Below are 55,906 nucleotides of genomic sequence, written 5' to 3' on the forward strand. Positions count from 1 at the left end.
GATGCAATCCGGCCTCTCCCCGCAAGCGGGGAGAGGCGAAGAAAGACCTACTCCTGCATCATCTCGCCGCTGCCGCCGAACTCGGCCGGAAAATCCTTCAGCTTGGGCAGGCCGTCGCGCATCGGCAGCACCGTCTCGGAATAGTTGAYGTGGACGCCGGGCTCGAAAGCGAGCGTGGGAATGGTGGCGGTGAAGACGTCGATCAGGCCAAGCGGCGGGTGGTTGGTCATGAGATGGCCGCCGCACTTCTTGCAGAACTTGCGCTGGCTGAGCGGCGTCTTGGCGAAGGTCTCGACGTGCTGGCCGCCTTCGGTGATGCGCACGGCTTCGGGCTTCCACAGGCTGAAGGCGTTCACCGGTCCGCCCGACCAGGAGCGGCAGGAGCGGCAATGGCAATAGCCCATCGCCTCCGGCGCGCCCGTGACCTCGACAGTGACGGCGCCGCAGAAGCAGTTTCCGAAATGTTTCATTTGGTCTTCTCCGTTGATGAAGGCTGGAAGTCGTCTCCCTCTCCCCGCTTTCGTCCGCCGAAAAGGTGGACGCGGGGAGAGGGTCGGAGTGAGGGGGAGTCACCCCCGGGGACGTCAAGGACAGGACTCGTGAAGAGTTCCCGCGCCGGCTGTGCTACGCGCGTCGCCGCCGCGGCGCGTCCTCCTTTCGGCGGACGCGCGCGGAAAGACGCAAGGATTACACTGACCGGCGCCAGGGAATAAGCATCGACACCCGTTGTTTGTACTGCCGGTACTCGTCGCCGAAGAGATCGATGAGGTCGCGCTCCTCCAGCGCAATGCCGACGAAGATGTAGATCGTGGTCACGGCCGCAAACAGCAGATGGCCCGCAGTCATGGTCGGCGCCGCCCAGAACGCAATGATGAAACCGAGATAGATCGGATGGCGGACGAATTTGTAGAGCAGCGGCGTCTTGAACCGCGGCGGCGCCGGCTCCTTGCCGACGAGATGATTGGTCACCTGATGCAATCCGAACAGCTCGAAATGGTTGATGATGAAGGTCGAGGTGAACACGAGCGCCCAGCCTGCCAGCGCCAGCGTGACGATCGTCACAGCGAGATCCGGGTTCGCGACGTTCCATATGACCGAAGGCAGCGGACGCCACTGCCAGAACAGCAGAAGGAGCGACAGGCTCGCGAACAGCACATAGGTGCTGCGCTCCACCGGCTTGGGGACGAACTGCGTCCACCACGCCTTGAATTGCTGGCGCGCCATCACGCTGTGCTGAATGGCGAACAGCGCCATCAGGAGCAGATTGATGATGACGGCCTCGGCCGTCGGCGTGTCGGTTCCGGTGTCGATGGTCTTCGGCACCACCAGCCCCATGATGAAACCGATGGCGTAGAGGATGGTGACGAAAAACACGAGATATGCCGCAATTCCGTACAGAAAGGCGATGAACTTGAAAATGCGCGAGCCCGTAACCTCGGGGCCGATGGAATGCACCTGTTGATCAATTTGGGTCATAGAAAGCTCCGTTGTGCCAAAACGCCGGCACTTCAATGGTAGGTGCACCATGCCGCACGGGAGGACCCAGGACTTTCGCGGAGGGTTGATTTTCGCCTGAGACGACTTTGATTTTTGCTTGAGACGACAGAAACGTGCGATTTCGCTTTGAAAACAACGTGCTCGACGGCGACCTGCGGGAGCTCACCTGCGGCGGGACGGCCGTGCCGTTGCAGCCGCAGGTGTTCGATCTGCTGCTCTATCTGGTCGCGCAGCGCGCCCGAGTGGTCAGCAAGGATGACCTGATCAGCCAGATCTGGAGCGACCGCATCGTCTCGGACTCCGCGCTGAACAGCCGGATCAACGCCGCGCGCAAGGCGCTCGGCGACGACGGCGCGACCCAGCGGCTGATCAGGACGATCCCGCGCAAGGGCTTTCGCTTCGTCGGCGACGTCAGGGAAGAAGTGGCAGGCTCGCCCGCGCCGGCCGCGGCCAGGCCCGCCCCCGCGCGCCTCGTGACCGACCGTCCTGGGATCGCGGTGCTCGCCTTCGAGAACATGAGCGGCGATCCCGCACAAGAATATTTCGGAGACGGCATCAGCGAGGACATCCTGACCGCGCTGTCGAAGCAGCGCTGGTTCATGGTGATCGCCCGCAACTCGTCCTTCACCTACAAGGGGCGCTCGGTCCACATCAGGCAGATCGCCGAGGAGCTCGGCGTCCGCTACATCGTCGAGGGCAGCGTGCGCAAGGCGGACAACCGCGTGCGCATCACCGCGCAGCTCAACGATGCCACCTCCGGCAGCCATCTCTGGGCCGAACGCTACGACCGCGAGCTCGGCGACGTCTTCGCCGTGCAGGACGAGATCACCAACGCGATCGTCGCGGCGATCGAGCCGCAGATCCATGCGGCGGAGAATTTTCGCAGCCGCCGCAAGCCGCCTGCGAGCCTGGACGCCTGGGATCTGGTGATGCGCGCGCTCTCGCACTATTGGCGCGTGACGCGGCAGGACCATCTCGCCGCTCAGACCCTGCTCGAACGCGCCATCGCGATCGATCCCGGCTACGGCCAGGCGCTGTCGGTGCTGGCGGCGAGCCACATGTTCGGCGTGCATCTCGGCTGGGCCGACCTCGCCACGGCGGCGCCGGTGGCGGAAGCCGCCGCGCTCGCCGCGGTGCGCTGCGACCATGAGGACGCCTGGGCGCATGCCGCGCTCGGCAGCGTCTGCTTCTCGACGCGGCGGCTTGCAGACGCGCTCTCGGAGTTCGAGCAGGCGCTCACGCTCAATCCGAACTTCTCGCTGGCGCAGGGCTATTACGCGCTGGCGCTGTCCTATGCCGGACGGTCGAAGGACTCGTTCGAGGCGGCGCAAAGGGCGATCCGGCTCTCACCGCGCGATCCGTCGCTGGCGATCTATCACGGCATCGCCGGCTATGCGCGCTTCACCGAGCGGCATTATGACGAGGCGATCGCGCTGGCGCGCGAGGCGATCCGCCACCGCGGCGATCTCACCGGCGCCTATCGCGTGCTCGCGGTCTCGGCCGGCATGACCGGTGACCGGGCGCTCGCCGAGACGGCGTTGCAGGAGCTGCGCCGCACCCAGCCCGGCATCTCGCTGCACTGGATCGCTACGCAACTGCCATGGGCGAGCGACGCCGACCGCGAGCATTATCTGGAGGGATTCCGGCGGGCGGGGTTGAGATAGAGCTCGCTCTCCCCGCAAGCGGGGCGAGGTGAAGAGGCTACTTCCCCTTCACTTGTGTCAGCTTCGGCGCCGGCACCTGGGCCCATTCCTTGTCGGCGCGGGGACCGTTGAGATCGCCGGTGAGGCCGACGAGCTGGCCGGGCTGGACGTCGAGGGTCTGCTGCCAGGTCTGGGTCTGGCACAGCAGCTTGATCAGGCAGCCCTTGAGCTTGAGGCGGTCGGCGGATTCGCGCCATAGCGAGACCGAATAGGATTTGCCGTCCTCGGCATTGTAGATGTCGCCGGCGAACCGGCCCTCCGCCGTCGCCTGCAAGCCCATGATGAGCTGGTGGCCGAGCAGCGCGCGGGCGCGCTTGTCGGGATCGGGATTTTCCTGGTCGCGATGGGGCTGGCCGCGCTTGTCGGCCGGCTCCTTCATCCAGACGATGAAGCCGCAGATGCGATCGCGCGATGGTCCGCAGCGCTCCAGACGGATGCGCGCGCGGCCGTCCTCGACGAGCCAGGTGCCGCTGGGATCCGCGGGGGTGGCAGCGCCGGCGCGGCCGCCGAAGGCCATCATCACGATGGTGATCGCGATGCGCAGCACGAAGCGAAGGAAGATGTTCATCAGCAGCACCTTTCGTTGGATGGGGTGTGACGTCAGTTCAGTTGCGCCATCAGCGCCTCGGCGCCCTTGTCGACGCCGGCATTGGCGGCCGCGAGCGCGCCGACGCTGGCCTTGATGTCGTAGGCGCCCGGGTATTGCTTGGTGACGTAGGCAGAGAGCAGGCGCGCGGTCGCGGCGTCGAAGATCTCGACGCCATAGATGACCGAACCGGTCATGGTGCCCTCGCCGTCGCGCGCGGCCTGCACGCCGTTATAGACGGCGCCGGCGACGTCGAAGCGGGAGAGCGTGCCGAGCACCGGCGTGTTGGCGACGGCGCCGGTCAGCGTCAGCCTGATCCGCAGCGTATTCGGCCCGCGCTCGCGCACCAGCATGAAGCGGCTGCGCAGACGTTCGGCGAAGCGGGTCTGCATGGTGGCGGCGAGCGTCGCCTTGTCCTTGTCGGACATGTCGGCGAACTGGTGATCCCGGCCGCGATAGACCACGACAGGTTCGAGGATCACCTTATTATATGCGCGCCAGTCGACCGGCGTGGAGTAGCGGTAGGGCACGCGGCCGGAGGCATCGGACCTGTCCGGCGCCATGTAGGCCGAGGATGCCATCTCGGAATAGGGCACGGGTGCAACCGAGGCGCAGCCGGCCACGCCCGCGCAAAGCACCATCGTTCCCAGACCGCGCAGGGCGATCGAGCGATCCATTCCAACACTCCTCTTGCGGCTTGGCGCAAGGCCATTTTCGGGAAGAAGAAGAACATGGCGACCGCAGCCGCGTGCGGGACCAGACGCGGCTGCGGCGCTCACCATCGCCGGCCCAAGGCATCGTCCGGGGCCATGTCAGACGCCTTGGGCCGCCTCAGTGTTTCCAGTTATAAAACCGACCAGTTGGTTTGTAAAGTACCGAAATGACCGCCTGACACATTTGGCCGCAGGCGCGGCTTTGGGCAGCGACGGTTGGAATTCGTTAACGATGAATCAGGCGCGCTTGCGCGCCGTTCCGGCCTTTGCCGCGGAGGTGTCGCCGGCCTTTACGGCGCGGGCCTTGGCCGGCTTTTCGAGCGGCCGCCATTGGTCGTCATCGAGCAGGCGCGCGAACAGCCGCTGGTGCTCGTCCTTGCTCAGTGGCGACATGCCGAACAGCGAGCTCAACAACAATCCCCGCGCCGCTGCCCAGCGCAACAGCGCGAGATCGGGATCCGCGGCCTCCGCCTTGATGGCCTCCACCCGCTTCATCTCGCGGTCGCGCGGCAGCGACATCAGGCCGGGATTCTCGACCATGGCCGCGACCAGCGCCAGCGCCGCGGAATTCGGCGACGTGGCCGCTTCCCGCACGGTGGCAAGCTGCGTCGCCAGATTGGGATTGGCCGAGGTCGCGCTCACCTTCGCCATATAACGGGTCGAGAATTCCTCGAAATGCTCCATCTGCCGCTCCAGCAGCGCCTTGAGCACGGCTTCCTTGGTGCGGAACTGATGCATGACTCCGCCCTTGCTGAGACCGCTCTCGCGCGCGATGGCGTCAAGCGTCAGCCGGCCGGGCCCGTCGCGCGCAATGATCCTGGTCGCCGCCTCGAGCGCGGCGTTGCGGGATCGTTCGGAGCGTGTGGCATTGTCCATGGCCGACTTGTCTCCGTGACAGGACAATGAATCAAGTGAAAACAGGACGCGCTGTACATTTTTTGTGCGAACACTGTCGAGACTTTCATCTTGCGGCGCCGAATGAGACTGTGTGAGCCTCGATGCCGGATGGGGACTGGGATGGGTCGGCCGTAGCTTCGCGCGCCACGACGTGCGAAGCGTTTACGGCTGGTCTCGCTTGAGAAAGATACGACATGCCAAAACGAGTGTTGCTTGGTGTCCTCCTGGCTTGCGGCCTCACGGCCTCGGCGCTGGCGCAAGAGCCGAAAACGGGGGGCGTGATCAATGCCGTGATCCAGCCCGAGCCACCCGGCCTGATGCTTGCCATGGTCCAGAACGGGCCGGTCCAGATGGTGTCCGGCAACATCTTCGAGGGCCTGCTGCGCTACAGCCCCAAGCTCGAGCCGCTGCCGGAGCTCGCCGAGAGCTGGAGCGTCAGCGAAGACGCCAAGACCTACACCTTCAAGCTCAGGAAGGGCGTGACCTGGCATGACGGCAAACCCTTCACCGCCGCCGACGTGCTGTTCTCGATCGAGATGCTGAAGCAGACCCATGCGCGCGCCCGCAACAACCTCGTGCAGGTCGACAAGGTCGAGGCGCCCGACGACTACACGGTGGTGTTCACGCTGAAGCAGCCGTTCGGCCCGTTCCTCGGCATCTTCGAGGTCGGCTCGATGCCGATGGTGCCGAAGCATCTCTATGAAGGCACCGACTGGAAGACCAACCCCTACAACAACGCGCCGATCGGCACCGGCCCCTTCATGTTCAAGGAATGGCAGAAGGGCTCGTTCATCCGCCTGGTCAAGAACCCGAACTATTACGAGAAGGGCAAGCCCTATCTCGACGAGATCTACTGGCAGATCATCCCCGACGCCGCGGCGCGCTCGGTGGCGTACGAGACCGGCAAGGTCGACGTGCTGCCCGGCGGCTCGGTGGAGAATTTCGACGTGCCGCGGCTGTCCAAGCTGAAGGACACCTGCGTCACCGGCGCCGGCTGGGAGTTCTTCTCGCCGCTGGCCTGGCTGTGGCTGAACAACCGCCAGGGTCCGCTCGCCGACAAGCGCGTGCGGCAGGCCATCATGTTTGCGATCGACCGCGACTTCGCCAAGGACGTGATCTGGAACGGGCTCGGCAAGGTCGCGACCGGCCCGTCCGCCTCGACCATCAAGTACTACACCTCCGACGTGCCGAAATATCCCTATGATCCGGCCAAGGCCAAGGCGCTGTTGAAGGAAGCCGGCTACAAGGGCGAGAAGATCCGCATGCTGCCGCTCGCCTATGGCGAGACCTGGCAGCGCTGGGGCGAAGCCGTGAAGCAGAACCTCCAGGACGTCGGCATGAACATCGAGACGATCGCCACCGATGTTGCCGGCGGCAACCAGAAGATCGGCGACTGGGATTACGACATCGCCTTCACCTATCTCTATCAGTATGGCGATCCCGCGCTCGGCGTCGGCCGCAACTACGTCTCCAGCGCCATCGCCAAGGGCCAGGTGTTCAACAACGTCGAGGGCTATTCCAACCCGGAGATCGACAAGCTGTTCGCCGACGGCGCGGTCGCCACGCCCGACTCCAAGCGCAAGGAGATCTACGAGAAGGCGCAGAAGATCCTGGTCGAGGACGTGCCGGTGGCCTGGATGCTCGAGCTGCAATTCCCGACCATCATGCGCTGCAAGGTCAAGAACCTGATCACCACGGGGATCGGGGTCAATGACGGCTTCAAGGACGCATGGCTCGACAAGTGATGGCGCTCCTGACTTCACCTCTCCCCGCTTGCGGGGAGAGGTCAACGCGCTCGCAGAGCGCGGCGGGTGAGGGGGTACAGGTCCATCAGAATTCTCACCCGTGGAGAGAGGCCCCTCACCCCAACCCTCTCCCCGCAAGAGCGGGGCGAGGGAGCGCACTGCCCATGTGGCTCCAGGTCACGCTACAAGATATGACTCCCTAAATGCTCTCCTTCGTCGCTCAGCGTGTCGTGAAGGGCGTGATCGTTCTGCTCGCGATCGTCGTCCTCAATTTCTTCCTGATCCGGCTTGCCCCCGGCGACCCCGCGGTCGTGATGGCGGGCGAGGCCGGCGCCAGCGATCAGATCTTCGTCCAGCAGCTGCGGGAAAAGTTCGGCCTCGACAAGCCGCTGCCCGAGCAGCTCTTCATCTACGTCAAGGGCGTCGTCACCCTCGACCTCGGCTTCTCCTTCCGCCAGCAGGCGCCGGTGTCGAAGCTGATCGGCGAGCGGCTGCCGGCGACGCTGTTGCTGACGCTGACGGCGTTCGCGATCTCGCTGATGCTCGGCGTCCTCTTCGGCAGCTTCGCCGCGCGCTTTGCCGGAACCTTCCTCGACACCGCCATCACCGTCTTCGCGCTGATCTTCTACGCCATGCCGATCTTCTGGGTGGCGCTGATGGGCATTTTGCTGTTCTCGGTCACCATGGATTGGCTGCCGAGCTTCGGCTACGAGACGGTCGGCGCCAATTTGACCGGCCCTGCCCATGTGGTCGACGTCGCAAAGCACCTGATCATGCCGGCGATGACGCTCGGCCTGTTCTTCATGGCGACCTATACCCGCATGACGCGGGCCTCGATGCTCGAGGTGAAGCGCCTCGACTTCGTCAAGACGGCGCGCGCGAAAGGCCTGTCCGACGCGGTGATCCAGCGCCGCCACGTGCTGCGCAACGCGCTGCTGCCGGTGGTGACGCTCGCCGGCGTGCATTCCGGCACGCTGATCGGCGGCGCCGTCATCACCGAGACCGTGTTCGCTTGGCCCGGCATCGGGCGTCTGATGTACGACGCGCTGTTGCAGCGGGACTACAATCTGCTGCTCGGCGTCTTCGTGATCTGCTCGGCCATGGTCCTGATCTTCAACCTCATCACCGACCTGGTCTACCGCCTGGTCGACCCGCGCATCGAATACGCCACATGAAACAGTTCTGGAAATCGATGCTGAAGAGCCCGAGCGGCGTCATCGGGCTCATCATCCTCCTGGTCGCGATCGCGGTCGCGGTGTTCGGACCGATGCTGTTCCCGAACTCGCCCTGGCGCATGGTGCAGCGGCCGTTCCTGCCGCCCTTCACGCTCTCGACCGTGCCGCTCGGCACCGACGCGCTCGGCCGCGACGTGTTCGCCGGCATGATTTTTGGCGCGCGCGTGTCGCTGCTGGTCGGCCTTGTCTCCACGCTGGTCGCGCTGATCGTCGGCGTGCCGATCGGCGCCATGGCCGGCTATTTCGGCGGCAGGGTCGACGACGCCTTGATGCGCTTCACCGAATTCTTCCAGACCATTCCGAGCTTCGCGCTCGCGATCGTGCTGGTCGCGATCCTGCAACCCTCGATCTATTCGATCGTCGCCTCGATCGCGGTGGTGAGCTGGCCGCCGGTCGCACGCCTCGTCCGCGGCGAGGTGCTGTCGCTGCGCACGCGGGAATACGTCCAGGCGGCCGTGGTCACGGGCCAGAGCAATAGCTGGATCATCCTGCGCGAGATTTTGCCGAACGCGCTGTCGCCGGTGATCGTGCTGGCCTCGCTGATGGTCGCAACCGCGATCCTGCTGGAGTCCTCGCTGGCGTTCCTCGGCCTCGGCGATCCCAATCTGATCTCGTGGGGCTATATGGTCGGGGCCGGCCGCACCGTGATCCGCCAGGCCTGGTGGATCACCGTATTCCCCGGCGTCGCCATCTTGATCTCGGTGCTCGGCCTGAACCTGATCGGCGAAGGCCTCAACGACGCGCTCAATCCGCGCCTGTCGCGCGAGGGGCGCTGACCATGACCGCCCCGGCCACCGTCTCCATCAAGAACCTGCGGATCGCGCTGCCCAAGAGCGCCGAGCGGCCGTTCGCCGTCGACGGCATCTCGCTGGACCTGAGGGCCGGCAAGATCGTCTGCGTCGTCGGCGAATCCGGTTCCGGCAAATCGATGTGCGCGCACGCACTGATGGGCCTCTTGCCTGATACGGTCGACGTCACGTCCGGCGAGATCATGTTCGAGGGCCGCGACCTGCTCAAGCTCGACGATGACGGCTGGCGCGATTTGCGCGGCCGCCGGCTCGCGATGATCTTTCAGGAGCCGATGACCGCGCTCAATCCCTTGATGCGGATCGGCGACCAGATGGCGGAGATGTTCGAGGCGCACGGCCTGCTCACGCCAAAGGAGCGTCGCGCCAAGGCGCTGTCGCTGGCGCGCGAGGTCGGCCTGCCCGACCCCGAGCGCATCGTGCGGGCCTATCCGCACCAGCTCTCCGGCGGCCAGCGCCAGCGCGCGATGATCGCGATGGCGCTCGCGCTCGAGCCGGCGGTGCTGGTGGCGGACGAGCCGACCACCGCGCTCGACGTCACCACGCAGGCGCAGATCCTCAAGCTGATCCGCAACCTCCAGCGCAACCGCAACATGGCGGTGATGTTCATCACCCATGATTTCGGCGTGGTCGCCGATATCGCCGACCAGGTCGTGGTGCTCAGGCATGGCAAGGTGGTGGAGGAAGGCCCCGCCAGCTCCGTCTTCAACCAGCCGCAGCACGACTACACCAAGGCGCTGCTCGCCGCGGTGCCGACCATGGACCCGCCGGCACGCGAGCCGCTCGACGATCAAGCCAAGGCCGTCGAGGTGATCGGGCTGTACAAGACCTACGTCACCTCGGGCGGCTGGTTTCGCGAGGACCGCCGCGTCGATGCCGCGCGTGCGGTCAACTTCAACATCCTGAAGGGCGAGACGCTCGGCCTCGTCGGCGAATCCGGCTCCGGCAAGTCGTCTGTGGCGCGCCTCGTGATGCGGCTGATCGAAGCCGACCGCGGCACGGTGCGGATCGGGGAGACCGATCTCACCTCGCTCACAGGCAAGGCGCTGCGCGCCGAGCGCCATCGCATCCAGATGATCTTTCAGGATCCGTTCGCCTCGCTCAATCCGCGCCGCAAGATCGGCCACATCATCGCCGACGGCCCGATCGCGGCCGGCACCGATCCGAAGGTGGCGTTCGATCGCGCCCGCGATCTGCTGAAAATGGTCGGCCTCGATGCCGGAGCGCTCGACCGCTATCCGCACGAATTCTCCGGCGGCCAGCGCCAGCGCGTCGGCATCGCGCGCGCGCTCGCGCTCGAGCCCGAGATCATCGTCGCCGACGAGGCGGTCTCCGCGCTCGACGTCTCCGTGCAGGCGCAGGTCTTGAGGCTGCTCGAAGACCTCAAGACGCGCCTTGGCCTGTCGATGCTGTTCATCACCCACGATCTGCGGGTCGCGGCGCAAATCTGTGACCGCATCGCGGTGATGCAGCGCGGCGCCATCGTCGAGCTGAAGCCGACCGCGCAGCTGTTCGCCGCGCCCGAGCACGCCTATACGCGCGAGCTGCTGGCCGCGGTGCCGGGACGGAAAGAGCGCGCGCCGGCGGCGTGAGGGAGCCGATCTCGGCTGCTACTTGGCCCGAGGATTGGTGTTGTTCCAGGTGGGGACTGAGTTGGTCACGCCGACCGAGGGCTGGTTGGACGTTCCGACCGACGGCGCCGTAACGGTCCCGACAGTCTGTCCGGAGCTTCCAAAAGTCGTGCCTTGCGTTGCTGGCGCTCCAGAGCTCCCGCTCGTGTTGCCTTGGGTGCCCGCCGTAGACGTCTGCGCGCTTGCAGCGAATGGCGCTGCCGCAAATCCGACAGCGATGAGTGCAGCAATGGAGCGTCTCGTTCTTGTCATGGCTGATCCTTTCGGGGGGTGGCCCCTCAGTCGCATCAGCCGCTCGATCGTCGAACCGCTCGTGCACTGAGTAACCTTACAACTCGATGCACGCGAAAATGTGCCGCAACCGGTCATGCAGTGGGTCCCAATACTCCTCACGATGCCGCGACGAATGGGACGCAAGCAGCTCACGCCGGCGACATAAGAGCGGAGATTTGCTTCGGTATCCCGTTCCGCTCCCGTAACGATACGGTCACGGGCTTTTTATCCCTTGTGACCGCCCGCACGGCTGCAAGCCTTGGGCCTTCACCCCATATCGCAATTGAATGATTTTCATCATCTGATGATGGATCAGCGATCTATTGGAGCGAGCATGGGACAGGTTATTCAGTTTGTCTCGAGATCCGAGCGCGAACGATTGCGCCTCATCCAGGAGGCCCGCGCGATCTACGACAGCATCTTCCCGTCGGCTGACCCGGCCGGCGAGCAGCAGGACAAGGCAACGATCAGTCGTGCAGCCGGCAGCAGCGTGGAAAACCTGTCGTGATCAAGATCATCGCTGTGCTCTGCAGCCTCTCCTCTCCGGGGAATTGTCACGAGCAGATCGTCACCACGTCGGACTTTGCCAGCGTGTCGATGCAGTCCTGCCTGATGGGCGCGCCGCAGCTCGCCGAATGGATGAACCAGCATCCGGCCGAGCGCCTGGCGGGATGGCGCTGCGTGTTTGGTCAACAGACCGGCAGGGGCGCCTGAGGTCACAGGCCGCCTGATCGGGGCGGCGCGATCCGGTTGAACCGTGACGAGCATGCATCGCCAAGGTAGGATGGCGTGCAGTTGCTCGTTAGGGGGAAAGCCGGATGGAGGTCGCCAGCCTCGTTCTTCCCGTATTCGCGATCATCGTCACCGGCTGGCTGGCCGGTGCTCTCGGCTATCTCTCGCGCTCGCTGGCGGACGCGCTGGTCCATTTCGCCTACAACGTGGCGATGCCGGCGCTGCTGGTCGTCACCATCGCGCAGGAGCCGGCGCGCAATCTGCTGGAATGGCGCTTCCTGCTCGCTTTCGGCGGCGGCTCCCTGCTCTGCTTCGCGCTGGTCTTCCTGGCGGTCCGCACCGGCGGCAAGCGCGATCTCGCCAGCAGCACGATCCATGGCATGGCGGCGGCGATGACCAATACCGGGTTCGTCGCGCTCCCGATCCTGCACGCGATCTACGGCCAGCCCGCCGTCCTGCCCGCCGCGGTGGCGACGGTGTTCGTGGCCGCCGTGATGTTTCCGATCACGGTGATCCTGCTGGAAAGGGACGCGCACGGGCCTGTGCATTCCGCCGGCCTCGCGAAGCAGATCCTGCTCAATCCGATGGTCCTGTCGACCCTCATTGGTCTGACATGGGCGATCACGGGCTTGCCGATTCCGGCGCCGGTCGCGGCCTATCTGAACATGATCGCAGCCGCGCTCACGCCCTGCGCGCTGTTTGCCATCGGGCTCGGGCTGTCGGTTGAGGGCCTGCGATCGAACCTGAAGGCATCGTTCGCACTCTCAGCCGTGAAGCTGGTGGTGATGCCGCTGATCGTCTACGGACTTTGCGTAATCACCGGTCTCAATGCCCTCTACACCGTCGCGGCCGTCGTATGCGCGGCCGTGCCGACGGCGAAAACCGTGTACGTGCTGGCGCACGAATACAAGGTCGAGGAGAAACTGGTCGCGGCCACGGTCTCGGTCACGACGATGCTGTCGGTCGCAACGTTGCTGGTCGCGCTCTATCTTCTTTCCGGCCTCGCGACCGGCACGCACTGACCGGCACCCGCATGCGCCTCGCAGACGTGCTCCCTACCTGGTGGTGTTGCGCCAGGTCGGGACTGCGTTGGTCACGCCCACCGACGGCCAATTGTACGTACCGATCGAGGGTGCGGTGACCGTGCCGACGGTCTGTCCGGAGCTGCCGTAGGTCGTGGGTTGCGTTGCCAGCGGCCCTCCGGCGCTGCCATAGGTCGGGGCCACGACACCCGTGCTGTAGTGTCTGGCGGACCTGTGCTTCTTCGCCTCGACAGCGGCGGGGGCCGTAGCCAGCCCGACAGTGATGAGTGCGGCAATCGCGAGTTTGATGCTTGTCATGGCTGATCCCTTCGTCGCCGTGGACCCCGTTGTGCCAACTGTTCATTGATCGGGAAATGTCCATAGGACTCCCGTTCATAACTCCGTGCGCGCGCGAAGGTGCCGGTGCGCGGTCGCACGGCCTGATCAGCGCCGCCGCGGGCGGCAGGCCTTGCGGTTGTGGCGCTCCTTCACGGTCGCGACCGAATGCATCAGTTCCTTGAAGGCCGCGACCGCCGATCGCTGTGCGCGAGGCTTCGGTTGGACCCGAATCAGCGCTAGTGCATTGCCTTCGGCGACTCCCCTGGACGCGAGCAACATGACCGGCCCCGAACTGAAGCAACTCCGCGACGACCTCTCCGCTGCCCTCGACAGGAAGCTGTCGGCAGCCGACATGGCGAAGCTGTGCGGATTGCCTGAGAAGGGCGGCGCCGACACCATCCGGCGCTGGGAGGTGCGCGGCCCGACCCTGGCTGCGACCAAGGTGCTGCGCGTGCTGGCGATGGCGAGCGAGCGCTATCCGATCCTGGAGAACTTCGACATCTTCGATCGCCACGACGTGCGCGAGGAAGACCGGCCGGCCAAGCGCGCGGCGTTCCGCGAGCAGATGCGCGACGAGGCGCGGCGGCGACTTGGTTAACGGAAGGCGCACGCAGGTTACCCGCGGGCTGCAAGGTTAAGCCTTCCTTCAGCATTTCTTAAGCCGGCATTAAGCACGAAAACCAATTGCAGCCCAATAAGTTAGGTTGGGTGCCGTTGTGCCATGCATGTGACAGCATTTTCGTCAAAAGCTAGCTATCTGCAAAACCAACGACGGCGCGGAAAGCGCGCCTGCCGGGGACCAAAGTGTTGGAGTTCAAGACGATGAAGAAGTTTCTGTTTGCGACCGTGGCGCTGCTCGTGGCGGGCGCGGCCGCGCCGGCCGTCGGCGCCGATCTCGGCGCCCGCCCCTATTACAACAAGGCCGCGCCGGCCTATGCCGCACCGATCTACAACTGGACCGGGTTCTATCTCGGCGCCCATGTCGGCGGCGCGTTCTCCAGCGACAACAATTTCAACGGCCTCTCCACCGGCAACAACGGCAACGGCCGCTTCCTCGGCGGCTTGCAGGTCGGTGCGGACTGGCAGCTCAACCCGAACTTCGTGGTCGGCGTCGAAGGCCAGTATTCCTGGCTCTCCGGCAACGTCGGCGCGGTGTTCCCCGGCGGCGTCGCCTACACCAACGACCAGCGCGGCCTCGGCTCGATCACCGGCCGCGTCGGCTACACCTGGGGTCCTGGGCTGCTCTACGTGAAGGGCGGCTACGCCTTCTCCGACAACAACGAGAAGGTGACGGTTGGTGGCGTGCCGACCGCCTTCGTGATCGATGGCGACCACCGCAACGGCTACACCGTCGGCGCCGGCCTCGAATACATGTTCGCGCCGAACTGGTCGGCCAAGGCCGAGTATCAGTACTACAATTTCGGCGACGCGCACTTCACCGGAGGCCCGCTGGCGGGCACCGGCAACTTCACCACCGACGACCACACCATCAAGGCGGGCGTCAACTACCGCTTCAACTGGGCCGGCCCGGTGGCCGCGCGCTACTGATCGGTAACCAAGACCTCTCTTGCGACGAAGGGCCGGCAACTCTGCCGGCCCTTTCTTTTTTCGCTCTGCGGAACAAGCGCAACCGATTGCACCAAATGCGATTTTTTAACCGGCGCCGCTGATACTGCGGCCCGCAAAACATAAGCAAGAATATCTGGGGGAATTTCGATGGCGATCCGTCTGAGCCTTGGTCACGCCCTGGGCCGCTTCAGGCCTCGTTTCTCGTTGCCGAAATGGGGCGTGCGCGGCAGCCTGTTCGCGGCCTTCGCGGTGATCGCGGGCATGGGCCTCGTGATCTCGGCGGGCGCCGGCTTCGTGTTCAAGCATCTCGGCAGCACCATGATGGATCTGAGCGGCCGCGACATTCCGCGCCTCTCCGCGAGCCTTCAGCTCGCCTCGCAAAGCGCAACGCTCGCGGCGCAAGGCCCGGGCCTGTTGGCATCGCCCTCCGACGAAGCGCTGAGCGAGCGGACCAAGAAGGTGCAGGAAATCCAGCAGCTCGCCATGGCCAAGCTCGGCGAGATCATCGAGCTCGGCGCCGACAAGCAGATCGCGACCGCGCTCCGCGACACCGCCAAGAGCATCGACGAGGCGACGCAGAGCCTGGTGTCGGCCGCGCGCGAACGGCTGGAAACCGGCGTGCTGCACGACAAGCAGTATGAAGCGCTGCGCAAGGCGCAGCTCGCCTTCGTCGGCGCGGCCGGTCCCGCGATGCTGGATGCACAGACACGGCTGAACGCGATCCTCGGTGCGGCGGACGTCTCCGCGGACGACGCCACCGAAGCCGCCCGCACCGTCGCCCAGATCTCGACCGTCTCCGCCAATGGCAATCTGATGGCCGCCGACATGATGGCGGCGCTCTCGGCCAGCAACAGCGACACGCTCGAGGCGATCGAGAAGGAGTTCAAGGCGACCCGCGACCGCGTCAAGTCGAACCTCGAGGACCTCCCGAACGTGCCCTCGATGCAGGCGATGCGCGACGCCGTGCAAAAGCTGTTCGCCTTCGGCGAGGGCAAGACCGGCGTATTCAAGATCCGCCAGAAGGAGCTCGACGCCATCGACTACGGCCAGACCATCCTGGACGAGACGCGCAAGCTCAATGTCGGCCTCGGCATCAGCGTGCAGCAGCTCGTCGACGGCGTCCAGAAGGAGACCAACGCGTCGACCTTCCAGGCCCGCCAGGAGATTTCGCTGGCCACCTCGAGCATGCTGGCGCTGGGTGCGCTGACGCTGGTCGGCTCGGCGCTGTTCGTCTGGCTCTATGTCGGCCGCAACATCCTGCGCCGGATCGGCGGGCTCCAGCGCGCCATGCAGCTGCTCTCGGCCGGCGATCTCGACACCGAGATCGCGCGCTCGCGGCATCATGACGAGATCGGCGCGATGACCGACACGCTGACCGTGTTCCGCGACAGCATGATCGAGGCCCGGGCGCTGGCGGACGAACAGGACAGGGACCGTGTCGCCAAGGCCGAGCGCGCCGCGCGCATGGAGGCGAAGATCGCCGAGTTCGAGAGCACGGTGCGTTCCGCGCTCGACAATCTCGCGCAGTCGGCCAACTCGATGCAGTCGACCGCGCAGAGCATGTCGAACACCGCCGACCAGTCCAACGCGCTGGTCAACGCGGTCGCCTCCGCCGCCGAGGAAACCTCGGTCAACGTGCAGACCGTGTCATCAGGCACCGAGCAGCTGTCGTCCTCGATTGCCGAGATCAGCCGCCAGGTGGTCACCTCGGCCGGGATCGCCAAAAAGGCGGTCGACGAAGCCGGCGCGACCGATGCGACGGTGCAGAGCCTCGCCGACAGCGCGAGCCGCATCAGCGTCGTGGTCGATCTGATCCAGACCATCGCGTCGCAGACCAATCTGCTGGCGCTCAATGCCACCATCGAGGCCGCGCGCGCAGGCGAGGCCGGCCGCGGCTTCGCGGTGGTCGCCTCCGAGGTGAAGAGCCTCGCGAGCCAGACCGCGAAGGCCACGGAAGAGATCCGCACCCAGATCGTCAGCATGCAGCAAGTCACGACCTCGGCGGTCGGCGCCATCCAGGGCATCGGCCGGATCATCGGCGAGATCAACGACGTCACGACGACGATTGCCGCCGCGGTCGAGCAACAGGGTGCGGCGACCCGCGAGATCGCCCGCAACATCCAGCATGCGGCCGGCGGCACCAGCGAGGTCTCCAGCAACATCGTCGGCGTCTCCACCGCCTCCGCCGAAGCCGGCGCCGCGGCGAGCGAAGTGCTGGGTGCCTCGGACGCGCTCCGCCGCGAGGCCGACATGCTGCGCGGAGAGATCGACGCCTTCCTCAACAACATGCGGGCGGCCTGATTGTCATTCCGGGGCGGCACATAGCGCCGAACCCGGAATCTCGCACCACGATCTCGGGATTCCGGGTTCGCGCTGGCGCGCGCCCCGGAATGACAGCGTTTCGGCTCGTCCGGGCCACGGAAAAACGCCCCGGAATGACCGCTATGCGAGCCGTACCCGCGCCCTTTTTTGGCTGGCGCCGCGCGGCCTCTGGGTTTAAGCCGGTAGTATGCATTCGAAGACCGACACCCCGCAGTCCTCCGCCGAGGCTTTGCGCTACCCCTGGGAACAGCATCCCGGCCCCGAAGAGGTCGTGGAAGTGCGGCCGGGCGTGTTGTGGGTACGGCTGAAGCTGCCGTTTCGCCTCAACCATGTGAACATCTACCTGCTCGCCGACGGCGACGGCTATGCGATGGTCGATGCCGGCTTCGGCAATGAGGAGACGATCGAAGCCTGGACCAAGCTGTTCGACGGCCCGCTGCAAGGCGTCCACATCACCCGCCTGATCGTCACCCATTCCCATCCCGACCATGTCGGGCTCGCGGGCTGGATCGTCGAGCGCTTCAACTGCCCGCTTCTGATGTCGCAGGTCGAATATCTGCAATCGGTCTATCACCAGAACCGCGGCACCGAGGAACGGCGCGAGGCGCAGCGGCTGTTCTTCCGCCGCCACGGCATGGACGAAGACCTGACCGACAAGCTGCTCGGCCGCGGCCAGGATTATCTCAAGCGCGTCTCGGTGCTGCCGCCGTCCTATCGCCGCATCTCGCATGGCGACGAGGTCGTGATCGGCCCGCGCCGCTTCAAGGTGATCACCGGCGGCGGCCACGCGCTCGACCAGGTGATGCTGTATTGCGCCGACGACAAGCTGTTCCTCTCCGCCGACCAGGTGCTGAGCAAGATCTCGCCCAATGTCAGCGTCTGGGCGGTCGAGCCCGACCAGAACTCGCTCGGCGAATATCTGGCCTCGCTCGCAAGCCTCACCACCACGCTGCCCTATGACCTCCTGGTGCTGCCCGGCCACGGCGTGCCGTTCTACGGCTTGAAGACCCGCATCAAGCAGCTCGCCGACCATCACGAGGACCGCTGCCGCCTGATCGCGGATGCCTGCCGCGAGGTGCCGCAGACCTCGCGCGAGCTGGTGCCGGTGGTGTTCAACAAATATCCCCTCGACGTGCACCAGATGGGCTTCGCCTCCGGCGAGCTGATCGCCCACGTCAACTACATGCTGGTCGAGGGCCGGCTGACGGCCGAAACCGCCGACGGCGTGCTGCGGTTCCGCACGACCTGAGCGGGTCGACGCGGCCACCGTTTATCCATTATTAAATTCTGCAATCTTAAGTGGCGGCGCCGCCCCTCACCTGGCGCCGTGATGCAACAACGCGCGACAACAGCCGCTGACCTGTCCGACGCGGCTTCCGCGGCCGCGGCCGGAGGATTCCGGCGATCATGGATGGCGGCCCTGCGCGGAAAGACGCTCGCATCCGTCGCCATCGTCCTCTGCTCGATGTTGGCAGGCGCGCTCTACACGTTCGCGAGCGGCGAGGACGTCAACTGGGATTGGCAGAACTACCACGAATACAATGTCTGGGCCGTGCTCAACGGCCGTTATCACCTGGATGCGGTTCCGCCGGGCTTTCAGACCTACTTCAATCCGATCGTCTATTTTCCGGTCTATTATCTCCGCCACTTTCTGCCATCGCCCTATGGGCTGATGATCATGGGCGCGATTCACGGTCTCAACCTCGCGCTCATCTGCCTGTTCGCACGCATGGTCCTGCGCCAGGCCGCAACCATCGCGGCGACCGCGGCGGCGGTCGTGATCGCGGCCTTCGGTCCGATGACGCTCTCGGAGGTGGGCACCAGCTTTTCCGACGTGCTGCTTGCATTGCCTGTGATCGGCGGTTTCCTGCTGATCCTGGCCGCAGACCGATCGCCCACAGCCAACCACCTGCTGGCCGGGCTGTTGATTGGCGCCGCGGTTGGATTGAAGCTAACCAATGTCGTCTACGCCGTGGGTGCAGCGGCTGCGATGCTGGCCGCCACGCGTCCGCTCAAGGCCACTGTTCTTCTTGGACTGGGCGGGATCGCCGGCGCGGCGCTGACGGGCGGCGAATGGTGCCTGATCGCCTGGCGCGACACCGGCAATCCGATTTTCCCGCTGTTCAATGCGGTGTTCCAGTCCAGGGAAGTGGCGTCCATCAACCTGATGGACGCGCAGTTCATGCCCCACAGCGTGCCCGATGCGCTCGCCTACCCCTTCTACTGGCTGGTGGGAGACCACAGGGGCGCGGAACATCCATTCCGCGACGCGCGTTTCGCGATCGTGATGGTGCTACTCGTGCTCGGCTTGCTTGCGCGCATGGCGCGAAGCAGCGCGATCTTCACACGACGTGACATACAGTTCGTGGTGCTCTTTGCGGTCTCCTATCTGGCATGGCTCGGCCTGTTCTCGATCCAGCGCTACGCGGTGGTTCTGGAATTATTGTGCGGCCCGATGATCGTCCTGCTGCTCGCGCGCCTCGCTGCAGGCGCAAGGCCGACATTGCCTGCGACGTCCTCCGTTCCGCTGAACGCGCTGATGATGACGGTCGCCGTTGCGATCGCCCTGTGGTCGCAGCCGGCGGACTGGTGGCACCGCCCCTGGTCCGACACCTACCGGCCCAAGATCGCGGACGAACTCCGTCAGCCAGCGACCTACTTTATCCTCGGCAAGCCGCTCGCCTATATCGCGCCCCAGCTTCCACCACAGTCGCGCTTCTATCTGCTCGCCGATATCGGTGTGCCCATCGTCCCCGGCGGCATCTTTGACCAGCGTATCCGCGCCGGGATGAAGGCTCCCTTGCCCGGTGGTGTCCGCGAATTGCACATGCGCGGCGAGCCGGACCGCACCGCGCTCCTCGATCGCTACGCGCTTGCGATCGATCCCTCCAGACCCTGCGTCGCCATCGAAGGCGCCCGCCCCGACACCATCCTCGAAAGCTGCCCGCTCATGGCGCGGGCCTCGCGTTAGCCGGCCAGGCCCCGCTTCAGCGGATGGTGCAGAGCAGCATTATGGCTCGCGTGAACTTGATCGGGATCAAGTTTCAAATCGCACGATAGGGCATTTTGCCCAAATGCCCCTGAGGCCCAAATATGGGATAGCGCATAGACATTAGAGCTGGAAAAGCTCTAAGAAGATGCGAGCCCTTGGTCCGGTTCCGTGCAGGTTTTGCTGATGGATTACAGCCAGTTCTTCAATTCCGCCCTTGAGCGTGTGCACACCGAGCGGCGCTACCGCGTGTTTGCCGACCTTGAGCGCATCGCCGGCCGGTTTCCGCATGCGCTCTGGCACTCGCCCGACGGCAAGCGCGACGTCGTGATCTGGTGCTCGAACGATTATCTCGGCATGGGCCAGCACCCGAAGGTCGTCGGCGCCATGGTCGAGACCGCGACGCGCGTCGGCACCGGCGCCGGCGGCACGCGAAACATCGCCGGCACGCATCATCCGCTGGTGCAGCTCGAAGCCGAGCTCGCCGACCTCCACGGCAAGGAGGCCGCGCTGCTGTTCACGTCGGGCTATGTCTCGAACCAGACCGGCATCTCCACGATCGCGAAGCTCATTCCGAACTGCCTGATCCTGTCGGACGAGCTCAACCACAATTCGATGATCGAAGGCATCCGCCAGTCCGGCTGCGAGCGGATCGTGTTCCGTCACAACGATGTCGCCCATCTCGAACAGCTGTTGAAAGAGGCGGGCCCGGGCCGGCCGAAGCTGATCGCCTGCGAGAGCCTCTATTCCATGGACGGCGACGTCGCCCCGCTCGCGAAGATCTGCGATCTCGCCGAGAAGTATGGCGCGATGACCTATGTCGACGAAGTCCACGCCGTCGGCATGTACGGCCCGCGCGGCGGTGGCATTGCCGAGCGCGACGGCGTGATGCAGCGCATCGACATCCTCGAAGGCACGCTGGCAAAAGCATTCGGCTGCCTCGGCGGCTACATCGCCGCCAACGGCCAGATCATCGACGCCGTGCGCTCCTATGCGCCGGGCTTCATCTTCACCACCGCGCTGCCGCCGGCGATCTGCTCGGCCGCGACCGCCGCCATCAAGCACCTGAAGACCTCGAGCTGGGAGCGCGAGCGCCACCAGGACCGCGCCGCCCGCGTCAAGGCGATCCTCAATGCCGCCGGCCTGCCGGTGATGTCGAGCGATACCCACATCGTGCCGCTGTTCATCGGCGACGCCGAGAAGTGCAAGCAGGCCTCCGACCTCCTGCTCGAAGAGCACGGCATCTACATCCAGCCGATCAACTATCCGACGGTCGCCAAGGGCACCGAGCGCCTGCGCATCACGCCCTCGCCCTATCACGATGACGGCCTGATCGATCAGCTCGCCGAAGCCCTGCTGCAAGTGTGGGACCGCCTCGGCCTGCCACTGCGCGAAAAGTCGCTGGCGGCGGAGTAGGGTCCCGGTCGAGGCTTCTCTTCGCCTCTCCCCGCGTGCGGGGAGAGGCCGGATTGCATCGCCAGATGCGATCCGGGTGAGGGGGAGTCTCCGCGAATCCAATATCACCGCCCCCGCGGAAGCTCCCCCTCACCCCACCCTCTCCCCGCAAGCGGGGCGAGGGAGTGCAGGCAGCTCGCCCCACAGCTTAACGACAATGCCAGTTCCAGCACCCGCCCGGCATTTCGCTGTCGCTTGCAGACGCCCAACGCGCTAGATTTACAGGGAAAATGAGATCGGGCGCGTGTTGCGCCCTGGGAGAGCCCGTCGCAATGCTCCACGACTGGGGCGTGATTGCCGTCGCCTTCGGCTATATCGGCTTTCTGTTCCTGGTGGCGAGCCATGGCGACCGCCGCTCGCCGGCCGGGCGCGGCCGCGCGTCCGGGCTGATCTATCCGCTGTCGCTCGCGATCTATTGCACCTCGTGGACCTTCTTCGGCTCGGTCGGCTTCGCCACCCGCGCCTCGACCGACTTCCTCGCGATCTATGTCGGACCGATCCTGATGATCGGGCTCGGCGCGGGCGTGCTGCGCCGCGTGATCCAGCTCGCGAAGGCCCACAACATCACCTCGATCGCCGACTTCATCGGCGCGCGTTACGGCAAGAGCCAGGCGGTGGCGGCAACCGTCGCGCTGATCGCGATCATCGGCTCGGTGCCCTACATCGCACTGCAATTGAAGGCGGTCGCCTCCTCGCTCGAAACCATTCTGAGCGAAGACCAGGCGTTCTCCCATATCCCGATCCTCGGCGACATGGCGCTGATGGTGACGCTGGCGATGGCCGCCTTCGCCGTGCTGTTCGGCACACGGCAGACGGATGCCACCGAGCACCAGCACGGCCTGATGCTGGCGGTCGCGACCGAATCCATCATCAAGCTGGTCGCCTTCCTCGCCGCCGGCATCTTCGTCACCTTCTGGATGTTCTCGCCGCACGAATTGATCGAGCGCGCCATGAAGACGCCGGAGGCGGTTCGCGCGATCAACTATTCGCCCTCGATCGGCAACTTCCTCACCATGACGCTGCTGTCGCTGTGCGCGATCATGCTGCTGCCGCGCCAGTTCCACGTCAGCGTGGTGGAGAATTCCTCGGATGCCGAGGTCGGTCGCGCGCGCTGGCTGTTTCCGCTCTATCTGGTCGCCATCAATTTGTTCGTGATCCCGATCGCGATCGCGGGCCTCGTCACCTTTCCGTTCGGCGCGGCCGATCCCGACATGTACGTGCTGGCGCTGCCGATGGAGGGTGGCGGGGAGCTGCTCAGCGTCGCCATTTTCGTCGGCGGCCTGTCGGCGGCGACCGCGATGGTGATCGTCGAATGCGTCGCGCTCTCGATCATGGTCTCGAACGACCTCGTGGTGCCCCTGGTGCTGCAACGACGGCCCGAGGGCCGCACCGGCGGCGCCGATTTCAGCGACTTCCTGCTGCGCTCGCGGCGGCTCGCGATCTTCGCCATCATGGTGATGGCCTATTTCTACTACCGCGCGCTCGGCAACACCCAGCTTGTCGCGATCGGCCTATTGTCCTTTGCCGCCATCGCCCAGCTTGCGCCAAGCTTCTTCGGCGGGCTGCTGTGGCGGCGGGCGACTGCGCGCGGCGCGATCGGCGGAATGCTGGTCGGCTTCGCGGTGTGGCTCTACACGCTGTTCATGCCGAGCTTCATGGACTCCTCGACTTCAGGCATCCTGCTGCTCCAGCATGGACCGTTCGGAATCGAGGCGCTGCGGCCACAGGCGCTGTTCGGTGCCGACCTGCCCCCGCTGATGCATGGCGTCATCTGGTCGCTGGCGCTCAACATCCTCACCTATGTGCTGCTGTCGCTGGCGCGCCGGCCGTCGTCCATCGAGCTGGTGCAGGCCGATCTGTTCGTGCCCGACACGCTCGCCCCGATATCTCCGAATTTCCGCCGCTGGCGCACCACCGTCACGGTGCAGGACATCCAGACCACGGTTGCGCAATATCTCGGGCCCGACCGCGCCCGGCATTCCTTCGAGGCGTTCTCGGCCCGGCGCAACGTGCGGCTGGAGCAGGCGGCGCCGGCCGATTTCGAGCTGCTCCAGCACGCCGAGCACCTGATCGCCTCCTCGATCGGCGCGGCGTCCTCGCGCCTCGTGATGTCGCTGCTGCTGCGCAAGCGGACGGTGTCGGCCAAAGCCGCGCTGAAACTGCTCGACGATTCCCATGCGGCGCTGCACTTCAACCGCGAGATCCTGCAGACCGCGCTCAACCACGTGCGCCAGGGCATCGCGGTGTTCGACGCCGACCTGCAACTGATCTGCTCCAACCGGCAGTTCGGCGATCTCCTCAACGTGCCGCCGCATTTCATCCAGTTCGGCACGCCCTTGCGCGAGATCCTGGAATTCATGGGCGTGAGCGAGCCGGCCGATCCGATCGAGCGCGAGGCCATGCTGGAACGGCGACTCACGGCCTACACCACCGACGGCGAGCCCTATCTGGAACGCCTGCCCGACCGCCACATGGTGATCGAGATTTTGACCAACCGCATGCCCGGCGGCGGCTTCGTCATCACCTTCACCGACGTCACGCCCACGTTCGAGGCGGCCGAAGCGCTGGAGCGCGCCAATGCGACGCTGGAAAAGCGGGTGCGCGACCGCACCGAGGAACTGACCCGGCTGAACTCGGAGCTGGCGCTGGCCAAGAGCGCGGCCGAGGACGCCAGCATCTCCAAGACGCGCTTCCTTGCGGCGGCCAGCCACGACATCCTGCAGCCGCTGAACGCGGCGCGGCTCTACGTCACCAGCCTGGTCGAGCGCCAGCACAGCGGCGAGGAGACGCGGCTGGTCGAGAACATCGACGAGTCGCTCCAGGCGATCGAGGAGATCCTCGGCGCACTGCTCGACATCTCGCGGCTGGATGCCGGCGCGATGGCGACCTCGATCTCGAGCTTCAAGATGGCCGATTTGATGCGCTCGCTGGAAATCGAGTTCGCGCCGATCGCGCGCGCCAAGAACCTGGAGCTCGCTTTCGTGCCCTGCTCGCTGCCGGTCGAGTCGGATCGGCTGCTGCTGCGGCGGCTGCTCCAGAATCTGATCTCCAACGCGATCAAATATACCCCCCGCGGGCGCGTGCTGGTCGGCTGCCGCCGCCGCGGCGCCTCGCTCAAGATCTGCGTCTACGACACCGGCGTCGGCATTCCGCTGGTCAAGCGTGGCGAGATCTTCAAGGAATTCCACCGCCTGGAGCAGGGTGCCCGGATCGCGCGCGGGCTGGGGCTCGGGCTGTCGATCGTCGAACGTCTCGCGCGCGTGCTCAACCATGGCATCGCGATCGACTCCAACGCGGGCGGCGGCTCGGTGTTTTCGGTGACGGTGCCGACGGCGAAGGCGATCACCCACACCGCCGCCGTGACCAGCGCGACGCCGCTCGCGCGCACGCCGATCTCGGGCGCACTGATCGTCTGCATCGAGAACGACGCGGCGATCCTCGACGGCATGCGGACGCTGTTGAAGGCCTGGGACGCCGAGGTGATCGCGGTTGCCGATCCCGAAGGCGCAATCGCCGCGATCGAAGCCGCCGGCCGCCGCGTCACCGGCCTGCTCGTCGACTATCATCTCGACCGCGGCAACGGCATCGCCGCCATCCGCGACATCCGCCGCCGCTTCGGCGACGCCATCCCCGCGATCCTGATAACGGCCGACCGCAGCCCCGCCGTGCAGGTGGCCGCGCGGGATGAAAAGGTCGCGGTGCTGAACAAGCCGGTGAAGCCGGCGTCACTCCGCGCTCTGCTCGGGCAGTGGCGCACGCAGCAGATGGTGGCGGCCGAGTGAGCCGCGCCGATCAATAGTCGGTCGATACGCTGAGCGTCCGCCACCTCTCCAGCTCTTCGAGACGCTGCCGGTCCATCGCCGCGATGGCGTTGACGGCGTCGCTACCAAGCGCGATGCGCAGAGGCGGACGATCCATACCGACGAGCTTCAGCACGGCGACGGCGGCCTTGGCGGGATCGCCGGGCTGGCGGCCATCATAATCTCGCTGCATCCTGACGGCGGCGCCGACGACGGCGTCGTATTCCGCGCGGCCTTCATCTGCTTCACGTGCGGTTTGCGCAAAGCCCGTGCGGAAGCCGCCGGGCTCGACGATCGTCACATGCACGCCGATCAGCGCCATCTCGCGCGCCAGCGATTCCGAGAAACCTTCGATCCCCCACTTCGCCGCTGAATAGGCCGCGCGTGCGGGTGCGCCGATCCGTCCGCCGACCGACGAAAATTGCACGATGTGCCCACGATGCTGCCTGCGCAGCACGGGAATCGCCGCCTTCGTGACGATGATGGTTCCGAACAGATTGGCCTCGATCTGCCGCCGGAACGACTCCAGGCTCGTATCTTCGACTGACCCGAGGTCTCCGTAGCCGGCGTTGTTCACGACCACATCGATGCCGCCGAACGCCGCCACCGCGAGTGCTATGGCCGCCTGTGCCGCGCTCTCATTGGTGACGTCGAGCGTTGCGAGCCGCAGTCTTTCGCCGAAGCGTTCTCGCAACGGTTCGAGTTGACGGAGATCCCGGGCAGTCGCAACCACCTGGTCTCCCGCCGCGAGGGCTGCTTCCGTGATGGCGCGGCCAAGCCCGCGCGAGCTGCCGCTGATGAACCAGGTCTTCAAGATGACGGCCTCCGGAAGGTCTCAGGGCGCGAGCCGGGTGAAGACATAGTCACGGCCCTTGGCGCGGGCATCGTGGCAGGCAAAGCAGGTGCGATGCTGGGCCTCGTCGACGGGCTTGCCGTTGATGAAGCGGCCAAAACCCCAGCCGCCAGTTGAAGCATATTTTTTGGAGTCCTTGACCATCACCTGGACGGTGGTGGCGGCGCCCGGAATGGTCGCGGATGCGAACTCCGGTGATTGCTTCCGCTTCCAGGCGCGCTTGACGAGAATGGTGCCGTCCGGGAACGGCAGCTTTCCAGCCTGATAGGCGTCGATCGCGGTCTGGTTGCCGACGACGGCGCGAAGCTCGTCCAGAGGCGCCGCCTCCTCCGCCGGCGCAATCAGCTCCCATTGCTTGTAGCCGTTGGGAATGGTGACGCCGAAGATCGGCGACGCGTTCGCCGTCGCCGGCCCCTCCGCGAGCGCGATCGAGACCAGGTACGGCACGCAGGTCAGGACGGCGACGAGCAGCACCGCGGCCGGCACTATGACCGTGAGATAGAGGGATTTCTTCGAGTCAGGTTTGGTGGGCATCATGGCATTTCATCAAGCTGCGATCGCGGGTGGGCCTCGGTCCAACCTGGCTGGACCGAGGCATTGAAGGAATTCTCAGGCGCCGGCGTCGGCATCGATGACCGCCTTGGCAAAGACTTGTGGTGCTTCCTGAGGCAGGTTGTGGCCGATGCCACCCGTGATCAGGCGAAAGTCGTACCGACCGGAGAACTTCTTGGCATAGGCGCTGGGGTCCGGGTGCGGGGCGCCATTGGCATCGCCTTCCATCGTGATGGTCGGGACACCGATCATCGGAGCCGCGGCGAGCTTCTTTTCGAGCTCCTCGTATTTCGCTTCGCCCTGGGCAAGCCCGAGCCGCCAACGGTAATTGTGGATCGTGATCGCGACATGATCCTTGTTGTCGAGCGCCGCCGCGCTGCGGTCGAAAGTGGCGTCGTCGAACTTCCACTGCGGCGAAGCGAGCTTCCAGATCAGCTTCGCGAAATCGTGCGTGTACTTCTCGTAGCCGGCGCGGCCGCGCTCGGTCGCGAAATAGAACTGGTACCACCATTGCAACTCGGCCGACGGCGGCAACGGCATGTTGCCGGCGGCCTGGCTGGAGATGAGATAGCCGCTGACCGACACCAGCGCGCGGCAACGCTCCGGCCACAGCGCGGCGATGATGTCGGCGGTGCGCGCGCCCCAGTCGAAGCCGGCGACGACCGCCGTCTTGATGTTGAGCGCATCCATCAGTGCGATGATGTCGACGGCCATCGCGGCCGGCTCGCCGTTGCGCAGCGTCTCGCCGGAGAGGAAGCGCGTCGTGCCGTAGCCGCGCAAATAGGGGATGATCACGCGATAGCCGGCCTGCGCCAGGATCGGCGCGACATCAACGAAGGCGTGAATGTCGTAGGGCCAGCCGTGCAGCAGGATCGCGACGGGGCCGTTCGAGGGACCAGCTTCCGCATAGCCGACATTGAGGACGCCGGCGTCGATCTGCTTGATCGGACCGAAGGACGCATGGGTTGCCGACGATCGCGTCGCGTCCGTTTCGGCGCGGGCGAGGCCGATCACGCCGAGACCGGCCGCGACGGTTCCCGCGGCGACGCCAAAAAACTTGCGGCGATGCTGGTCGATGATTTGCTTCATGGTGTTGCTACCTTGCTGGTGGTTGGTGGTGCGTCAGATCAGCGCGACCGTGACGTCGATGTTGCCTCGGACGGCCTTGGAATAAGCGCAAGTCTGGTGCGCCTCATCGATGATGCCGCGCGCGATCTCGCGATCGAGGCCCGGCAGGCTGACATTGAGGCGCGCCATGAGCGAATAAGCGCCCTCGTCGAGCACAAGATCGATCTCAGCATCGATCGCGCATTTCCTCGGAAGGTCGATCTTCCGCTTGCGGGCCGCGATCTCCATGGCGCCTTCGAAGCAGGCGGACCAACCGGCCGCGAACAATTGCTCGGGATTGGTGCCGATGCCCGCGGCGCCCGGCGGCGAGAGCCTCACGTCGAGGCGGCCGTCGGAGCTGCGCGACATGCCGTCCTGCCGCCCGCCGGCGGTGTGGGTGCGGGCCGTGTAGAGCAGTTTTACCGTTGCGCTCATGAATATCTCCTTGCCGTCGCGCAATTGCCTATCAGCCGCCGCCGCCGTACACCCGTTTGGTTTTGTAAGAAGTTGTGAGACCGGCGCGGAACCCGCGATTGCGAGGCCTGCATCCAGTTTCTGATCACGATGCAATGCCCCATCTTGCCGGATCGCGGTTCGCTGGCTATCCGGTTCCCAAATGGACAGACTCGCCATGACTGAACCGGCCGGGCCCACGGCAGGAACGCTATCGTTCGGGCCATTCACCGTGACGCCGCAGGAAAGGCTCGTGATGCGAGATGGTATCGCGCTGCCGCTCGGCGCCAGGAGCTTCGACACGCTGATCGCATTGATGTCGCGGCCGAACGAGGTCGTCGGCAAGTCGGAGCTGATGGCGTTGGTCTGGCCCGGCATGATCGTGGAAGAAGCCAATCTGCGCTTTCACATCGCAGCGCTTCGGAAAGCGCTGGGCGACGGCAAGGACGGCGCCCGCTACATCGCGACGCTGTCAGGCCGCGGCTATTGCTTCGTGGCGCCGATCTCGCAGAGCGGTCTTCCGACAGAACGGCGTCCGGCACCGCAGCTGGAATTGCCGCCCGTCAAGCTGCCGAACCGGCTGCAGCGGATGGTGGGGCGAGCCGATGCGATCGCCACCGTGTCGGACCAGCTCCTCGCCTCACGCTTCGTCACGATCGTCGGCCCGGGCGGCGTCGGCAAGACGGCAATTGCCGTGGCGATCGCCCACGACCTGCTCGAGACGTTCGCCGACGTCGCACACTTCGTGGATCTTGCCGCGCTCAGCGATCCCGATCTCGTGATCACCTCGATCCTGCTGATGCTCGGCCTGCCGGCGCAGACCGACGATCCGATGCCCGCCTTGCTTGCGCACCTGCACGACAAGAAGCTGCTGCTGATCCTGGACAATTGCGAGCACGTCGTCGCAGCAGCCGCGCCTCTGGCCGCGGAGATATTTCGGGCCGCGCCGCAGGTCCATATCCTGGCCACCAGCCGCGAAGCCCTGCGCGTCGAGGGCGAGCAGGTCTATCGATTGGCGCCGCTGGCCGTTCCGCCCGATGGTCCGGGGCTGACGGCTGCGGCCGCGCGGACCTATCCCGCGCTGGAGCTTTTTCTCGAACGTGCGAGAGCCGGCGGCGCGCAGATCGCGCTCGACGATGCCAACGCCGCCATCGCCGCGGGCATCTGCCGCAAGCTCGACGGCATGGCCCTGGCGATCGAGCTCGCCGCCGGCCGGGTCGAGGCCTATGGCCTGAAGCAGACCGCAGCGCTGCTGGATGAGCGCCTCAACCTGCTCTGGCAGGGTCAGCGCACCGCGCCGCCGCGGCAGAAGACGTTGCAGGCGACGCTGGACTGGAGCTACGGGCTCCTGTCCGACCTCGAACGCCTCGTACTGCGCAGGCTCGCGGTTTTCGCCGGGCACTTCACCATCGACGCCGCGCTCGAGGTCGTGCCGGACGAACGCGTCGATCGCGCCCGGCTGTTCGATGCCATCGACAGCCTCGTCGCCAAGTCGATGGTGGCGCCGCGGCCGGTCGGCGCCATGATGCGCTACCGCCTGCTGGATACGACGCGCGCCTATCTGCTCGAGATCGAGCGAGACGAAACCGCGCTCGCCGCCCGCCACGCCACCTACTACCGGCAATGGCTGGAACAGGCCGGCACGACATGGGCGACGGTGCCGAGCGCCGACGAGCGCGCCGTCCATTTCTCCGCGCTTCACAATGTGCGCGCCGCACTGGACTGGAGTTTTGGAGGCAGCGGCGATACCGGCATCGGCATAGCGCTCGCCGTAGCGGCGGCGCCGATCTTTCTCGCGATGTCGCTGCTGATCGAATGCCGGCGCTGGTCGGAACGGGCGCTGCTTGCGATCGATCCGTCCGCGCGCGGAAGCGCCGAGGAAATGCACCTGCAGGCCGCTCTCGGACTGACTTTGATGTTCACCCGCGGCGGCAGCGAGGCCGCACGCGGCGCCCTGACCAGGAGCCTTGCGATCGCCGAGACGCGCGGCGACGCGCCGAACCAGCTCCAGCTGCTCGGCCGGATGCACATCTTCCACGAGCGCATCGGACAGTTCGACGCGGCGCTCCGCTATGCGCAGCAGAGCCTCGTCGTCGCCGAAGCGCTGGGCGACCCTGCCTCCATTGCGCTCGCTTATTCACTGCTGGGCGTCTCGCTGCATCTGGGCGGGGAACACCGCGATGCGCTGAAGATGCTGGAACTCGCCTGGCAGGGGCCGGGAACGGAACACATCAGCACGCTCTACGGCTTCGATCATCGCAACCGGGCCGGCATCTCACTGGCGCGAGAACTATGGTTGCAGGGCCGGCCTTCGCATGCGCGGCAACTGGCGCAGCAGACGGTCACCGATGCCGCGCAGATGGATCATCCGATCACGCTCTGCATCGCATTGATCTGGGCGGTCTCGATCGATCTCTGGAGCGGAGACCTCGACGGCGCGGAAGAGAACATCGATCGATTCATCGCGCATGCGGAGTCGCGTTCGATGGGCCCTTATCTGGCAGTCGGAAGAGGCGTCAAAGGCGAACTGGCGATCCGGCGTGGCGACGCCGCGGGCGGCGTCGCCACGATAAGGCGTTGTCTCCAGGAACTCCATGACGCGGGCTATGAGCTGCTCACCACCACGTTCAACATCGCGCTGGTCCAGGGCCTGCTGGCCCTCGATCAGGTCGAGCAGAGCGCGCGATTGATCGACGATGCGATCCGTCTCGTCGCGCAGAGCGGCGATCATTTGTACATGCCGGAGCTGTTGCGGATGAAAGGCAGAGTTCTGTTGTCGCTGCCAGAACCCAAGGCTGAGCAAGCAGAAGCCCACTTCATGCAGTCATTGGGTTTGAGCCGCCGCAAAGGCGCAAAAGCGTGGGAACTGCGGGCCGCGATCGAACTCGCCGGGCTCCTTGCCGAACGCGGCCGGCACGAGCAAGCGATACGAATGATTCAATCTGCTCTTGAGGGCTTTGCTGAAGATTCCGATACGGCGGATATTAGGGGCGCCAACGAACTGCGACGGACATTATCAACTCCRTCATCCTGAGGCGCGAGTGGCGCGATGCAAATGCAWCGCGCCGGGAGCCTCGAAGGATGAACGGCCGAGGTGCCAGCCGGGCCGTTCATCCTTCGAGGCCTCCGCTACGCTCCGGCACCTCCAGCGACAAAGGCTTCGCCTTTGCGCGGGGATGACGGGGTTGATCGCCTGGCTCTCACCCCGTCGGCGTGCCCTGCTTCCACTGGCCGCCGGCGATCCTGGCGGCCGCGATCACCGCCTGCGTCCGGCTCTCGACGCCGAGCTTTTGCAGGATGGCCGAGACATGCGCCTTGATGGTGGCCTCGGAGACGCCGAGCTCGTAGGCGATTTGCTTGTTGAGGAGGCCCTCCGACAGCATCATCAGGACCCGCACCTGCTGCGGGGTCAGCGTCACCAGGCGGTCGCGCAGACGCGTCATGTCGGGGTCGGCGGCGGCCGACAGATCGGTGTCGGCGGGAACCCAGACATCCCCCTCCATGACCTTGAGGATGGCATCGCGCAACGTCTCGACGCCGAAGCGCTTCGGAATGAAGCCGGAGGCGCCGAAATCGAGCGAGCGCCGGATCGTGGCGCTGTCGTCGGAGGCCGAGACGATCACCACCGGGATCGCCGGGTATTGCGCGCGCAGATAGATCAGGCCGGAAAAGCCGGAGATGCCGGGCATCGAAAGGTCGAGCAGGACCAGGTCAACGTCGGACGTCTGTTCCAAGAGCTTGGTCAGATCCTCGAACGAGCCGGCCTCATCGATCTTTGCCGAGGTCAGGACGCCCGCCACCGCTTGCCGAAGCGCGTCGCGGAACAGCGGATGGTCATCGGCAATGACGAGATGGGTCGAAGGAGCGTTCATCGTTCTCTTGCTGTCGTTCGCGCCAGGCCGGCGAGTCCGGGCCGCGGTAGCCAATTCTTCCCCGAGCGGCCGTGGCATGCAAGTGCACATTATCCCTTTGCTGCAAAGGGGTTAATCCGGAGGCCTCCGCGACCGCACCCTGGCGCCGGATACCGCACCGTCAGGTGCGCGTCAGTGCGCAAGGCCGAAAGTCGTATTGGGGCGGGTTTCACGCCGATGTTACCTTGCGGGCAAGACCTGGGTCGATCCGGCATATCCGGACGTCCGGGGCGCGAGGAAACGCATTTCGGGGAGCGACTCAATATGTCGACAATGGCTGTGTCTCAAGCAGGCGCGGGAGGGATGACGAAGGACGAACGGTTCGTCATTCTCGCCTCCTCGCTCGGTACCGTCTTCGAGTGGTACGATTTTTACCTCTACGGCTCGCTGGCCAGCATCATCGGCGCGCAGTTCTTCTCGGCCTATCCGCCGGCAACCCGCGACATCTTCGCGCTGCTGGCGTTCGCCGCGGGCTTCCTGGTGCGCCCGTTCGGCGCGATCGTGTTCGGCCGCATCGGCGACATCGTCGGCCGCAAATACACCTTCCTCGTCACCATTCTGATCATGGGTCTTTCGACCTTCATCGTCGGCCTGCTGCCCAACGCCGCGACGATCGGCATCGCGGCCCCGATCATCCTGATCGCGCTGCGTCTCGCCCAGGGCCTCGCGCTCGGCGGCGAGTATGGCGGTGCGGCGACCTACGTCGCCGAGCACGCGCCGAACGGCAAGCGCGGCTACTACACCTCCTTCATCCAGACCACGGCAACGCTGGGCCTGTTCCTGTCGCTGCTGGTGATCCTGTTCACCCGCTCGGCGATCGGCGAAGCCGACTTCGCGGCCTGGGGCTGGCGCATCCCGTTCCTGGTCTCGGTGCTGCTGCTCGGCATCTCGGTCTGGATCCGGCTCCGCCTTAACGAATCGCCGATCTTCCAGAAGATGAAGGACGAGGGGAAGAGCTCGAAGGCGCCGCTGACCGAAGCCTTCGGCAACTGGCAGAACGGCAAGCTCGTGCTGCTGGCGCTGCTCGGCGGCGTGATGGGCCAGGGCGTGGTCTGGTACACCGGCCAGTTCTACGCGCTGTTCTTCCTGCAATCGATCCTGAAGGTCGACGGCTACACCGCCAACCTCCTGATCGCCTGGTCGCTGCTGCTCGGCACTGGCTTCTTCATCGTGTTCGGCGTGCTCTCCGACAAGATCGGCCGCAAGCCGATCATCCTCGGCGGCTGCCTGATCGCGGCACTGACCTTCTTCCCGATCTTCAAGATGATCACCTCCAACGCCAACCCGGCGCTGGAAAAGGCCATCGAACAGGCCAAGGTCGAGGTGGTGGCCGATCCCGCGGGTTGCGGCGATTTGTTCAACCCGGTCGGTACCCGCGTCTTCACCGCGCCTTGCGACACCGCACGCGCCTTCCTCGCCCAGTCGTCGGTCAAGTACTCGACGGCATCGGGTGCGGCCGGCTCCGGCGTGAAGGTGATGGTCAACGGCAAGGAAGTTGCCTACGCCAACGCCAAGGACAGCAATCCGGCGGTGCTCGCCGCCGTGCAGGCCGCCGGCTATCCGAAGACCGGCGACGCTGGCATCGTGAAGATGGCGCATCCGTTCGACATCTTCCGTCCGCAGGTGGCCGCGACCATCGGACTGCTGTTCATCCTGGTGATCTTCGTCACCATGGTGTACGGCCCGATCGCCGCGATGCTGGTCGAATTGTTCCCGACCCGCATCCGCTACACCTCGATGTCGCTGCCCTACCACATCGGCAACGGCTGGTTCGGCGGCCTGCTGCCCGCGACCGCCTTCGCGATCGTGGCCTCGACCGGCGATATCTATGCGGGTCTCTGGTATCCGGTCATCTTCGCGTCGATTACCGTCGTGATCGGCTTCTTCTTCCTGCCCGAGACCAAGGACGTCGACATCAAGGCGACCTGATCGAACGCAGGGATCGACCAACACCAACCGGCCGCGGCTCTCCGCGGCCGGTTTTGTTTTTTGCGGCGAGAGCTTCGGTTCTGATTGGAAACAGAACCGAAGCTCTCGATTCTTGTTTTGACGCGTTTTCTTTACGCGAACCGGTATCCACTTCGCTCGAAAACGCTCTATTGATTGCCGCCGATGAACTGAAGCACGACCTCGCGCCGGTGCGGACGGGCGCGGTGCTCGATCAGATAGATCCCCTGCCAGGTGCCGAGCGCGAGCGTGCCGTTCAGCACGGGCACGTGCAGCGAGGTCTGCGTCAGCATCGTCTTGATATGCGCCGGCATGTCGTCCGGCCCCTCGGTGTCATGAATCCAGCCGGCATTTTCAGGTGCGAGCCGCGCCAGCGCGGTGGTGAGATCGACGAGCACCGAGGGATCGGCGTTCTCCTGGATCGTCAGCGAGGCCGAGGTATGGCGGATGAACAGCGTCAAGGCGCCGTCGCGCGCGCGGGCCTCATCGACGAATTTCGCGACTTCAGCGGTGAGATCGGTGAAGCCACGCCCCGGCGTCTGCACGGTGAGCAGTGACGATGTAACGGTGGTGGCCTGCACCGTCGATGGTGCCGAGCGTGACAGCGATCTGCCGGACGTCATCAAAGCTCTCGATGTGTCGTCCTGGCGAAAGCCAGGACCCATTATCCCAAATGCGCGTGAGGGCGAAAGGTGGCGACGCGCACCGAGAAAAACAGGGGGCCGCGGCGTACGGGTCCTGACTTTCGCCAGGACGACACGAGAGGCCCCCTCTCAGATCTTTCCCGACACGTCCTTCTGGACGCGGTTGGCCATGTCGATCAGCCGCCGCCAGGCCTTTTCCAGGAACGACATCACGCGGTCGACGTCCTGGTCGCTCGGCAGCGGAATCTCGATCTTACGGTCGCCGTCCGCAACCTTCGGCTCAGGCTTCTTCAATGAATCCGATTTCGGCAGTGCCTCGTCGACCTTGCCCGATACGGTCGGTCCGGCCGCGAGCTGGCCCTTCAACTTCTCCACCTCGGCCTGGAGCCTGCCGATCTCGGCATCGAATGCGGCGCGCTCGTCGGGCACCGCGTAGCAGGCCCAGCCGGCGCCGTTCTTGGTACAGGTCGACATCGTGCCGGTGCGGGTATCAAGCCGCAGCACGCCCTCGGGAATGGGCGTCATGGAGTAGCGGCCGTTGTCGCTGTCAGGCGCGGATTGCGCGGCAACGAGGCCGCCGCTGATGACCATCACCGCGGCAAGCGGGGCCACCGCAAGCCATGATGTCGTGAATAACGTCGCTGGTCTCATCGCACTCTCCGCCACGACGCATCTGCGGCTTTGTTGCAATTCTACACCCGGGCGGGCCAATCCGCCGCCAAAAACGCGCCCGGGAAATCAACGATCGCGGCACTCGCTTTGATCCCGGCAGCACGGCGAAATGTCGGCCGCCTCGGCGGATCATGAGGAGAGCTGCTGCGGTGCGGCGTCACGCTGTGTGCAGCGCTTGCGCGCGCGGCGATATCGTCAATTAAATCAACAGCATAATAGAACACGACGCGATCGTGACTTGGCTTGACTTGATTATGAGCGGTCAGTATGGTCCGCGCGGCTTTTGAGGGTGGCGGGCGTAATTTCCATTCAGCCGCGGCGTTTCGGGTCTTCGTTGCATGACACAGGGCACGGGGCACGGCGAGAATGGGGATCGCGATAAATCGTCCGAGGAAGCTGCGCTTTCCGAACGGCTCGGAAATCTTGATCAACGTTTGTCCGAACTTCGCGACCGACGGATCAAGACCGAGCAACCCGCAGGTGACGGTGAAGACAGAGCGGCCAGAGCCTCGGCGATGGCGCTTGGTTTCCGGTTATCCTCCGAGTTGGTCGCCGGGGTCGTCGTCGGAGCGGGGATTGGCTGGGGTTTCGACCGCTTGCTGTCGACGTCGCCTTTCGGGTTTATCGTGTTCCTGCTGCTGGGCTTCGTGGCCGGCGTGGTGAACGTGGTGAGAACGGCGGGCGCGGGTCAGAACAAGCGCAGTGGTTCGTAGCCGCCCCGGCTGGAGGAATTCTTCGTACCGGCCTCGCCGGTACGGGCCGGCCCGGCCGGCAGACCGAGACCAGCCGGCTCGTCCGGCAGACCAAGAGATGCCGCGCTGATGAAAATCGACCCGATCCACCAGTTCAACATCGAGCCTCTCTTCACGATCGGCCATATCGGCAATCAGACGATCGCCTTCACCAATTCATCGCTCTACATGCTGGTGGCGGTGGCGGTGATTTCGATCCTGATGCTCGCCAGCGGCACGCAGCTGGTTCCCGGACGCCTGCAGTCGGTCGCCGAAATCTCCTACGAGTTCGTGGCTTCGACCATCCGTTCGACCGCCGGCGCGGAAGGCATGAAGTTCTTCCCGCTGATCTTCTCGCTGTTCATGTTCATCTGCGTCTCGAATCTGGTCGGCATCATCCCCTACACCTTCACGATCTCGAGCCATCTGATCGTCACTGCGGCGCTCGCGCTCCTGGTCTTCTTTACCGTCCTGATCTACGGCCTCTACAAGAACGGCCTGAAATTCTTCAAGATCTTCGTTCCCCACGGCGTCCCCATCTACATCCTGCCGCTGGTCATGTTCATCGAGATCCTGTCGTTCTTCCTGCGGCCGGTCTCGCACAGCGTCCGTCTGTTCGCCAACATGCTGGCCGGACACATCGCGCTGAAGGTGTTCGCGGGTTTCGTCGCCATGCTGGGCTTCTCGCTCGGCGCCATTGGCTGGATCGGCGGCGTGCTGCCGCTGGCACTCACGGTCGCGCTGACCTCGCTCGAGCTCCTGGTCGCGTTCCTTCAGGCCTATGTGTTCGCGATCCTGACCTGCATCTACCTCAACGACGCCATTCATCCGGGACACTGAGCGGTCCGGGGAATTTCCACCCACAACCCAATCTTTCTTCCAAGGAGTCAAAAATGGATCCGGCAGCAGCAAAACTTATCGGCGCGGGCATCGCGTGCATCGGCATGGGCGGTGCGGGCGTCGGCGTCGGCGTGATCTTCGGCAACTACCTCGCCGCAGCCGTTCGCAACCCCTCGGCCGCTCAGGGCCAGTTCGGCAACCTGATCTTCGGCTTCGCCGTGACCGAAGCGCTCGGCATCTTCTCGCTGCTGATCGCGCTGCTGCTGCTGTTCGTTCCGCTCTGAGGACGTGTTTCGCGCCGCTTCAACCGAAGCGGCGCGCATGACAGCAACAGGAGTACTCCATGGCTGAAAGTCATGGCGGCGCAAAAGGTCCGGCGGCGGGCGCCCACACCGAGGCTGACGGTGGTCACCACGGTGGCGGCTTTCCGCCGTTCGAGAGCAGCACCTTTGCTTCGCAACTGGTGTCGCTCGCGATCTTCTTCGTCGTGCTTTACGTGATCGTGTCCAAACTCGCCCTGCCGCGCATCGGCGGTGCGATCGAGGCGCGTCAGAACAAGATCGAGGGCGACCTCGCCGAAGCGCAGAAGCTGAAGGACCAGTCCGACGCGGCGCTGAAGGCCTATGAAGGCGAGCTCGCTGCGGCGCGCACGCGGGCGCAGGCGATCGGCAACGAGACCCGCGACAAGCTGAATGCGCAGGCGGAAGCCGAACGCAAGACGCTGGAAGAGCAGTTGGCGACCAAGCTCGCGGGGGCGGAAAAGACCATCGCCGCGACGCGGACGGCCGCCATGAGCAACGTCCGCGGCATCGCGGCCGATGCGGCAGGCCAGATCGTGCAGCAGCTCACGGGCGTCGTTCCGGACGCGGCGTCGGTCAATGCGGCCGTTGACGCGTCCTTGAAGGGTTAGTCGATATGTTCTTCGAACCTGAATTTTGGGTCGCCGTCGCGTTCGTGATCCTGATGGTCGTGTTCGCCTATCTCGGCATCCACAAGACCGTGCTGACGACGCTCGATCATCGCGCCGCCCGCATCAAGGCCGAGCTCGACGACGCGACGCGTCTCAAGCAGGAGGCGGCCAAGGTGCTCGCCGACTACAAGGCGCGCAGCGCCACGGCCGAACGCGAGGCCGCCGACATCATCGCCAACGCAAGGTCCGAAGCCGAGCGCATCGCGACCGAGGCCAAGGCGAAGATGGAAGATTTCGTCGCCCGCCGCACCAAGACCGCGGAGGGCAAGATCGCGCTCGCCGAGGCCCAGGCCGTCGCCGACGTCCGTGCCGCAGCCGCGGAAGCCGCCGTCCAGGCCGCCTCCACCATCCTGTCGCAGTCGGTCAAGGGCCAGGTCGCCGACGACCTGCTCGCCAAGGGCATCACCGAGGTCCGGCAGAAGCTGAACTGAGGACGAACGCCTCACCAATCAAAAAGCCGGCGCGATGAGCGCCGGCTTTTTTGTTTGTCGAGTGCTGTCCCTACAAACACGACGTCATCACCCGCGAAGAAGGCGGGTGATCCAGTACTCCGAGACGGTTGTGATGAATCGATAGGCCACGGCGTACTGGATGCCCCGCCGGAGCCTGTCATCGGGCTCGCCGAAGGCGAGACCCGGTGGCGGGGCATGACGGCTTTCTTTCCGCCCCTACTTCTTCTTCGCCCGCGCCTTCGGCTCCGGCGACAGCGCCTGCGGGTCGAAACCGACATAGAAGATGTAGGTATCGGCGACCGCGGCCGAGGGCATCGGGTAGACCAGATCCTCGGCGACGAAGGTGAAGGGCACGCTGCCGCCCTCGGACATCTCGACCGTGGTCCGGTAGGCCTTCGAGGCGATCACCTTCTCGCCGACGCCGCCCTGCACCACGGCGACGCGCAGCGGAACGTCGACGGAGGTCGGCGCGCCGGCGGGGCCTGCAATGACGCGGCCCTGAATGCCGATTCGGGCCGTGATCTCGCTTCCGTTACGGACGCACTCGCGCGCCATCTTGGTGATCGTGGCCTGGAAGCGGACATCATTTCCGACCGCCTGCTTGCCGTTGGCGCCGACCGCGAAGGTGGACGCCCCGGCGCGCACCGTGACCTGGGGGCAATCGACGTCGTCGTCGGCCGCCGGCTGGCCGGGCGCAGGCGCCGGCTTGCTCTGGGCCGGCTCGTCGGACTTGCCGCCGAACAGGTTCTTGAAGCGGTCGGTCAGTGACTGCGCGGCGACCGGCGAGACCGTCGCACACGAGACCGACAGCGCCAGTGCGATCACCGGACCTCGCCGCAGCGCATTCCGCAATGATCGAAGCTCCTTCATGAACACCTGTACTCCGTGAACAACGTCCCGGCACAATCGCCGGCTGGTTCCGCGTTATATCGCCAAAATCGGCGAACCCAAGGCAGGAACTAGAATGGCAGGAACGAGAAGGCAGGAACTAGAAGGGCTCCCGGAGGGGTCCGCTCAGCCGCGGAAATCCTCATGCAGCAGGCCGAACAGCAGGTGGTCCTGCCAGACCCCGTTGATGCAGAGATAGCGGCGCGCCAGCCCCTCGCGGGAGAAGCCGCACTTCTCCAGCACCCGGATCGAGGGCGCATTGGTCGGGATGCAGGCGGCCTCGACCCGGTGCAAATTGAGCTCGCCGAACAGCGTCGGCAGCAGCACCCGCAGGGCGGCGGTCATGTAGCCGCGATGGGCATGGGGCTGCCCGATCCAGTAGCCGATGGTGCCGGCCTGCACGATGCCGCGCCGGACATTGGCCAGCGTGATGCCGCCGACCATGGCGCCGTCGAGCTCCCGGAAGACCAGGAAGGGATAGGAGCGGTCCGCGGCGATGTCCTCGGAGTAGCGGCGCAGGCGGCGGCGGAAGCCGGAGCGGGTGAGATCGTCCGACGGCCAGATCGGCTCCCAGGGCGTGAGGTAGTCGCGGCTGGTCTCGCGCAGATTGGCCCATTGCAGGAAGTCCGACATCTGCGGCGCGCGCAGCAACAACCCGTTACCGCGCGGCGCGAGGGCGGCGGGTCCACTGGAAGGCAGGCGAAAGAGGGCCATGGTGATGCTTCCCGAAGCGGGGCGCAGCCCGTGTGCGGCTCCTAGTGCAGCCGCGCCTTGGCACGCGCCCGGGTCAATCCTTCCGCAAAAGACACCGCCGTGTCCAGACCCCTGCCACTGCCTAATGCGACAACTGCAGGGCGGCTCCGCGAAAGCAGTGCACGCGCGGCATCCCGGGTCGATTCGACGCTGACGGCGTCGATCCGGGCCACCAGCTCCTCCACCGTCTGGGGTCGCCCATAGGCCAGCACGTGCCGGGCAAGCTGCTCGGCGCGCGACGAGCAGCTCTCCAGGGCCATCAGGAGACCGGCCTTCATCTGCGCCTTGGCGCGCGCGATCTCGGCCTCGGTCAGCGTCTCCACCGAATCATTCATGATGTCGATGACGACTTCCATCATCTCGGGGGCGTCGGCGGGATCGGTGCCGGTGTAGAGGCCGAAGAAGCCGGTATCGGTATAGGGCGCGTGGAAGCTGTAGATCGAATAGCAGAGGCCGCGCTTCTCGCGCACCTCCTGGAACAGCCGCGACGACATCCCGCCGCCGAGGATGTTGGTGAAGACCTGGAGCGAAAACAGCGACAGATCGGTCTGCGGCACGCCTTCCAGCGCCAGCGTCAGATGTGCCTGCTCGAGCTCGCGATGCACCACCTTGGTGCCGCCCTGGCCGAACTGCGCGGCCTGCGGCTTCGGGCCCGGCGTCGCCTCGAAGCTCGCAAAGCGCTTCTCGACCTCGGCGACGACCTGCTTGTGATCGACCGCACCTGCGGCCGCCACCACCATGTCGGGTCCGCGATAATGCGTCGACAGATAGCCGCGCAGCATGTCGCGGCTGAAGCCGCGCAGCGTCTTCGCGGTGCCGAGCAGCGAGCGGCCCATCGGCTGGTCGGGATAGCAGAGCTCGTTGAGATGCTCGAACACGACGTCGTCGGGCGTGTCCTGCGCAGCACCGATCTCCTGCACGATGACGTTCTTCTCGCGCTCCAGCTCGTCGGGCTCGAAGGCGGGATTGGTCAGGATGTCGGCGAGCACGTCGAGTGCGAGCGGCACGTCGGCCTTCAGCACCCGCGCATAATAGGACGTCGTCTCGGTCGAGGTGCCGGCATTGAGGTCGCCGCCGACCGCCTCGATCTCCTCGACGATCTCGCGCGAGGAGCGCCGCGTCGTTCCCTTGAACGCCATGTGCTCGAGCAGATGCGAGATGCCGTGCTCGTTCGGCTTCTCGTCACGGCCGCCGACGCCGGCCCAGACGCCGAGCGCAGCGGTCTCGACGTGAGGCATCTGGTCGGTGACGACGGTCAGGCCGGAGGCAAGCTTGGAGATCTCGACGCTCATCCGGCAACTCCCTGTTTTGCGGCACGGCTGACCGACAGCGCGAACCGCTCGACCTCGGCCTGATCGTTCTTCATCACCTTCATGTGTTCGGATTTGGTCATCAGACCGTCGAGCCAGGCCGGCAGTTGCGGCCGCTGGCCGCAGGCCGCCTCCACCGCGTCCGGGAATTTGGCCGGATGGGCGGTCGAGAGCACGATGTTGGGCACGGTCGTATCGGTGGTGTCGCGATCGGCGACCGCGAGCGCCACCGCGGTGTGGGGATCGACGAGCTCGCCGGCCTCGCGCCAGGCGGCGCGAATCGCGGCCGCGGTCTCGGTTTCGTCGGCACGCCCGGCGTCGAATTCCTCGCGGATCGCCGCCAGCATCGCGTCCGGCAGCACGAAGCGCCCGGACTGCTTCAGCGAGTCCATCAGACGGCGCACGCCGGCCGCATCACGCCGGCCGGCCTCGAACAACAGCCGCTCGAAATTCGAGGAGATCTGGATATCCATCGAGGGCGACGCCGTCGCGTGCACCTCGCGCACCTCGTAGATCCCGGTCTTGAGCGTGCGGGCGAGGATGTCGTTGACGTTGGCGGCGATGCGCAGGGTGCGTACCGGCAGGCCCATGCGCTTGGCGACGTAGCCGGCAAAGATGTCGCCGAAATTGCCGGTCGGCACGATGAAATCCACCGCGCGCGCGGGCGCGCCGGCGGCAACCGCTGACGTGAAATAGTAGACCACTTGCGCGACGATGCGCGCCCAGTTGATGGAGTTGACGCCGGAGAGCGCCGTCGCATCGCGGAAGCGATGGTTGTTGAACATCCCCTTCACGAGCGCCTGGCAGTCGTCGAAATTGCCTTCGATGGCGAGCGCGTGGACATTGGCCGCGCCCGCCGTCGTCATCATCCGCCGCTGCACCTCGGAGATGCGGCCGTGCGGAAACAGCACGATGAGGTCGACATTCTCCAGACCCGCGAATGCCTCGACCGCGGCGCCGCCGGTGTCGCCGGAGGTCGCGACCACGATGGTGGTGCGCTGGCCGCGCTTGGCGAGCACATGGTCCATCAGCCGCGAGATCAGCTGCATCGCGACGTCCTTGAAGGCGAGAGTCGGACCGTGGAACAGCTCCAGCACGAACTGGTGCGGCGACATCTGGCGCAGCGGCACCACGGCCGGATGGCGGAAGGTGGCATAGGCCTCGTTCGCCATGCGGCCGAGGTCGGCGTCGGAGATCTCACCGCCGGCGAAGGGCCGGATGATGTCGACGGCAACCTCCCAATAGGGGCGGCCGAAGAAGCCGGCGATCGTCTCGGCCGAAAGCTGCGGCCAGGTCGCCGGCACATACAGGCCGCCGTCGCGGGCAAGCCCGGTCAGCATCACGTCGCAGAAGCCGAGTTCGGGGGCCTCGCCCCGGGTCGAGATATAACGAGTCAAACTGCCCTCCAAAGGCCGGCCGCGCCTGAGATCAGGCCGTAAGCCTTTGATTTAACGATGCTCCTGGGTTCGTAGCCAGGGGCTTTGCGGCACCATAGAGTGTTTTGCGGCATCGGGAAACCGCTTCCCCGTCCAGGCTCATCCGACGAAAAAGGGCTGCGGCGATGCCGCAGCCCTTCTCTTGGAAGGTCTGTCGTTGATGTGTGCAGACCGGTTTGCCTCGTGCCGGGTCGCCTACCCGTTGAATAGCTCGCGCAAGCTTTCGTCGCCTGTCATCGTGCCGTCAAGAGCCAAAACGGTGGACGCCGCGCAAATGTTCCTATTTTTCCCGAGGCGTCATGGCCGCAAATGGCTGCCGCATGCAGATCATTGCAGGACATTGCCGTTCTTTCCTGATTTGTCGCAGCGGGCCAGGAACGAACGCCGCTCGGCTCCATTGTGTCGGCGGAAGGCGTCCGCTGTCGGCCACACATTGCCCGGCCGCATGGCGGCACCGGTCCGCCGGCCGAACCGGCTGCATCCTGGAGCAGCCGGTTCGGTCGCTGACGGGTCAATTCATCCCGATTTCCACGGCGATCCGGATCAGGTCGGAATGGTTCTTGGCGCCGAGCTTCTGCTTGAGCAGGGACGTCGTGTTGGCGACCGTCTTGTAGGAGATGCCGAGCGCCTCGGCGACCTCGACGATCTTGTCGCCGCGTCCGAGCAGGCGGAGAATCTCGAGCTCCCGCGGTGTCATCTGCGAGGCCGGATTGGCCTTGATCGCGGCGCCCGAAAACGTCACGGCCTCCGCGAGCTGCGGCGAGATGAAATTGTCGCCCGCGACCACCTTGCGCACCGCTTTCAGCAGGATCCTGGGATCGTCGCCCTTGGAGACGTAGCCCTGCGCCCCCAGCTCGACCGCCCGCACCACGAAGGCCGGATCGTCGTTCATGCTGAACATGATGATCTTGGCGTCGGGATCGTCCTTGCGGATCCGCCGCATCAGCTCGAAGCCGGAGACGTCAGGCAGGCTGATGTCGATCACGGTGACGTCGGGCCGCTTGCTGATATAGGCGCGATGCCCGGATTTGGCGTCGGTCGCCTCGTCGATGCGGATCGAATGGTCGGACGCGAACAGCGTGCGGCAACCGGACAGCACCACGGGATGGTCGTCGACGATCAGGACCCTGGTCGCCGGCTTGGCAGTATCTTGCATCGCGCGCTCTCTTGTTTTTCGACTCATAGACCGGCGGGAACAAATGGAAAGAGAAAATCCCGCCGATGCGCGTTAGAATTGACCTAATGTGGCAACGACTCTCGTTCAGGACGCAACTGTTTCTTCCGCTCGGCGTGAGTTTCATGGCTGCGCTGATCATGGGCGGCGTGCTGCTCCAGGGCTTTGCAACGGGACAATTGGCCGACGAGAACGAACCCGGCCGCCGCGCGACCAGAACCGTGGCCGCCGCTCTCAACAACACCCTGCGTGTCTCTGACAATCCGCGGCAGACGCTCGAGGCTTTCGTCCGTTCCCTGGATACCTCCCCCGATATCCAGTTCCTGTCCGAGGAAGCAAGTCCCGCGCCGTCCTCGCGGGACGGCCGGCGCAACCTGCATGGTGTGCCACAATGGTTCATCAACCTCCTCACGATTCCGGACATGGGCGCCGCGTCGCCGGTGGTGATCGAGGGCAGGCGTGTCGGCGATATCGTGTTCCAGCCTGATCTGTCGGCCGACCTGTTCGAGAAATGGATCGGCTTTCTCGCGTTGACCAGCCTCGTCGCCGTGCTGACGGTGCTCACGGGGACCATCGCCCACGTCGTCGCCGGCTCGGCGCTGCGTCCCCTGCAAGATCTCGCCGACGGCCTGACGCGGCTTCGGCGCGGCGATTATGCCAGGCCGATCCCGGTCGGGGGACCGCCGGAGATCCGGAAAAGCTGCGAGGAGGCCAATGCGCTGGCCGCAACGCTCGCGCAATTGAGCCGGGACAATCGCGACCTGATGCACCGCCTGGTGTCGCTCCAGGACGACGAGCGGCGCGATCTCGCCCGCGAGCTGCACGATGAACTCGGCCCGCTGCTGTTCAGCATCCGCGCCGGCACGATCGCCCTGGTCGAGGCCTCTCCCGCGGCAGGAAATCCCGGCAATTCAGCGCAGGGGGTGCTGCAATCGGTCGAGGCGCTGCAACAGACCAACCGCCGCATCCTCGACCGGCTGCGGCCGCTCTACATCGAGGAATTGGGGTTGGAGACCAGCATAGGGACGCTGCTCCAGAACTTTCGCAAGCAGGCGCCGCATGTCGGCCTGACGGCGGCGATCAATCCGGCTCTCAACCGCGTCGACGGACCGCTGGCACAGACCGTCTATCGCGTGATCCAGGAAGCGCTGACCAACGTGTTGCGCCACGCCGGCGCGAGCAATGTCGAGGTGCAGGCAGCCATGGCCGGCGACGCACTCGTCATCGAGATCTCCGACGACGGCGGCGGCTTTCCCGCCGACAATGTGTTCGGCCGCGGCCTGACCGGCATGCATGAACGCGTGCGCGCGCTCAGCGGATCGTTGTCACTCCTGCGCGCGGACCAACGAACCTATGTACGCTGCCGCCTGCCGCTCGGACCGACGCGAGACGCGCCGGCATCGGGCTAGCTAGCACGCGCCACAATCGTGCGAGCTCTGCCGCGCAGGCCCGCACAGCGTGCTGTCGATCTTGCCCTCCGGGCTGAAGCGAAACGAGGCGCGGATGCGCAGTGAGCCTGCGACGGAATATTCGAGATCGATGCCGTGCGGTTCGGGATTGATCTCCTCCAGGCCAAACCCTGCCGACGAGAACGTGCTGAGCCGCGGGCCCCAATAGGTCTCGAGCTCGCGTCGTCCGCGATAGCTCCGCGTGCCGTTGCATGTGCATTCGACCTGCGCGTCGTCCGCATAGAGGTCGAGCAGCGTCGCAAGGTCGCCCTTCCGGCAGGCATCCACCCAGTCGACGACAATTCCCATCTGATCGAAGTCGCTCACGCCGCAACCCTGTCTGCCGCGGAAAAATTCGAAGCGGCTCAGGACCACACTCGTGAATGTGCGCTGAATAATAAAGCCCGGACGATTCCGGGCTCCCTCCGGAAACCTACGGGCAAATTCAACCCGGCCGCCGTCCCCTCACCCAGACGCCGAAGGCGACCAGCACGGCGCCTGCGAGCGTGAACCAGGTGATGGCGTATTGCAGGTGATCGTCCTTCAGATGCACGTCGAGCGGCCCCGGTCGGGGAATGCCGTTCTCGGGCACCGGCCGCTCCAGGTCGATGTAGAACGGCGCGACCGCGCCCCAGCCGAGCGCGCCGGCGATCGCCAGATGATCGCGCGCGAACCACAGCCGCTTGTCGCGGTTCTCGGCCGGCGTCAGCCAGCCCGGCGCCTCGGGGAAGCGCAGATAGCCGGTGAGCGCGACCGGTGCGCCGGTGACGAGCTTCTTCACCGCGCGATCCTCGACGCTGCGATCCTGCATCGTGTTCTCGACGAATCCGGCATCGATCACGACCATCTCGCCGCTCGCAAGGCGCGCGGGCAGGAACGCCCAGGTGCCCGGGCCCGAGGCATCCTTGCGGACCGCGGAGCCGGGGGAATACACCATCGCATCCGGCATCGGGGCATACGTCGCGCTGAAGCTGACGCGGCGGAATTCGTCGTGCGCGGCATTCAGCGCGGCCCATTGCGCCGGCGGCGGCAGCACGACCGGCGCGTCGGCAAGACGCTCGGTGAGGGCCGCGATCAATTCGTGCTTGGCGAGGCGTCGCTGCAATTGCCAGGCGCCGAGCGCGACGAAGACCGCGATCAGGAGCAGCGTGAACAGCGCGAAGCCGGCCACGCGAGGCTTGCGCGCGGTCTCGTTCATTTCGCGCGGTCGACCAACCGGCCCGGCGCCGCCTTGTGGTGGAATTGCAGCGCGATCAGCAGCGACTTCATGGCCCGCAGCGGCAACAGCGTGGTGGCGAGAATCAACGGAAACCAGAGCACCGCATGCAGCCAGAACGGCGGCTGGTACTTGACCTCGACCACGAGCGCGCAGCCGACCACGATCGCGCCGGCCAGCATGATGATGAAGATCGCCGGCCCGTCGCCGGAATCGATGAAGGCGTAGTCGAGCCCGCAATGCTCGCAGGCCGGAGCAAGCGTCAGGAAGCCCGCATAGAGCTTGCCCTGGCCGCAGCGCGGGCATTTGCAGGCGAGCCCGCGCAGCGCGCTTTGCAGGACGGTCGTTGCGGGCTCGGATGTACCGGCGGTCTCGTTCATGATGGCGGAGTCTAGCACAGTTTCTGCCGAAACCCTCTGATGGCCGGCCAGCAAAAAGGGCGGCCCTGCGGCCGCCCTCTGCCGATCGAATCGTCGCTGCTCAGTGCGCGCCGTGGGCCATGCTCTCGGCGCCGTGTCCCCAGACATAGATGGCGAGGAACAGGAACAGCCACACCACGTCGACGAAGTGCCAGTACCAGGCGGCGAACTCGAAGCCGAGGTGCTGCGTCGGCGTGAAGTGGCCGGCATAGGCGCGCGCCAGGCACACGATCAGGAAGATGGTGCCGACCAGCACATGGAAGCCATGGAAGCCGGTCGCCATGAAGAAGGTCGCACCGTAGACGTTGCCGGCGAACGAGAACGCCGCGTGGCTGTACTCATAGGCCTGCACGCAGGTGAAGAGCGCGCCCAGGATCACGGTCAGGATCAGCCCGTATTTCAGACCCTTGCGGTCGCCCTCGAGCAGCGCGTGATGCGCCCAGGTCACCGTGGTGCCGGAGGTGAGCAGGATCAGCGTGTTCAGGAGCGGCAGATGCCAGGGATCGAAGGTCTCGATGCCGTGCGGCGGCCAGGTGCCCGGCACGCTGCACGCGCCGGCCTGGGTGCCGAGGCCGCAGCCGAACACCGCATCGCGGGTGGCGTGGACGGCGTCGGCCGGGAACAGCGCCGCGTTGAAATAGGCCCAGAACCAGGCGACGAAGAACATCACCTCGGAGGCGATGAACAGGATCATGCCGTAGCGGTGATGCAGCTGCACCACGCGGGTGTGGTCGCCCTTGTACTGGGCTTCCCTGATCACATCGGCCCACCAGCTCGCCATGGTGTAGATCACGCCGACGGTGCCGACGCCGAAGATGATCGGCGCGGCCGAGATCATGTGGTGCATCCAGGTGATCGCGCCGACCGCCATGATGAAGGCCGAAATCGAGCCGACCACCGGCCACGGAGAGGGATCGACCAGGTGATAGTCGTGATGCTTGGTATGCGCCGTAGCCATTGCCGTCTCTCTCCTCAATCCCGTGCCTGTCCGGCACTTATCCCCTTGTTCCAACCCCCCGCGGCGTGAGCCCGGCGATCAGAGATTTCCCTTGCGTTTGTCATCCGCGCTGGCCGCGAGCGGCTTCACCACCGGATCGCGCACCGGATAGAACGTGTAGGACAGCGTGATGGTGCTCAGCCCGTCGTTCTCGTGATCGTCGGCGATCGACGGATCGACGTAGAACACCACCGGCATCTCCCGCTTCTCGCCCGGCGCCATGGTCTGCTCGGTGAAGCAGAAGCAGTTGATCTTCTGGAAATAGGAGCCGACCGTCAGCGGCGCGACGTTGTAGGCGGCCTGCCCTGCGGTGGTGCGCGCGGCCTGGTTGGTCACGGTGTAAAAGACGGTGGTGACCTGGCCGATATTGACCTCGATCTCGTTCTGCTCCGGCTCGAACTTCCAGGGCAGGCCGGGCGCGACGTTGGAATCGAAGCGCACCGAGATCTTTCGCGCGATCGGCCCGGTCGCTGGCGCGGAGGTCGCGACCTGGGTGGTGCCGTTGAAGCCGGTGGCGCGGCAGAACCAGTTGTAGAACGGCACCGCCGCGTAGGAGGCGCCGACCATCAGCGCGACCACGGCGCCGCAGATCGAGGCGACCAGCACGTCGCGGCCAAGGCCCCTGACACGGCCCCTGTGGTCCTGATCTCGCGATATGGTGGGCTCTCGATCCATCTTCCCTACATCGGCCGAACTAGCACGGCCGGTCCCTTGACCATGGTGACGGCGAAGAACAGCAGGACGAGCACGCCGAGCGCGAGTGCGATCGCAATCGAGCGCTGACGGCGGCTCCTCTTCTGAGCCTCGGTGAGGACGATTCCATCTGGCTCAGGTTTGTCGGCCATCCCCGCGATCATGCGCCCCCTACCATCGGGGCAAGCGCCCGGAACACGACCTCGGCCAGCAGGGTCGCAAACAGCGCGAACAGATAAAGGATGGAGAAGGCAAACAGCTTGCGGGTTGCGCGCAGCGATTCGCTGCGCTCGCGGCGCATATAGACGTTGATGGCGAGCACCAGCATGCCGGCGCCGAGGATCAGCGACACGATACCGTAGATGGCGTCGAAATAGCCGAGCGCCCAGGGGGCTGCGGCCACCGCGATCAGCACGATGGTGTAGAGCAGGATCTGCAGGCGCGTCGCGTCGGGACCGGCGACGTTGGGCAGCATCGGAATGCCGGCGCGGGCGTAGTCGTCGGAGCGGAACAGCGCGAGCGCCCAGAAGTGCGGCGGGGTCCAGAAGAAGATGATGGCGAACAGCAGCAGCGGCTCGACGTCGACCGTGCCGGTCACCGACGCCCACGCCACCACCGGCGGCAGCGCGCCGGCGGCGCCGCCGATCACGATGTTCTGCGCGGTCCAGCGCTTCAGCAGAAGCGTGTAGATCACGACGTAGAAGAAGATGGTGAAGGCGAGCAGCGCGCCGGCGATCCAGTTGACGAGGATGCCGAGCGTCATCACCGAGAAGAAGGCGAGCGTCATGCCGAAGGTCATCGCCTCGGGCCGGGTGATGCGGCCACGCGGAATCGGCCGGTTCGCCGTGCGCGACATCTTTGCGTCGATATCGCCTTCGAGCGCCATGTTGAGCGCACCGGAGGCGCCGGCACCGACGGCAATGCAGAGCAGCGAGGTGATGGCCAGCACCGGGTGGAAATGCCCGGGCGCCATCGCCATTCCGACCAGCGCGGTGAAGATCACCAGCGACATCACCCGCGGCTTCAGGAGCGCGATGTAGTCGCCAACCTCCGCTTCGGAGATGCGGGGATTGAGATCGACGGCGTTGTGGTCGAGGACGGACACTTAATTTGACTCGCTTTGTTGTAGAGCCGCGGCGCCCGTCACGGACGCCGCGGGAGTTGGCTCACTGCACGCGCGGCAGCACTTCGAACTGGTGGAAAGGCGGCGGCGAAGGCAGCGTCCATTCCAGCGTGGTCGCGCCCGCACCCCACGGATTGGCGCCCGCGGGGACCTTTTTCATGAAGGCGTCGAACACGCAGTAGAGGAAGATCAGCACGCCGAAGCCGGAGATGTAGGAGCCGAGCGACGAGATCAGGTTCCAGCCGGCAAATGCATCGGGATAGTCGACATAGCGTCGCGGCATGCCCGACAGCCCAAGGAAGTGCTGCGGGAAGAACACCAGATTGACGCCGATGAAGGTGACCCAGAAGTGCAGCTTCGCCAGCCCTTCATTGTACATATAGCCCGACATCTTCGGGAACCAGTAGTACCAGCCGGCGAAGATCCCGAACACCGCACCGAGCGACAGCACATAGTGGAAGTGCGCGACGACGTAGTAGGTCTCCTGAAGCACGCGGTCGACGCCGGCGTTCGCCAGCACGACGCCGGTGACGCCGCCGACGGTGAACAGGAAGATGAAGCCGATCGCCCAGATCATCGGCGCGCGGAACTCGATCGAGCCGCCCCACATGGTGGCGATCCACGAGAAGATCTTCACGCCGGTCGGAACCGCGATCACCATCGTGGCGGCGACGAAATAGGCCTGCGTCGCCGACGACATGCCGACCGTGTACATGTGGTGCGCCCAGACCACGAAGCCGATGCCGCCGATCGCGACCATGGCGTAGGCCATGCCGAGATAGCCGAACACGGGCTTGCGCGAGAAGGTCGAGACGATCTGGCTGACCATGCCGAAGGCSGGCAGGATCAGGATGTACACTTCGGGGTGACCGAAGAACCAGAACAGATGCTGGAACAGCACGGGATCGCCGCCGCCGTCGGGCGCGAAGAACGTCGTGCCGAAATTGCGGTCGGTGAGCAGCATGGTGATCGCGCCGGCGAGCACCGGCAGCGACAGCAGCAGCAGGAACACCGTCACCAGGATCGACCACACGAACAGCGGCATCTTGTGCAGGGTCATGCCCGGCGCGCGCATGTTGAAGATCGTGGTGATGAAGTTGATGGCGCCGAGGATCGACGAAGCGCCCGCCAGATGCAGCGACAGGATCGCGAAGTCGACGGCCGGGCCCGGATGGCCGGAGCTCGACAGCGGCACGTACATGGTCCAGCCGGCGCCGACGCCGTTGGCGCCCGGCTCACCCTCGACGAAGGTCGACATCAGGAGCAGCGCGAAGGAGGCCGGCAGCAGCCAGAACGAGATGTTGTTCATGCGCGGGAACGCCATGTCCGGCGCGCCGATCATCAGCGGCACGAACCAGTTGCCGAAGCCGCCGATCATCGCGGGCATGACCATGAAGAAGATCATGATCAGGCCGTGAGAGGTCACGAACACATTGTAGGTGTGCGTCTCGTGGAAGATCTGCACGCCCGGATACATCAGCTCGGCACGGATCGCGACCGACATCGCGGCACCGATGACGCCGGCGATGACCGCGAAGATCAGGTACATCGTGCCGATGTCCTTGTGGTTGGTCGAATAGACGTAGCGCCGCCATCCGGTCGGATGGGCGTGCTCGTCATGTCCGTGGTCTTGGGCGTGATCGCCGTGTGCCGCTGCGCTCGTTGCCATTTTCAAATCCTGCCTTGCGTCCCATTTGGACCTTTGGAGGTCCCGCCCTTTATGTCGCTTTCAGTCCCCTTGAGCCGTCACCCGGCGCTTACTGCGCCGGGCCGACCGCGGAGGCGAAAGTGCTGGTGCCGCCGCTCGCATATTTCTTCTTCGCCGTTTCAACCCAGGAGGCGAACTCCTTGTCCTCCACGACGCGAATCGCGATCGGCATGAAGGCGTGGTCCTTGCCGCAGAGCTCCGAGCACTGGCCGTAGAACATGCCGGTCTTGGTGGCCTTGAACCAGGTCTCGTTCAGCCGCCCCGGAATGGCGTCGATCTTGACGCCGAAAGCCGGCAGCGCGAAGGCGTGGATGACGTCGGCGCCGGTGACCTGGACGCGAACCACCTTGTTGACGGGCACCACCATCTCGTTGTCGACGCCGAGCAGCCGGGGCTGCTTGTCCTGCGCCATCAGCGAGTCGAACTCGAACTTGCCGTTGTCCGGATAGGCGTAGGACCAGTACCACTGCTTGCCGGTGGCCTTGATGGTCAGGTCCGCCTTCGGCACGTCGAGCTCGAGAAACAGCAGCCGAAACGACGGCACCGCGATGCCGACCAGGATCAGCACCGGAACCAGCGTCCACGCCACCTCGATCAGCGTGTTGTGGGTGGTCCGCGACGGCACCGGATTGGCCTTCGCGTTGAACTTCACGACCACGACCACGAGCAGCGCCAGGACGAACAGCGTGATCACGGTAATCAGCACGAACAGGAAATTGTGGAACCAGACGATGTTGTCCATCACCGGGGAGCCGGATTGCTGAAGCGTCCACTCCCACGGCGCCGGTTGCCCAAGCTCGGCCAATGCCACGCCGCCCGTCGCCAGCGTCATGCCAGCCGCTACCAAGGCGACGGTGGCCAATCCCAGCAAATGCCGGCCCACCCGACCCATCGACATCCTCATGCCGTTCGCGCTCCCCTAACGAAATCACCCCAAGTGCATTCCCCTATTTCCGGGAAACGCTTATTCGATCCGCCCGTCTGACAAACTGCCATTCAAGAATACCTCTAAGAGGTATTCCGGCCAGATCGCTAGAACGCCCAAATCAAGCTTCTCAAACCATAATTCTTGATCTATCGCAATGCAGTCTTGGGGCCGGTCTGCCTGCCGTCACCCGCAAGATATTTCCATGTAACATCAGACAAAAATACCGTTTCCCGGGATGCTGCGGCTTGACAGTGGCATTGCCCGCGGTAGGCACTGGCGGATAGCCGCACAGGAACCTGATTCGTGACGGCGATGGCGGCCGTGGCGGCGTGGAATTTGCTTGGGAATCGCCTTCAAGACGCCGTCATTCTTGTATCAGTCCACCAGCGCGAGCGATCCAGGCGAGCAGAGGGACGACCCCGATGGGGCTTTCGAGATGCATGGCAAGGCAGGTTAGAAGGCAGGTTAGCGGCCTCACGGTGCTGGCAGGCCTGCTGGCTGCGGCCCTCCTCCTGGCGGTCCCGGGCCTTGCCCATGCGCAGGGCGCGGTGCGCTCCGTCCATGGCGACTGGCAGATTCGCTGCGACACCCCTCCGGGCGCCCAGACCGAGCAATGCGCCCTGATCCAGAGCGTGGTGGCGGAAGACCGCTCCAATGCCGGCCTCACCGTGATCGTGCTGAAGACCGCCGACCAGAAGAGCCGCCTGATGCGGGTGGTTGCCCCCCTCGGCGTGCTCCTGCCCTCCGGCCTCGGCCTCAAGCTCGACAACCAGGACGTCGGCCGCGCCGGCTTCGTCCGCTGCCTGCCCAATGGCTGCGTCGCCGAGGTCGTCATGGACGACAAGCTGCTCGGCCAGCTCCGCAGCGCCAAGACCGCCACCTTCATCATCTTCGAGACGCCGGAAGAAGGCATCGGCTTCCCGCTCAGCCTGAACGGCTTGGGCGAGGGCTACGACAAGCTGCCGTAGGGCGCGGGGCGGCTGGACCGCGGCGAACCTATTGTTTCCGTAATGTGAGGCATCGCGCCCTCGCGGAACCGGTCCGAAACCATTATCTTGCCTCACATCCCCCGATAATGGACGGACGCATGACAAACCCTGCCACGACCTCCCTGCTCGACCGCGCCAATCTCGACCGCGACCAGGTCCGCCACGAGGTCGCGCGCGGGCTCGCCGGCGCCGACGACGGCGAATTGTTCCTGGAGTACAGCCAGACCGAAGCGCTGATGTTCGACAACGGTCGGCTGAAGCAGGCGACCTACGACACCTCGCAGGGTTTTGGCTTGCGCGCGGTCAAGGACGATGCCGTCGGGTATGCGCATTCCTCCGACGTGTCGATCCCGGCGCTGATTCGCGCCGCCGACGCGGTCGCCGCCGTGCGCGGCGGCTATTCCGGCAGCTTCGCGGCACCGCCCCCGCATACCAATGTGCGCCTCTATGCCGACGACAACCCGCTCGACGCCCCGGGCTTCGAGACCAAAGTAAAACTGCTCGCCGAGATCGACGCCTATCTGCGCGACAAGGATCCGCGGGTGCGGCAGGTCAGCGTCAGCCTGGGCGCGACCTGGCAGGTGGTCGAGATCCTGCGGCCCGACGGCGAGAGCTATCGCGATATCCGCCCCCTGGTGCGCGTCAACGTCTCCGTCGTCGCCGGACAGGGCGACCGGCAGGAGAGCGGCAGCAAGGGCTATGGCGGCCGCGCCGGCTATGCCGAATTCATCGAGAGCAAGAACTGGCGCGACGCCGCCGACGGCGCGCTGCGCGAGGCGCTGGTCAATCTGGAATCCGTGCCTGCGCCGGCCGGCGAGATGGACGTCGTGCTCGGTGCCGGCTGGCCCGGCGTGATGCTGCATGAAGCGGTCGGCCATGGGCTGGAGGGCGACTTCAACCGCAAGAAGACGTCTGCCTTCGCCGGCCTGATGGGCCAGCAGGTCGCGGCCAAGGGCGTCACCGTGGTCGACGACGGCACCATCGCCTCACGGCGCGGCTCGCTCTCGATCGACGACGAGGGCACGCCGACCAACCGCACCGTGCTGATCGAGGACGGCATCCTGGTCGGCTACATGCAGGACCGCCAGAATGCGCGCCTGATGAACATGAAGCCGACCGGCAACGGCCGCCGCCAGGGCTATGCTCATGTGCCGATGCCGCGCATGACCAACACCTACATGCTCGCGGGCGACCGCGATCCGGCAGAGATCCTCGCCTCGGTGAAGAACGGCGTCTTTGCCGCGAATTTCGGCGGCGGACAGGTCGACATCACCTCGGGCAAATACGTGTTCCAGTGCACCGAGGCCTACAAGATCGAGAACGGCAAGATCGGCGCGCCGTTGAAGGGTGCCATGCTGATCGGCAACGGTCCGACCGACCTGCATCGCATCCGCATGATCGGCAACGACCTCGCGCTCGACACCGGCATCGGCACCTGCGGCAAGAACGGCCAGGGCGTGCCGGTCGGCGTCGGCCAGCCGTCGCTGCTGATGGAGCGCATTACGGTGGGTGGAACGGGCGCATGAGCGTTGAGAAAGTAACTGTCACCACCAAGCGGAAGAGCAGCGGTTGGGGCGGGCAGCTGGTTCAGCTCGCCGGCATCGTCGCGGCGGTGTTCATCGCCAAGGGCGCGCTGGCCGAGCCGTTCTATGTGCCGTCGGGCTCGATGGAGCCGACGCTGTTGATCGGCGACGCCTTGATCGCCTCGAAATTCCCCTACGGCTACGGTACCTCGTCGCTGCCGATCCAGATCAACCTTCCCGAGAGCGGCCGCGTCTTCGCGGAGACGCCGAAGCAAGGCGACGTCGTGGTGTTTCGCTGGCCCGGCGATCGTTCGCAGGCATGGGTCAAGCGCGTCGTGGGGCTTCCCGGCGACCGCATCCAGATGCGGCAGGGCCAGCTCTTCATCAACGACCGTCCCGCGGAGCTGAAGCCGGATGGCGTCGGCGCGGCCGAGGACGACAATGGCGGCAGCGAGCCCGCCTATCGCTATGTCGAGACGCTGCCGAACGGCGTGTCGCATCTGATCTTCAAGATGCGCGACAACGGCCCGCTCGACAACACCCAGGAAGTCACGGTGCCGCCCGGCCATCTCTTCGTGCTCGGCGACAACCGCGACAATTCCGCCGATAGCCGCGTGCCGCTGCGCTCCGGCGGCGTCGGCCTGTTGCCGATCGACAATCTGGTCGGGCGTGCGGATGCCGTGCTCGGCTCCTGGGATCTCGGCATGCGCACCCAGCCGGTGTGGACCTGGCTGTCCGGTTTCCGGCTCGCGCGGTTCTTCACCGCCGTGCATTGACCGGAAGTCCCTCACCTCACGATGAACCGCGACGAATTCCTCGCGCTCGCGCTGAGAAATCCCGTCAACATTACGATTA

56 protein-coding genes (1 of these 56 cut by a window edge) are annotated in these 55,906 nt (G+C 65.4%); 27 read left to right on the forward strand and 29 right to left on the reverse strand.

Annotated elements, in window-relative coordinates:
* Positions 1-47 precede the first annotated feature (47 nt).
* Positions 48-470, reverse strand: coding sequence for a GFA family protein (locus ACXJMY_RS27590; protein ID WP_456622502.1), 423 nt, complete (start codon positions 468-470; stop codon positions 48-50).
* Between the two features lie 217 nt (positions 471-687).
* Positions 688-1,476 carry a methanethiol S-methyltransferase gene (gene mddA / locus ACXJMY_RS27595; RefSeq protein ID WP_456622503.1) on the reverse strand — a complete coding sequence of 263 codons (789 nt, stop codon included), beginning with the start codon at positions 1,474-1,476 and terminating at the stop codon, positions 688-690.
* A 134-nt stretch (positions 1,477-1,610) separates the two neighbouring features.
* Between mddA and ACXJMY_RS27600 the strand changes: the two genes are divergently transcribed.
* The gene (locus ACXJMY_RS27600) at positions 1,611-3,161 is read left to right on the forward strand and encodes a winged helix-turn-helix domain-containing protein (RefSeq protein ID WP_456622504.1); all 1,551 of its coding nucleotides are present in this window, start codon (positions 1,611-1,613) and stop codon (positions 3,159-3,161) included.
* Between the two features lie 37 nt (positions 3,162-3,198).
* Here ACXJMY_RS27600 and ACXJMY_RS27605 read toward each other — a convergent pair whose 3' ends face one another.
* From ACXJMY_RS27605 to ACXJMY_RS27615, 3 genes are all read right to left on the reverse strand, one after another.
* Complete coding sequence (locus tag ACXJMY_RS27605; protein ID WP_456622505.1) at positions 3,199-3,768, reverse strand: DUF2147 domain-containing protein; 570 nt, start codon at positions 3,766-3,768, stop codon at positions 3,199-3,201.
* Positions 3,769-3,800: 32 nt separating this feature from the next.
* A complete protein-coding gene (locus tag ACXJMY_RS27610) occupies positions 3,801-4,463 on the reverse strand; it encodes a DUF3313 domain-containing protein (RefSeq protein WP_456622506.1) in 663 nt (220 codons plus the stop codon).
* A gap of 273 nt (positions 4,464-4,736) precedes the next feature.
* The gene (locus ACXJMY_RS27615) at positions 4,737-5,375 is read right to left on the reverse strand and encodes a TetR/AcrR family transcriptional regulator (RefSeq protein ID WP_456622507.1); all 639 of its coding nucleotides are present in this window, start codon (positions 5,373-5,375) and stop codon (positions 4,737-4,739) included.
* A 215-nt stretch (positions 5,376-5,590) separates the two neighbouring features.
* On the opposite strand from ACXJMY_RS27615, the gene ACXJMY_RS27620 reads away from it, so the two are divergent.
* The 4 genes from ACXJMY_RS27620 to ACXJMY_RS27635 all read left to right on the forward strand — a co-directional run bounded on the left by ACXJMY_RS27620 (position 5,591) and on the right by ACXJMY_RS27635 (position 10,774).
* A complete protein-coding gene (locus ACXJMY_RS27620) occupies positions 5,591-7,141 on the forward strand; it encodes an ABC transporter substrate-binding protein (RefSeq protein WP_456622508.1) in 1,551 nt (516 codons plus the stop codon).
* A gap of 203 nt (positions 7,142-7,344) precedes the next feature.
* Positions 7,345-8,316, forward strand: a complete 972-nt coding sequence (locus tag ACXJMY_RS27625; protein WP_456622509.1) for an ABC transporter permease — start codon at positions 7,345-7,347, stop codon at positions 8,314-8,316.
* Positions 8,313-9,152 carry an ABC transporter permease gene (locus ACXJMY_RS27630; protein WP_456622510.1) on the forward strand — a complete coding sequence of 280 codons (840 nt, stop codon included), beginning with the start codon at positions 8,313-8,315 and terminating at the stop codon, positions 9,150-9,152. The genes ACXJMY_RS27625 and ACXJMY_RS27630 overlap by 4 nt, the downstream gene beginning before the upstream one ends.
* 2 nt (positions 9,153-9,154) lie before the next feature.
* Positions 9,155-10,774 carry an ABC transporter ATP-binding protein gene (locus ACXJMY_RS27635; RefSeq protein WP_456622511.1) on the forward strand — a complete coding sequence of 540 codons (1,620 nt, stop codon included), beginning with the start codon at positions 9,155-9,157 and terminating at the stop codon, positions 10,772-10,774.
* Positions 10,775-10,792: 18 nt separating this feature from the next.
* Here the strand turns inward: ACXJMY_RS27635 and ACXJMY_RS27640 are convergent, their stop codons facing one another.
* Complete coding sequence (locus ACXJMY_RS27640; protein WP_456622512.1) at positions 10,793-11,065, reverse strand: hypothetical protein; 273 nt, start codon at positions 11,063-11,065, stop codon at positions 10,793-10,795.
* A 304-nt stretch (positions 11,066-11,369) separates the two neighbouring features.
* Between ACXJMY_RS27640 and ACXJMY_RS27645 the strand changes: the two genes are divergently transcribed.
* The 3 genes from ACXJMY_RS27645 to ACXJMY_RS27655 all read left to right on the forward strand — a co-directional run bounded on the left by ACXJMY_RS27645 (position 11,370) and on the right by ACXJMY_RS27655 (position 12,840).
* The gene (locus ACXJMY_RS27645; protein WP_456622569.1) at positions 11,370-11,594 is read left to right on the forward strand and encodes a hypothetical protein; all 225 of its coding nucleotides are present in this window, start codon (positions 11,370-11,372) and stop codon (positions 11,592-11,594) included.
* Positions 11,591-11,800 carry a hypothetical protein gene (locus ACXJMY_RS27650; protein ID WP_456622513.1) on the forward strand — a complete coding sequence of 70 codons (210 nt, stop codon included), beginning with the start codon at positions 11,591-11,593 and terminating at the stop codon, positions 11,798-11,800. Before ACXJMY_RS27645 ends, ACXJMY_RS27650 begins: the two co-directional genes overlap by 4 nt.
* Positions 11,801-11,904: 104 nt before the next feature.
* Entirely contained in the window at positions 11,905-12,840 is a 936-nt protein-coding gene (locus ACXJMY_RS27655) for an AEC family transporter (protein WP_456622514.1), read from the forward strand.
* Between the two features lie 33 nt (positions 12,841-12,873).
* Here the strand turns inward: ACXJMY_RS27655 and ACXJMY_RS27660 are convergent, their stop codons facing one another.
* Positions 12,874-13,158, reverse strand: coding sequence for a hypothetical protein (locus ACXJMY_RS27660; protein ID WP_456622515.1), 285 nt, complete (start codon positions 13,156-13,158; stop codon positions 12,874-12,876).
* A gap of 298 nt (positions 13,159-13,456) precedes the next feature.
* Here ACXJMY_RS27660 and ACXJMY_RS27665 point away from each other — a divergent pair, with 298 nt between their 5' ends.
* The 7 genes from ACXJMY_RS27665 to ACXJMY_RS27695 all read left to right on the forward strand — a co-directional run bounded on the left by ACXJMY_RS27665 (position 13,457) and on the right by ACXJMY_RS27695 (position 25,296).
* On the forward strand, positions 13,457-13,777 hold the full coding sequence (locus ACXJMY_RS27665; RefSeq protein WP_456622516.1) for a hypothetical protein: 321 nt from the start codon (positions 13,457-13,459) through the stop codon (positions 13,775-13,777).
* A gap of 224 nt (positions 13,778-14,001) precedes the next feature.
* Entirely contained in the window at positions 14,002-14,727 is a 726-nt protein-coding gene (locus ACXJMY_RS27670) for an outer membrane protein (RefSeq protein ID WP_456622517.1), read from the forward strand.
* Positions 14,728-14,895: 168 nt separating this feature from the next.
* Complete coding sequence (locus ACXJMY_RS27675; RefSeq protein ID WP_456622518.1) at positions 14,896-17,049, forward strand: methyl-accepting chemotaxis protein; 2,154 nt, start codon at positions 14,896-14,898, stop codon at positions 17,047-17,049.
* Positions 17,050-17,257: 208 nt separating this feature from the next.
* A complete protein-coding gene (locus ACXJMY_RS27680; protein WP_456622519.1) occupies positions 17,258-18,319 on the forward strand; it encodes an MBL fold metallo-hydrolase in 1,062 nt (353 codons plus the stop codon).
* 162 nt (positions 18,320-18,481) lie between these two features.
* Positions 18,482-20,041, forward strand: a complete 1,560-nt coding sequence (locus ACXJMY_RS27685) for a glycosyltransferase 87 family protein (RefSeq protein ID WP_456622520.1) — start codon at positions 18,482-18,484, stop codon at positions 20,039-20,041.
* A gap of 204 nt (positions 20,042-20,245) precedes the next feature.
* Positions 20,246-21,475 carry a 5-aminolevulinate synthase gene (hemA, locus tag ACXJMY_RS27690; RefSeq protein WP_456622521.1) on the forward strand — a complete coding sequence of 410 codons (1,230 nt, stop codon included), beginning with the start codon at positions 20,246-20,248 and terminating at the stop codon, positions 21,473-21,475.
* 311 nt (positions 21,476-21,786) lie between these two features.
* Positions 21,787-25,296 (forward strand): PAS domain-containing hybrid sensor histidine kinase/response regulator, encoded by a 3,510-nt coding sequence (locus tag ACXJMY_RS27695; protein ID WP_456622522.1) that lies wholly within the window; start codon positions 21,787-21,789, stop codon positions 25,294-25,296.
* 10 nt (positions 25,297-25,306) lie between these two features.
* Here the strand turns inward: ACXJMY_RS27695 and ACXJMY_RS27700 are convergent, their stop codons facing one another.
* From ACXJMY_RS27700 to ACXJMY_RS27715, 4 genes are all read right to left on the reverse strand, one after another.
* Positions 25,307-26,131: an SDR family NAD(P)-dependent oxidoreductase gene (locus ACXJMY_RS27700; RefSeq protein ID WP_456622568.1), complete on the reverse strand. Its 825-nt coding sequence runs from the start codon at positions 26,129-26,131 to the stop codon at positions 25,307-25,309.
* 18 nt (positions 26,132-26,149) lie between these two features.
* Entirely contained in the window at positions 26,150-26,704 is a 555-nt protein-coding gene (locus tag ACXJMY_RS27705; RefSeq protein WP_456622523.1) for a cytochrome P460 family protein, read from the reverse strand.
* A gap of 72 nt (positions 26,705-26,776) precedes the next feature.
* Positions 26,777-27,808, reverse strand: a complete 1,032-nt coding sequence (locus ACXJMY_RS27710) for an alpha/beta fold hydrolase (protein WP_456622524.1) — start codon at positions 27,806-27,808, stop codon at positions 26,777-26,779.
* 33 nt (positions 27,809-27,841) lie between these two features.
* Positions 27,842-28,261, reverse strand: a complete 420-nt coding sequence (locus ACXJMY_RS27715) for an organic hydroperoxide resistance protein (RefSeq protein ID WP_456622525.1) — start codon at positions 28,259-28,261, stop codon at positions 27,842-27,844.
* A gap of 196 nt (positions 28,262-28,457) precedes the next feature.
* Between ACXJMY_RS27715 and ACXJMY_RS27720 the strand changes: the two genes are divergently transcribed.
* Entirely contained in the window at positions 28,458-31,313 is a 2,856-nt protein-coding gene (locus ACXJMY_RS27720) for an ATP-binding protein (protein WP_456622526.1), read from the forward strand.
* 166 nt (positions 31,314-31,479) lie between these two features.
* Here ACXJMY_RS27720 and ACXJMY_RS27725 read toward each other — a convergent pair whose 3' ends face one another.
* A complete protein-coding gene (locus ACXJMY_RS27725; RefSeq protein ID WP_456622527.1) occupies positions 31,480-32,151 on the reverse strand; it encodes a response regulator in 672 nt (223 codons plus the stop codon).
* A 342-nt stretch (positions 32,152-32,493) separates the two neighbouring features.
* Here ACXJMY_RS27725 and ACXJMY_RS27730 point away from each other — a divergent pair, with 342 nt between their 5' ends.
* Positions 32,494-34,119 (forward strand): MFS transporter, encoded by a 1,626-nt coding sequence (locus ACXJMY_RS27730; RefSeq protein WP_456622528.1) that lies wholly within the window; start codon positions 32,494-32,496, stop codon positions 34,117-34,119.
* A 167-nt stretch (positions 34,120-34,286) separates the two neighbouring features.
* Here ACXJMY_RS27730 and ACXJMY_RS27735 read toward each other — a convergent pair whose 3' ends face one another.
* From ACXJMY_RS27735 to ACXJMY_RS27745, 3 genes are all read right to left on the reverse strand, one after another.
* Positions 34,287-34,760 (reverse strand): secondary thiamine-phosphate synthase enzyme YjbQ, encoded by a 474-nt coding sequence (locus tag ACXJMY_RS27735; protein ID WP_456622529.1) that lies wholly within the window; start codon positions 34,758-34,760, stop codon positions 34,287-34,289.
* Positions 34,761-34,910: 150 nt separating this feature from the next.
* A complete protein-coding gene (locus ACXJMY_RS27740) occupies positions 34,911-35,432 on the reverse strand; it encodes a hypothetical protein (RefSeq protein WP_456622530.1) in 522 nt (173 codons plus the stop codon).
* Positions 35,433-35,473: 41 nt separating this feature from the next.
* Positions 35,474-35,884 (reverse strand): hypothetical protein, encoded by a 411-nt coding sequence (locus tag ACXJMY_RS27745; RefSeq protein ID WP_456622570.1) that lies wholly within the window; start codon positions 35,882-35,884, stop codon positions 35,474-35,476.
* On the opposite strand from ACXJMY_RS27745, the gene ACXJMY_RS27750 reads away from it, so the two are divergent.
* From ACXJMY_RS27750 to ACXJMY_RS27770, 5 genes are all read left to right on the forward strand, one after another.
* Positions 35,792-36,166 (forward strand): AtpZ/AtpI family protein, encoded by a 375-nt coding sequence (locus ACXJMY_RS27750; protein WP_456622531.1) that lies wholly within the window; start codon positions 35,792-35,794, stop codon positions 36,164-36,166. The two genes, ACXJMY_RS27745 and ACXJMY_RS27750, sit on opposite strands and share 93 nt — an antisense overlap.
* A gap of 108 nt (positions 36,167-36,274) precedes the next feature.
* Positions 36,275-37,024, forward strand: coding sequence for a F0F1 ATP synthase subunit A (locus tag ACXJMY_RS27755; RefSeq protein WP_456622532.1), 750 nt, complete (start codon positions 36,275-36,277; stop codon positions 37,022-37,024).
* A gap of 53 nt (positions 37,025-37,077) precedes the next feature.
* Complete coding sequence (locus tag ACXJMY_RS27760) at positions 37,078-37,308, forward strand: F0F1 ATP synthase subunit C (protein ID WP_007599451.1); 231 nt, start codon at positions 37,078-37,080, stop codon at positions 37,306-37,308.
* Between the two features lie 59 nt (positions 37,309-37,367).
* Positions 37,368-37,934, forward strand: a complete 567-nt coding sequence (locus tag ACXJMY_RS27765; protein ID WP_456622533.1) for a F0F1 ATP synthase subunit B — start codon at positions 37,368-37,370, stop codon at positions 37,932-37,934.
* Between the two features lie 5 nt (positions 37,935-37,939).
* Complete coding sequence (locus tag ACXJMY_RS27770) at positions 37,940-38,425, forward strand: F0F1 ATP synthase subunit B family protein (protein WP_456622534.1); 486 nt, start codon at positions 37,940-37,942, stop codon at positions 38,423-38,425.
* Between the two features lie 237 nt (positions 38,426-38,662).
* Here the strand turns inward: ACXJMY_RS27770 and ACXJMY_RS27775 are convergent, their stop codons facing one another.
* From ACXJMY_RS27775 to ACXJMY_RS27795, 5 genes are all read right to left on the reverse strand, one after another.
* On the reverse strand, positions 38,663-39,316 hold the full coding sequence (locus ACXJMY_RS27775) for a hypothetical protein (RefSeq protein ID WP_456622535.1): 654 nt from the start codon (positions 39,314-39,316) through the stop codon (positions 38,663-38,665).
* 144 nt (positions 39,317-39,460) lie between these two features.
* The gene (locus ACXJMY_RS27780) at positions 39,461-40,048 is read right to left on the reverse strand and encodes a GNAT family N-acetyltransferase (RefSeq protein WP_456622536.1); all 588 of its coding nucleotides are present in this window, start codon (positions 40,046-40,048) and stop codon (positions 39,461-39,463) included.
* Between the two features lie 41 nt (positions 40,049-40,089).
* On the reverse strand, positions 40,090-41,379 hold the full coding sequence (locus ACXJMY_RS27785; RefSeq protein ID WP_456622537.1) for a M16 family metallopeptidase: 1,290 nt from the start codon (positions 41,377-41,379) through the stop codon (positions 40,090-40,092).
* Entirely contained in the window at positions 41,376-42,794 is a 1,419-nt protein-coding gene (thrC, locus tag ACXJMY_RS27790) for a threonine synthase (protein WP_456622538.1), read from the reverse strand. Before thrC ends, ACXJMY_RS27785 begins: the two co-directional genes overlap by 4 nt.
* A 550-nt stretch (positions 42,795-43,344) precedes the next feature.
* The gene (locus ACXJMY_RS27795; RefSeq protein WP_008139927.1) at positions 43,345-43,989 is read right to left on the reverse strand and encodes a response regulator transcription factor; all 645 of its coding nucleotides are present in this window, start codon (positions 43,987-43,989) and stop codon (positions 43,345-43,347) included.
* 86 nt (positions 43,990-44,075) lie between these two features.
* On the opposite strand from ACXJMY_RS27795, the gene ACXJMY_RS27800 reads away from it, so the two are divergent.
* Complete coding sequence (locus ACXJMY_RS27800; protein ID WP_456622539.1) at positions 44,076-45,416, forward strand: ATP-binding protein; 1,341 nt, start codon at positions 44,076-44,078, stop codon at positions 45,414-45,416.
* Here the strand turns inward: ACXJMY_RS27800 and ACXJMY_RS27805 are convergent, their stop codons facing one another.
* The 9 genes from ACXJMY_RS27805 to coxB all read right to left on the reverse strand — a co-directional run bounded on the left by ACXJMY_RS27805 (position 45,417) and on the right by coxB (position 52,515).
* Positions 45,417-45,782, reverse strand: coding sequence for a nuclear transport factor 2 family protein (locus tag ACXJMY_RS27805; protein ID WP_456622540.1), 366 nt, complete (start codon positions 45,780-45,782; stop codon positions 45,417-45,419).
* A gap of 118 nt (positions 45,783-45,900) precedes the next feature.
* Entirely contained in the window at positions 45,901-46,653 is a 753-nt protein-coding gene (locus tag ACXJMY_RS27810) for an SURF1 family protein (protein WP_456622541.1), read from the reverse strand.
* Positions 46,650-47,051, reverse strand: a complete 402-nt coding sequence (locus tag ACXJMY_RS27815) for a DUF983 domain-containing protein (RefSeq protein WP_456622542.1) — start codon at positions 47,049-47,051, stop codon at positions 46,650-46,652. The genes ACXJMY_RS27810 and ACXJMY_RS27815 overlap by 4 nt, the downstream gene beginning before the upstream one ends.
* 100 nt (positions 47,052-47,151) lie before the next feature.
* Positions 47,152-48,048 (reverse strand): cytochrome c oxidase subunit 3, encoded by an 897-nt coding sequence (locus ACXJMY_RS27820; RefSeq protein ID WP_456622543.1) that lies wholly within the window; start codon positions 48,046-48,048, stop codon positions 47,152-47,154.
* Positions 48,049-48,126: 78 nt separating this feature from the next.
* Entirely contained in the window at positions 48,127-48,762 is a 636-nt protein-coding gene (locus ACXJMY_RS27825) for a cytochrome c oxidase assembly protein (protein WP_456622544.1), read from the reverse strand.
* A 5-nt stretch (positions 48,763-48,767) separates the two neighbouring features.
* Positions 48,768-48,944, reverse strand: a complete 177-nt coding sequence (locus ACXJMY_RS27830; protein WP_456622545.1) for a CoxF protein — start codon at positions 48,942-48,944, stop codon at positions 48,768-48,770.
* Positions 48,941-49,885, reverse strand: a complete 945-nt coding sequence (locus ACXJMY_RS27835) for a heme o synthase (RefSeq protein ID WP_456622546.1) — start codon at positions 49,883-49,885, stop codon at positions 48,941-48,943. The genes ACXJMY_RS27830 and ACXJMY_RS27835 overlap by 4 nt, the downstream gene beginning before the upstream one ends.
* A 61-nt stretch (positions 49,886-49,946) precedes the next feature.
* Positions 49,947-51,572 carry a cytochrome c oxidase subunit I gene (gene ctaD, locus ACXJMY_RS27840; protein ID WP_456622547.1) on the reverse strand — a complete coding sequence of 542 codons (1,626 nt, stop codon included), beginning with the start codon at positions 51,570-51,572 and terminating at the stop codon, positions 49,947-49,949.
* An 88-nt stretch (positions 51,573-51,660) separates the two neighbouring features.
* A complete protein-coding gene (gene coxB / locus ACXJMY_RS27845; protein WP_456622548.1) occupies positions 51,661-52,515 on the reverse strand; it encodes a cytochrome c oxidase subunit II in 855 nt (284 codons plus the stop codon).
* Positions 52,516-52,961: 446 nt separating this feature from the next.
* On the opposite strand from coxB, the gene ACXJMY_RS27850 reads away from it, so the two are divergent.
* The 4 genes from ACXJMY_RS27850 to ACXJMY_RS27865 all read left to right on the forward strand — a co-directional run.
* Entirely contained in the window at positions 52,962-53,507 is a 546-nt protein-coding gene (locus ACXJMY_RS27850; protein WP_456622549.1) for an invasion associated locus B family protein, read from the forward strand.
* Between the two features lie 119 nt (positions 53,508-53,626).
* Entirely contained in the window at positions 53,627-55,054 is a 1,428-nt protein-coding gene (gene tldD, locus ACXJMY_RS27855) for a metalloprotease TldD (RefSeq protein ID WP_456622550.1), read from the forward strand.
* Positions 55,051-55,827 (forward strand): signal peptidase I, encoded by a 777-nt coding sequence (gene lepB, locus ACXJMY_RS27860; RefSeq protein ID WP_456622551.1) that lies wholly within the window; start codon positions 55,051-55,053, stop codon positions 55,825-55,827. The genes tldD and lepB overlap by 4 nt, the downstream gene beginning before the upstream one ends.
* 21 nt (positions 55,828-55,848) lie before the next feature.
* Positions 55,849-55,906, forward strand: partial view of a nucleotidyltransferase family protein gene (locus ACXJMY_RS27865; RefSeq protein WP_456622552.1) — the beginning only. It continues 509 nt past the right edge of the window; 58 of the gene's 567 nt are visible here — the first part of the coding sequence; it begins with the start codon at positions 55,849-55,851; the stop codon falls past the right edge of the window.

This window comes from Bradyrhizobium sp. P5_C12 (assembly GCF_054049735.1).

Excerpts from the sequence above, each read along its gene's own strand:
- ACXJMY_RS27675 (WP_456622518.1), top strand. The coding sequence starts at position 14,896 with ATGGCGATCCGTCTGAGCCTTGGTCACGCCCTGGGCCGCTTCAGGCCT.
- ACXJMY_RS27785 (WP_456622537.1), bottom strand. The coding sequence starts at position 41,379 with ATGAGCGTCGAGATCTCCAAGCTTGCCTCCGGCCTGACCGTCGTCACC.
- ACXJMY_RS27760 (WP_007599451.1), top strand. The coding sequence starts at position 37,078 with ATGGATCCGGCAGCAGCAAAACTTATCGGCGCGGGCATCGCGTGCATC.
- ACXJMY_RS27810 (WP_456622541.1), bottom strand. The coding sequence starts at position 46,653 with ATGAACGAGACCGCGCGCAAGCCTCGCGTGGCCGGCTTCGCGCTGTTC.
- lepB (WP_456622551.1), top strand. The coding sequence starts at position 55,051 with ATGAGCGTTGAGAAAGTAACTGTCACCACCAAGCGGAAGAGCAGCGGT.
- ACXJMY_RS27715 (WP_456622525.1), bottom strand. The coding sequence starts at position 28,261 with ATGAGCGCAACGGTAAAACTGCTCTACACGGCCCGCACCCACACCGCC.
- ACXJMY_RS27740 (WP_456622530.1), bottom strand. The coding sequence starts at position 35,432 with ATGAGACCAGCGACGTTATTCACGACATCATGGCTTGCGGTGGCCCCG.
- ACXJMY_RS27850 (WP_456622549.1), top strand. The coding sequence starts at position 52,962 with ATGGGGCTTTCGAGATGCATGGCAAGGCAGGTTAGAAGGCAGGTTAGC.
- ACXJMY_RS27750 (WP_456622531.1), top strand. The coding sequence starts at position 35,792 with ATGACACAGGGCACGGGGCACGGCGAGAATGGGGATCGCGATAAATCG.
- ACXJMY_RS27825 (WP_456622544.1), bottom strand. The coding sequence starts at position 48,762 with ATGGATCGAGAGCCCACCATATCGCGAGATCAGGACCACAGGGGCCGT.
- ACXJMY_RS27830 (WP_456622545.1), bottom strand. The coding sequence starts at position 48,944 with ATGATCGCGGGGATGGCCGACAAACCTGAGCCAGATGGAATCGTCCTC.
- ACXJMY_RS27820 (WP_456622543.1), bottom strand. The coding sequence starts at position 48,048 with ATGGCTACGGCGCATACCAAGCATCACGACTATCACCTGGTCGATCCC.
- ACXJMY_RS27635 (WP_456622511.1), top strand. The coding sequence starts at position 9,155 with ATGACCGCCCCGGCCACCGTCTCCATCAAGAACCTGCGGATCGCGCTG.
- ACXJMY_RS27705 (WP_456622523.1), bottom strand. The coding sequence starts at position 26,704 with ATGATGCCCACCAAACCTGACTCGAAGAAATCCCTCTATCTCACGGTC.
- ACXJMY_RS27695 (WP_456622522.1), top strand. The coding sequence starts at position 21,787 with ATGCTCCACGACTGGGGCGTGATTGCCGTCGCCTTCGGCTATATCGGC.
- ACXJMY_RS27725 (WP_456622527.1), bottom strand. The coding sequence starts at position 32,151 with ATGAACGCTCCTTCGACCCATCTCGTCATTGCCGATGACCATCCGCTG.
- hemA (WP_456622521.1), top strand. The coding sequence starts at position 20,246 with ATGGATTACAGCCAGTTCTTCAATTCCGCCCTTGAGCGTGTGCACACC.
- mddA (WP_456622503.1), bottom strand. The coding sequence starts at position 1,476 with ATGACCCAAATTGATCAACAGGTGCATTCCATCGGCCCCGAGGTTACG.
- tldD (WP_456622550.1), top strand. The coding sequence starts at position 53,627 with ATGACAAACCCTGCCACGACCTCCCTGCTCGACCGCGCCAATCTCGAC.
- ACXJMY_RS27735 (WP_456622529.1), bottom strand. The coding sequence starts at position 34,760 with ATGACGTCCGGCAGATCGCTGTCACGCTCGGCACCATCGACGGTGCAG.
- ACXJMY_RS27610 (WP_456622506.1), bottom strand. The coding sequence starts at position 4,463 with ATGGATCGCTCGATCGCCCTGCGCGGTCTGGGAACGATGGTGCTTTGC.
- ACXJMY_RS27815 (WP_456622542.1), bottom strand. The coding sequence starts at position 47,051 with ATGAACGAGACCGCCGGTACATCCGAGCCCGCAACGACCGTCCTGCAA.
- ACXJMY_RS27710 (WP_456622524.1), bottom strand. The coding sequence starts at position 27,808 with ATGAAGCAAATCATCGACCAGCATCGCCGCAAGTTTTTTGGCGTCGCC.
- ACXJMY_RS27775 (WP_456622535.1), bottom strand. The coding sequence starts at position 39,316 with ATGAAGGAGCTTCGATCATTGCGGAATGCGCTGCGGCGAGGTCCGGTG.
- ACXJMY_RS27630 (WP_456622510.1), top strand. The coding sequence starts at position 8,313 with ATGAAACAGTTCTGGAAATCGATGCTGAAGAGCCCGAGCGGCGTCATC.
- ACXJMY_RS27620 (WP_456622508.1), top strand. The coding sequence starts at position 5,591 with ATGCCAAAACGAGTGTTGCTTGGTGTCCTCCTGGCTTGCGGCCTCACG.
- ACXJMY_RS27765 (WP_456622533.1), top strand. The coding sequence starts at position 37,368 with ATGGCTGAAAGTCATGGCGGCGCAAAAGGTCCGGCGGCGGGCGCCCAC.
- ACXJMY_RS27670 (WP_456622517.1), top strand. The coding sequence starts at position 14,002 with ATGAAGAAGTTTCTGTTTGCGACCGTGGCGCTGCTCGTGGCGGGCGCG.
- coxB (WP_456622548.1), bottom strand. The coding sequence starts at position 52,515 with ATGAGGATGTCGATGGGTCGGGTGGGCCGGCATTTGCTGGGATTGGCC.
- ACXJMY_RS27640 (WP_456622512.1), bottom strand. The coding sequence starts at position 11,065 with ATGACAAGAACGAGACGCTCCATTGCTGCACTCATCGCTGTCGGATTT.
- ACXJMY_RS27660 (WP_456622515.1), bottom strand. The coding sequence starts at position 13,158 with ATGACAAGCATCAAACTCGCGATTGCCGCACTCATCACTGTCGGGCTG.
- ACXJMY_RS27795 (WP_008139927.1), bottom strand. The coding sequence starts at position 43,989 with ATGCAAGATACTGCCAAGCCGGCGACCAGGGTCCTGATCGTCGACGAC.
- ACXJMY_RS27605 (WP_456622505.1), bottom strand. The coding sequence starts at position 3,768 with ATGAACATCTTCCTTCGCTTCGTGCTGCGCATCGCGATCACCATCGTG.
- ACXJMY_RS27665 (WP_456622516.1), top strand. The coding sequence starts at position 13,457 with ATGACCGGCCCCGAACTGAAGCAACTCCGCGACGACCTCTCCGCTGCC.
- ACXJMY_RS27655 (WP_456622514.1), top strand. The coding sequence starts at position 11,905 with ATGGAGGTCGCCAGCCTCGTTCTTCCCGTATTCGCGATCATCGTCACC.
- ACXJMY_RS27780 (WP_456622536.1), bottom strand. The coding sequence starts at position 40,048 with ATGGCCCTCTTTCGCCTGCCTTCCAGTGGACCCGCCGCCCTCGCGCCG.
- ACXJMY_RS27615 (WP_456622507.1), bottom strand. The coding sequence starts at position 5,375 with ATGGACAATGCCACACGCTCCGAACGATCCCGCAACGCCGCGCTCGAG.
- ACXJMY_RS27755 (WP_456622532.1), top strand. The coding sequence starts at position 36,275 with ATGAAAATCGACCCGATCCACCAGTTCAACATCGAGCCTCTCTTCACG.
- ACXJMY_RS27730 (WP_456622528.1), top strand. The coding sequence starts at position 32,494 with ATGACGAAGGACGAACGGTTCGTCATTCTCGCCTCCTCGCTCGGTACC.
- ACXJMY_RS27770 (WP_456622534.1), top strand. The coding sequence starts at position 37,940 with ATGTTCTTCGAACCTGAATTTTGGGTCGCCGTCGCGTTCGTGATCCTG.
- ACXJMY_RS27625 (WP_456622509.1), top strand. The coding sequence starts at position 7,345 with ATGCTCTCCTTCGTCGCTCAGCGTGTCGTGAAGGGCGTGATCGTTCTG.
- ACXJMY_RS27680 (WP_456622519.1), top strand. The coding sequence starts at position 17,258 with ATGCATTCGAAGACCGACACCCCGCAGTCCTCCGCCGAGGCTTTGCGC.
- ACXJMY_RS27685 (WP_456622520.1), top strand. The coding sequence starts at position 18,482 with ATGGCGGCCCTGCGCGGAAAGACGCTCGCATCCGTCGCCATCGTCCTC.
- ACXJMY_RS27800 (WP_456622539.1), top strand. The coding sequence starts at position 44,076 with ATGTGGCAACGACTCTCGTTCAGGACGCAACTGTTTCTTCCGCTCGGC.